General features: G+C 70.2%; 55 protein-coding genes and 2 pseudogenes (2 of these 57 cut by a window edge). 20 read left to right on the top strand and 37 right to left on the bottom strand.

The genetic code is table 11. From position 1 onward, the window contains the following. From ACXJJ3_RS14745 to ACXJJ3_RS14760, 4 genes and pseudogenes are all read right to left on the bottom strand, one after another. Window positions 1–310, bottom strand: a pseudogene (locus ACXJJ3_RS14745) (FAD-dependent oxidoreductase) (its annotated part extends 233 nt beyond the left edge of the window); the annotation flags it as partial. A 25-nt stretch (window positions 311–335) separates the two neighbouring features. Beyond that, window positions 336–701, bottom strand: a pseudogene (locus tag ACXJJ3_RS14750) (FAD-dependent oxidoreductase); the annotation flags it as partial. Continuing rightward, the gene (locus ACXJJ3_RS14755) at window positions 632–1,276 is read right to left on the bottom strand and encodes a TetR/AcrR family transcriptional regulator (RefSeq protein WP_458170601.1); all 645 of its coding nucleotides are present in this window, start codon (window positions 1,274–1,276) and stop codon (window positions 632–634) included. The gene ACXJJ3_RS14755 and the pseudogene ACXJJ3_RS14750, both read right to left, overlap by 70 nt. Then, the gene (locus ACXJJ3_RS14760) at window positions 1,276–2,478 is read right to left on the bottom strand and encodes a cytochrome P450 (protein ID WP_458170602.1); all 1,203 of its coding nucleotides are present in this window, start codon (window positions 2,476–2,478) and stop codon (window positions 1,276–1,278) included. Before ACXJJ3_RS14760 ends, ACXJJ3_RS14755 begins: the two co-directional genes overlap by 1 nt. A gap of 122 nt (window positions 2,479–2,600) precedes the next feature. Between ACXJJ3_RS14760 and ACXJJ3_RS14765 the strand changes: the two genes are divergently transcribed. Next, window positions 2,601–4,052 carry an MFS transporter gene (locus ACXJJ3_RS14765; RefSeq protein WP_458170603.1) on the top strand — a complete coding sequence of 484 codons (1,452 nt, stop codon included), beginning with the start codon at window positions 2,601–2,603 and terminating at the stop codon, window positions 4,050–4,052. On the opposite strand, the gene ACXJJ3_RS14770 is transcribed toward ACXJJ3_RS14765, so the two are convergent. Next, window positions 4,017–4,817 (bottom strand): COG4705 family protein, encoded by an 801-nt coding sequence (locus ACXJJ3_RS14770; RefSeq protein WP_458170604.1) that lies wholly within the window; start codon window positions 4,815–4,817, stop codon window positions 4,017–4,019. The two genes, ACXJJ3_RS14765 and ACXJJ3_RS14770, sit on opposite strands and share 36 nt — an antisense overlap. Window positions 4,818–4,849: 32 nt before the next feature. Then, the gene (locus tag ACXJJ3_RS14775) at window positions 4,850–5,431 is read right to left on the bottom strand and encodes a dienelactone hydrolase family protein (RefSeq protein WP_458171891.1); all 582 of its coding nucleotides are present in this window, start codon (window positions 5,429–5,431) and stop codon (window positions 4,850–4,852) included. 55 nt (window positions 5,432–5,486) lie between these two features. Between ACXJJ3_RS14775 and ACXJJ3_RS14780 the strand changes: the two genes are divergently transcribed. Next, entirely contained in the window at window positions 5,487–6,068 is a 582-nt protein-coding gene (locus ACXJJ3_RS14780; protein WP_458170605.1) for an ArsR/SmtB family transcription factor, read from the top strand. Here ACXJJ3_RS14780 and ACXJJ3_RS14785 read toward each other — a convergent pair. Further along, window positions 6,032–6,889, bottom strand: a complete 858-nt coding sequence (locus tag ACXJJ3_RS14785; RefSeq protein ID WP_458170606.1) for a helix-turn-helix domain-containing protein — start codon at window positions 6,887–6,889, stop codon at window positions 6,032–6,034. The two genes, ACXJJ3_RS14780 and ACXJJ3_RS14785, sit on opposite strands and share 37 nt — an antisense overlap. A gap of 70 nt (window positions 6,890–6,959) precedes the next feature. Between ACXJJ3_RS14785 and ACXJJ3_RS14790 the strand changes: the two genes are divergently transcribed. Next, window positions 6,960–7,754 (top strand): phytanoyl-CoA dioxygenase family protein, encoded by a 795-nt coding sequence (locus ACXJJ3_RS14790; RefSeq protein ID WP_458170607.1) that lies wholly within the window; start codon window positions 6,960–6,962, stop codon window positions 7,752–7,754. On the opposite strand, the gene ACXJJ3_RS14795 is transcribed toward ACXJJ3_RS14790, so the two are convergent. Then, complete coding sequence (locus tag ACXJJ3_RS14795; RefSeq protein WP_458171892.1) at window positions 7,713–8,555, bottom strand: prolyl oligopeptidase family serine peptidase; 843 nt, start codon at window positions 8,553–8,555, stop codon at window positions 7,713–7,715. The two genes, ACXJJ3_RS14790 and ACXJJ3_RS14795, sit on opposite strands and share 42 nt — an antisense overlap. Before the next feature lie 165 nt (window positions 8,556–8,720). Here ACXJJ3_RS14795 and ACXJJ3_RS14800 point away from each other — a divergent pair, with 165 nt between their 5' ends. Continuing rightward, a complete protein-coding gene (locus tag ACXJJ3_RS14800) occupies window positions 8,721–9,491 on the top strand; it encodes a hypothetical protein (protein ID WP_458170608.1) in 771 nt (256 codons plus the stop codon). Here ACXJJ3_RS14800 and ACXJJ3_RS14805 read toward each other — a convergent pair. After that, window positions 9,469–10,083 (bottom strand): TetR/AcrR family transcriptional regulator C-terminal domain-containing protein, encoded by a 615-nt coding sequence (locus ACXJJ3_RS14805; RefSeq protein WP_458170609.1) that lies wholly within the window; start codon window positions 10,081–10,083, stop codon window positions 9,469–9,471. The two genes, ACXJJ3_RS14800 and ACXJJ3_RS14805, sit on opposite strands and share 23 nt — an antisense overlap. A gap of 90 nt (window positions 10,084–10,173) precedes the next feature. On the opposite strand from ACXJJ3_RS14805, the gene ACXJJ3_RS14810 reads away from it, so the two are divergent. Beyond that, window positions 10,174–10,377, top strand: a complete 204-nt coding sequence (locus tag ACXJJ3_RS14810; RefSeq protein ID WP_458170610.1) for a DUF7489 domain-containing protein — start codon at window positions 10,174–10,176, stop codon at window positions 10,375–10,377. Window positions 10,378–10,426: 49 nt separating this feature from the next. Here ACXJJ3_RS14810 and ACXJJ3_RS14815 read toward each other — a convergent pair whose 3' ends face one another. Further along, window positions 10,427–12,979, bottom strand: a complete 2,553-nt coding sequence (locus ACXJJ3_RS14815; RefSeq protein ID WP_458170611.1) for an SdrD B-like domain-containing protein — start codon at window positions 12,977–12,979, stop codon at window positions 10,427–10,429. 127 nt (window positions 12,980–13,106) lie between these two features. On the opposite strand from ACXJJ3_RS14815, the gene ACXJJ3_RS14820 reads away from it, so the two are divergent. Further along, window positions 13,107–13,802, top strand: coding sequence for a hypothetical protein (locus ACXJJ3_RS14820; protein ID WP_458170612.1), 696 nt, complete (start codon window positions 13,107–13,109; stop codon window positions 13,800–13,802). Between the two features lie 148 nt (window positions 13,803–13,950). Here ACXJJ3_RS14820 and ACXJJ3_RS14825 read toward each other — a convergent pair whose 3' ends face one another. Next, the gene (locus tag ACXJJ3_RS14825; RefSeq protein WP_458170613.1) at window positions 13,951–15,249 is read right to left on the bottom strand and encodes a right-handed parallel beta-helix repeat-containing protein; all 1,299 of its coding nucleotides are present in this window, start codon (window positions 15,247–15,249) and stop codon (window positions 13,951–13,953) included. 64 nt (window positions 15,250–15,313) lie between these two features. Here ACXJJ3_RS14825 and ACXJJ3_RS14830 point away from each other — a divergent pair, with 64 nt between their 5' ends. Continuing rightward, window positions 15,314–16,447 (top strand): Dyp-type peroxidase, encoded by a 1,134-nt coding sequence (locus ACXJJ3_RS14830; RefSeq protein ID WP_458170614.1) that lies wholly within the window; start codon window positions 15,314–15,316, stop codon window positions 16,445–16,447. Here the strand turns inward: ACXJJ3_RS14830 and ACXJJ3_RS14835 are convergent. Both ACXJJ3_RS14835 and ACXJJ3_RS14840 read right to left on the bottom strand, forming a co-directional pair. After that, a complete protein-coding gene (locus ACXJJ3_RS14835) occupies window positions 16,444–18,015 on the bottom strand; it encodes a LuxR C-terminal-related transcriptional regulator (protein ID WP_458170615.1) in 1,572 nt (523 codons plus the stop codon). The two genes, ACXJJ3_RS14830 and ACXJJ3_RS14835, sit on opposite strands and share 4 nt — an antisense overlap. 34 nt (window positions 18,016–18,049) lie before the next feature. Then, window positions 18,050–19,213, bottom strand: a complete 1,164-nt coding sequence (locus ACXJJ3_RS14840) for an acyl-CoA dehydrogenase family protein (protein ID WP_458170616.1) — start codon at window positions 19,211–19,213, stop codon at window positions 18,050–18,052. Between the two features lie 113 nt (window positions 19,214–19,326). On the opposite strand from ACXJJ3_RS14840, the gene ACXJJ3_RS14845 reads away from it, so the two are divergent. Beyond that, window positions 19,327–20,664 (top strand): UDP-glucose dehydrogenase family protein, encoded by a 1,338-nt coding sequence (locus ACXJJ3_RS14845; RefSeq protein ID WP_458170617.1) that lies wholly within the window; start codon window positions 19,327–19,329, stop codon window positions 20,662–20,664. 49 nt (window positions 20,665–20,713) lie between these two features. Here the strand turns inward: ACXJJ3_RS14845 and ACXJJ3_RS14850 are convergent, their stop codons facing one another. The 3 genes from ACXJJ3_RS14850 to ACXJJ3_RS14860 all read right to left on the bottom strand — a co-directional run bounded on the left by ACXJJ3_RS14850 (window position 20,714) and on the right by ACXJJ3_RS14860 (window position 23,692). Next, window positions 20,714–21,934 carry an MFS transporter gene (locus ACXJJ3_RS14850; protein ID WP_458170618.1) on the bottom strand — a complete coding sequence of 407 codons (1,221 nt, stop codon included), beginning with the start codon at window positions 21,932–21,934 and terminating at the stop codon, window positions 20,714–20,716. Between the two features lie 75 nt (window positions 21,935–22,009). Continuing rightward, a complete protein-coding gene (gene purE / locus ACXJJ3_RS14855) occupies window positions 22,010–22,510 on the bottom strand; it encodes a 5-(carboxyamino)imidazole ribonucleotide mutase (RefSeq protein WP_458170619.1) in 501 nt (166 codons plus the stop codon). A gap of 9 nt (window positions 22,511–22,519) precedes the next feature. Continuing rightward, window positions 22,520–23,692, bottom strand: coding sequence for a 5-(carboxyamino)imidazole ribonucleotide synthase (locus ACXJJ3_RS14860; protein ID WP_458170620.1), 1,173 nt, complete (start codon window positions 23,690–23,692; stop codon window positions 22,520–22,522). Between the two features lie 103 nt (window positions 23,693–23,795). Here ACXJJ3_RS14860 and ACXJJ3_RS14865 point away from each other — a divergent pair, with 103 nt between their 5' ends. Next, on the top strand, window positions 23,796–24,356 hold the full coding sequence (locus ACXJJ3_RS14865) for a GtrA family protein (RefSeq protein ID WP_458170621.1): 561 nt from the start codon (window positions 23,796–23,798) through the stop codon (window positions 24,354–24,356). Between the two features lie 11 nt (window positions 24,357–24,367). On the opposite strand, the gene ACXJJ3_RS14870 is transcribed toward ACXJJ3_RS14865, so the two are convergent. After that, entirely contained in the window at window positions 24,368–24,745 is a 378-nt protein-coding gene (locus tag ACXJJ3_RS14870; protein WP_458170622.1) for a hypothetical protein, read from the bottom strand. Between the two features lie 24 nt (window positions 24,746–24,769). Next, the gene (locus ACXJJ3_RS14875) at window positions 24,770–25,099 is read right to left on the bottom strand and encodes a hypothetical protein (RefSeq protein ID WP_458170623.1); all 330 of its coding nucleotides are present in this window, start codon (window positions 25,097–25,099) and stop codon (window positions 24,770–24,772) included. Between the two features lie 59 nt (window positions 25,100–25,158). Between ACXJJ3_RS14875 and ACXJJ3_RS14880 the strand changes: the two genes are divergently transcribed. Continuing rightward, window positions 25,159–26,370, top strand: coding sequence for a GNAT family N-acetyltransferase (locus tag ACXJJ3_RS14880; protein ID WP_458170624.1), 1,212 nt, complete (start codon window positions 25,159–25,161; stop codon window positions 26,368–26,370). Here the strand turns inward: ACXJJ3_RS14880 and ACXJJ3_RS14885 are convergent. Next, complete coding sequence (locus ACXJJ3_RS14885; protein WP_458170625.1) at window positions 26,367–26,987, bottom strand: PH domain-containing protein; 621 nt, start codon at window positions 26,985–26,987, stop codon at window positions 26,367–26,369. The genes ACXJJ3_RS14880 and ACXJJ3_RS14885 overlap by 4 nt on opposite strands. A gap of 142 nt (window positions 26,988–27,129) precedes the next feature. Between ACXJJ3_RS14885 and ACXJJ3_RS14890 the strand changes: the two genes are divergently transcribed. The 4 genes from ACXJJ3_RS14890 to ACXJJ3_RS14905 are packed head-to-tail and all read left to right on the top strand — an operon-like array spanning window position 27,130 to window position 29,450. Beyond that, on the top strand, window positions 27,130–28,524 hold the full coding sequence (locus tag ACXJJ3_RS14890) for an OFA family MFS transporter (RefSeq protein WP_458170626.1): 1,395 nt from the start codon (window positions 27,130–27,132) through the stop codon (window positions 28,522–28,524). Next, window positions 28,521–28,625 (top strand): MFS transporter small subunit, encoded by a 105-nt coding sequence (locus tag ACXJJ3_RS14895; protein ID WP_458170627.1) that lies wholly within the window; start codon window positions 28,521–28,523, stop codon window positions 28,623–28,625. The genes ACXJJ3_RS14890 and ACXJJ3_RS14895 overlap by 4 nt, the downstream gene beginning before the upstream one ends. Before the next feature lie 49 nt (window positions 28,626–28,674). Next, a complete protein-coding gene (locus tag ACXJJ3_RS14900) occupies window positions 28,675–28,956 on the top strand; it encodes a hypothetical protein (RefSeq protein WP_458170628.1) in 282 nt (93 codons plus the stop codon). After that, window positions 28,944–29,450, top strand: coding sequence for an MOSC domain-containing protein (locus ACXJJ3_RS14905; RefSeq protein WP_458170629.1), 507 nt, complete (start codon window positions 28,944–28,946; stop codon window positions 29,448–29,450). Before ACXJJ3_RS14900 ends, ACXJJ3_RS14905 begins: the two co-directional genes overlap by 13 nt. Here the strand turns inward: ACXJJ3_RS14905 and ACXJJ3_RS14910 are convergent. From ACXJJ3_RS14910 to ACXJJ3_RS14920, 3 genes are all read right to left on the bottom strand, one after another. Then, window positions 29,428–30,237 (bottom strand): biotin--[acetyl-CoA-carboxylase] ligase, encoded by an 810-nt coding sequence (locus ACXJJ3_RS14910; protein ID WP_458170630.1) that lies wholly within the window; start codon window positions 30,235–30,237, stop codon window positions 29,428–29,430. The genes ACXJJ3_RS14905 and ACXJJ3_RS14910 overlap by 23 nt on opposite strands. Then, complete coding sequence (locus tag ACXJJ3_RS14915; RefSeq protein ID WP_458170631.1) at window positions 30,234–32,861, bottom strand: phosphoenolpyruvate carboxylase; 2,628 nt, start codon at window positions 32,859–32,861, stop codon at window positions 30,234–30,236. The genes ACXJJ3_RS14910 and ACXJJ3_RS14915 overlap by 4 nt, the downstream gene beginning before the upstream one ends. 194 nt (window positions 32,862–33,055) lie before the next feature. Then, the gene (locus ACXJJ3_RS14920) at window positions 33,056–33,682 is read right to left on the bottom strand and encodes a TetR/AcrR family transcriptional regulator (protein WP_458170632.1); all 627 of its coding nucleotides are present in this window, start codon (window positions 33,680–33,682) and stop codon (window positions 33,056–33,058) included. A 65-nt stretch (window positions 33,683–33,747) separates the two neighbouring features. Here ACXJJ3_RS14920 and ACXJJ3_RS14925 point away from each other — a divergent pair, with 65 nt between their 5' ends. Beyond that, window positions 33,748–34,221, top strand: coding sequence for an SCP2 sterol-binding domain-containing protein (locus ACXJJ3_RS14925; protein WP_458170633.1), 474 nt, complete (start codon window positions 33,748–33,750; stop codon window positions 34,219–34,221). Between the two features lie 36 nt (window positions 34,222–34,257). Here the strand turns inward: ACXJJ3_RS14925 and ACXJJ3_RS14930 are convergent, their stop codons facing one another. After that, window positions 34,258–35,610 carry a hypothetical protein gene (locus tag ACXJJ3_RS14930; protein WP_458170634.1) on the bottom strand — a complete coding sequence of 451 codons (1,353 nt, stop codon included), beginning with the start codon at window positions 35,608–35,610 and terminating at the stop codon, window positions 34,258–34,260. A gap of 66 nt (window positions 35,611–35,676) precedes the next feature. Here ACXJJ3_RS14930 and ACXJJ3_RS14935 point away from each other — a divergent pair, with 66 nt between their 5' ends. After that, the gene (locus tag ACXJJ3_RS14935; RefSeq protein ID WP_458170635.1) at window positions 35,677–37,254 is read left to right on the top strand and encodes an acyl-CoA carboxylase subunit beta; all 1,578 of its coding nucleotides are present in this window, start codon (window positions 35,677–35,679) and stop codon (window positions 37,252–37,254) included. Continuing rightward, on the top strand, window positions 37,251–37,442 hold the full coding sequence (locus ACXJJ3_RS14940) for an acyl-CoA carboxylase subunit epsilon (RefSeq protein WP_458170636.1): 192 nt from the start codon (window positions 37,251–37,253) through the stop codon (window positions 37,440–37,442). The genes ACXJJ3_RS14935 and ACXJJ3_RS14940 overlap by 4 nt, the downstream gene beginning before the upstream one ends. A 24-nt stretch (window positions 37,443–37,466) precedes the next feature. On the opposite strand, the gene ACXJJ3_RS14945 is transcribed toward ACXJJ3_RS14940, so the two are convergent. Together ACXJJ3_RS14945 and ACXJJ3_RS14950 are read right to left on the bottom strand one after the other, a co-directional pair. Next, complete coding sequence (locus ACXJJ3_RS14945; RefSeq protein WP_458170637.1) at window positions 37,467–38,657, bottom strand: Maf family nucleotide pyrophosphatase; 1,191 nt, start codon at window positions 38,655–38,657, stop codon at window positions 37,467–37,469. Then, window positions 38,654–40,336, bottom strand: coding sequence for a DUF885 domain-containing protein (locus ACXJJ3_RS14950; protein ID WP_458170638.1), 1,683 nt, complete (start codon window positions 40,334–40,336; stop codon window positions 38,654–38,656). The genes ACXJJ3_RS14945 and ACXJJ3_RS14950 overlap by 4 nt, the downstream gene beginning before the upstream one ends. A gap of 387 nt (window positions 40,337–40,723) precedes the next feature. Here ACXJJ3_RS14950 and ACXJJ3_RS14955 point away from each other — a divergent pair, with 387 nt between their 5' ends. Then, entirely contained in the window at window positions 40,724–41,632 is a 909-nt protein-coding gene (locus ACXJJ3_RS14955; RefSeq protein WP_458170639.1) for a neutral zinc metallopeptidase, read from the top strand. On the opposite strand, the gene ACXJJ3_RS14960 is transcribed toward ACXJJ3_RS14955, so the two are convergent. Together ACXJJ3_RS14960 and ACXJJ3_RS14965 are read right to left on the bottom strand one after the other, a co-directional pair. Then, the gene (locus tag ACXJJ3_RS14960; protein ID WP_458170640.1) at window positions 41,612–41,950 is read right to left on the bottom strand and encodes an MmcQ/YjbR family DNA-binding protein; all 339 of its coding nucleotides are present in this window, start codon (window positions 41,948–41,950) and stop codon (window positions 41,612–41,614) included. The genes ACXJJ3_RS14955 and ACXJJ3_RS14960 overlap by 21 nt on opposite strands. A 493-nt stretch (window positions 41,951–42,443) precedes the next feature. Further along, window positions 42,444–43,871, bottom strand: coding sequence for an MFS transporter (locus ACXJJ3_RS14965; RefSeq protein WP_458170641.1), 1,428 nt, complete (start codon window positions 43,869–43,871; stop codon window positions 42,444–42,446). 91 nt (window positions 43,872–43,962) lie between these two features. Between ACXJJ3_RS14965 and ACXJJ3_RS14970 the strand changes: the two genes are divergently transcribed. Next, the gene (locus ACXJJ3_RS14970) at window positions 43,963–44,502 is read left to right on the top strand and encodes a TetR/AcrR family transcriptional regulator (protein ID WP_458170642.1); all 540 of its coding nucleotides are present in this window, start codon (window positions 43,963–43,965) and stop codon (window positions 44,500–44,502) included. On the opposite strand, the gene ACXJJ3_RS14975 is transcribed toward ACXJJ3_RS14970, so the two are convergent. The 6 genes from ACXJJ3_RS14975 to ACXJJ3_RS15000 are packed head-to-tail and all read right to left on the bottom strand — an operon-like array spanning window position 44,499 to window position 49,825. Continuing rightward, window positions 44,499–45,047 (bottom strand): hypothetical protein, encoded by a 549-nt coding sequence (locus ACXJJ3_RS14975; RefSeq protein WP_458170643.1) that lies wholly within the window; start codon window positions 45,045–45,047, stop codon window positions 44,499–44,501. The two genes, ACXJJ3_RS14970 and ACXJJ3_RS14975, sit on opposite strands and share 4 nt — an antisense overlap. Beyond that, entirely contained in the window at window positions 45,044–46,345 is a 1,302-nt protein-coding gene (locus tag ACXJJ3_RS14980; protein WP_458170644.1) for a DUF58 domain-containing protein, read from the bottom strand. Before ACXJJ3_RS14980 ends, ACXJJ3_RS14975 begins: the two co-directional genes overlap by 4 nt. Further along, window positions 46,342–47,316 (bottom strand): AAA family ATPase, encoded by a 975-nt coding sequence (locus ACXJJ3_RS14985; RefSeq protein WP_458170645.1) that lies wholly within the window; start codon window positions 47,314–47,316, stop codon window positions 46,342–46,344. Before ACXJJ3_RS14985 ends, ACXJJ3_RS14980 begins: the two co-directional genes overlap by 4 nt. Window positions 47,317–47,322: 6 nt before the next feature. Further along, window positions 47,323–47,901, bottom strand: coding sequence for a hypothetical protein (locus tag ACXJJ3_RS14990; RefSeq protein ID WP_458170646.1), 579 nt, complete (start codon window positions 47,899–47,901; stop codon window positions 47,323–47,325). Next, window positions 47,898–48,599, bottom strand: a complete 702-nt coding sequence (locus ACXJJ3_RS14995; protein WP_458170647.1) for a DUF4129 domain-containing protein — start codon at window positions 48,597–48,599, stop codon at window positions 47,898–47,900. Before ACXJJ3_RS14995 ends, ACXJJ3_RS14990 begins: the two co-directional genes overlap by 4 nt. Window positions 48,600–48,616: 17 nt before the next feature. Then, window positions 48,617–49,825 (bottom strand): GNAT family N-acetyltransferase, encoded by a 1,209-nt coding sequence (locus tag ACXJJ3_RS15000; RefSeq protein WP_458170648.1) that lies wholly within the window; start codon window positions 49,823–49,825, stop codon window positions 48,617–48,619. Window positions 49,826–49,921: 96 nt separating this feature from the next. Here ACXJJ3_RS15000 and ACXJJ3_RS15005 point away from each other — a divergent pair, with 96 nt between their 5' ends. Next, window positions 49,922–50,995, top strand: a complete 1,074-nt coding sequence (locus ACXJJ3_RS15005) for a CobW family GTP-binding protein (protein WP_458170649.1) — start codon at window positions 49,922–49,924, stop codon at window positions 50,993–50,995. On the opposite strand, the gene ACXJJ3_RS15010 is transcribed toward ACXJJ3_RS15005, so the two are convergent. The 4 genes from ACXJJ3_RS15010 to ACXJJ3_RS15025 all read right to left on the bottom strand — a co-directional run. Beyond that, complete coding sequence (locus ACXJJ3_RS15010) at window positions 50,992–51,681, bottom strand: maleylpyruvate isomerase N-terminal domain-containing protein (RefSeq protein ID WP_458170650.1); 690 nt, start codon at window positions 51,679–51,681, stop codon at window positions 50,992–50,994. The two genes, ACXJJ3_RS15005 and ACXJJ3_RS15010, sit on opposite strands and share 4 nt — an antisense overlap. Before the next feature lie 248 nt (window positions 51,682–51,929). Beyond that, window positions 51,930–52,706: an HpcH/HpaI aldolase family protein gene (locus ACXJJ3_RS15015; RefSeq protein ID WP_458170651.1), complete on the bottom strand. Its 777-nt coding sequence runs from the start codon at window positions 52,704–52,706 to the stop codon at window positions 51,930–51,932. 14 nt (window positions 52,707–52,720) lie between these two features. Beyond that, on the bottom strand, window positions 52,721–54,250 hold the full coding sequence (locus ACXJJ3_RS15020; protein WP_458170652.1) for an acyl-CoA carboxylase subunit beta: 1,530 nt from the start codon (window positions 54,248–54,250) through the stop codon (window positions 52,721–52,723). A 7-nt stretch (window positions 54,251–54,257) separates the two neighbouring features. Further along, on the bottom strand, window positions 54,258–54,698 hold the 3' portion of the coding sequence (locus tag ACXJJ3_RS15025; RefSeq protein ID WP_458170653.1) for an acyl-CoA dehydrogenase family protein. The gene runs 723 nt beyond the window's last position; only the last 441 of its 1,164 coding nucleotides appear in the window; the start codon falls outside the window, past its right edge — the gene reads right to left on this strand; it ends in the stop codon at window positions 54,258–54,260.

Below are 54,698 nucleotides of genomic sequence, written 5' to 3' on the forward strand. Positions count from 1 at the left end.
GCCCGCCGACGTCCACCAACCCGTCCACCGCCGCCCCCAGCCGAAGCTCAACCCCTTCAGCCGTATGCAGTTCCCCCAACAATCCCCCGACCACCGAACCAAGCTGCGTCTCCATCAACACCGCCTGCGGCCCGGCAAGCGTCACCGCAAGCCCGAGCTTGCGAACAGTCGCAGCAATCTCCGCCCCCAACACCCCATCCCCCACAACCACCACACGTGCTTGTCCAGTGAGGGATTTGCGCAGCGCGGCTGCGTCGTCGAGGGTGCGGAGTACGTGGACGCCTTCGAGGGGTGGGCCAGGGAGTTGGCGTGGGGTGAGTCCGGTGGGCGATCACCACGTGGTCGGCGGTCAACGAGCGACCGCTCGTGGTGTGGACCGTGTGGCCGGACAGGGAAACCGCGGGATCGCCCAGGACGAAGTCGGCGTCGAGGGCGGTCAGGAGGTGGTCGGGGCGGAGGTGCGTCCGGGGTGCGTCCCAGTCGCCGAGCAGGAACTGCTTGGACAGCGGCGGCCGGTCGTACGGCGGGTGGTACTCGGCGCCGAGCACCGTGATCCGGTCCCGAAAACCCTTGCGCCGCAGGGCTTCCGCGGTGGTCAACCCGGCCGCGGAAGCACCCACCACGAGCACGCTCACGAAGTCACCGGCGCGGTGAACAGCCCGACGATCCCGTCGATCAACCCGTCGGCCATCTCCTCCCACGTCGCCCGCACCGTCGGCCGCCCCTCCGCACGCGCCAGCTCGAACTCCGCGGTCATCTGGATGATCAGGTGCCGCGCCATGTCCCCACGCTCGATCCGCACCGCCGGCGGCAGTTCCGCGAGCTGCTCGGCCAGCCCGTCGACGACCCGCGTCAACGACGGCGAGTTCAACGACTCCTGCAACTGGATCTCCCGCAGCCCCGGGTCGTACATCAGCTGCGCGCTGAACCGCGCCAGCCAGCTCTGCGTCCCCAGGCTCGCCATGTGGTCGGTCGCCGACCGCACCAGGATCGTCACCCAGTCCCGTACGTCGGGCTCCGCGCCGAGCTCCGCGAGCAGCTCCCGCCGGCGCGCCTCGACCGGCTCGGCGTGCTTGCGGACGATCGCCCGGACCAGGTCGGTCTTGGTCCCGAAGTGGTACCCGACCGCGGTGTTGTTGCCCTGCCCGGCCGCCTCGCTGATCTGCCGGTTCGACACCTCGTGCACGCCGCGCTCGGCGAACATCCGTTCCGCCGTCGCCAGGATCAGCTCCCGGGTCGCGTTCACCCGCGCCGCCCGGACCTCTTTCGCCATCATCACCAGATCACCCTTACCTCCCGCAGCCCGCCGACGAGCAGCCCCTCGACCAGTGGCAGCTCCGCCGCCGGCACTGCCAGTGCCAACGTCGGCAACCGACGCAACAACACTTCCAGTACGACCTGCAACTCGGTCCGCGCCAGCGACTGCCCGATGCAGGAGTGCGGCCCGGCGCCGAACGCGAGGTGCACGTTCGGGCTCCGGGTCAGGTCCAGGTCCGCGGCGTCGGCGAAGATCCGCTCGTCCCGGTTCGCCGATGCCATGCTGCACACCGCGGTCGTCCCCGCGGGCAGTACGCCGTCGGACAGCTCGAGCTCCTCGGAGACGTACCGGATCATCCCGAAGCCGGCGTTCGCGTCGTACCGCAGCGTCTCCTCGACCGCGGTCCGGACGAGGGCGGGGTCGGCGAGCAGCTGCTCCCAGCGGGTGCGGTCGGCGAGCAGCATCGCCATCATCTTGCCGATCATGTTCGTGGTGGTCTCGTGGCCCGCGATCAGCAGGCCCATCCCGGTCGACACGAGCGCGTCGTCGCTGAGCTTCTCGCCGGCGGAGTCGGTGCCGGTGATGAGATCGCTCAGCAGGTCGGTCCCGGGCTCGGCGCGCTTCGCCTCGATGTGCCCGGTCATGTACGCCGCGAACTCGGTGTGTGCGGCCTCCATGTCGGCGGCGGAGTACCGGCTGAGGTTGAGGAACGTGTCGGACCAGTACGAGAACCGCTCGCGGTCGGACGCCGGTACGCCGAGCAGTTCGCAGATCACCCACACCGGCAGCGGGAACCCGAGCGCGGCCTTCAGGTCGGCCGGCTGGTCACCGGCGACCATGCCGTCGACGAGCTGGTCGGCCATCGCCGAGATCGACGGCCGGAGCGCGGCCATCCGCTTCGCGGTGAACCACTTGGTGATCATCCGCCGCCAGCGCTGATGCCCCTCCCCGGACTGCGGTACGCCGGGCCGCCGCCGGTCGAACACGCCCGTACCCTCCGCGGACACCCGCGCGGATCCCTCCGCGGTCCGGGCGAACCGCGGGTCGGACAGCACCTGGCGGACGTCGTCGTACCGGGTGAGCAGGGCGGCCTGGTCGCCGCTCGGCAGCTGGACGTGCGCCACCGGGCACTGCTGCCGGAGCCGCTCCCACTCGGGCGGCGGTTCGATCGCATCGACGGGCGGGATCGGGTACTGGACGAGCTGTTCACTGTCGGTCACAGGCCATCACCTCCGTGTGGTTGTTTCTCCAGCTTGCCTCGCCTGCTTGTTTAAGTCAACTGCCTGACTTAGCCTATTGGTTGCAGAAACCAACTATCTAGTTCAGCCTCAGGAGGCTGCAGATGTCCGCTGCTTCATCCGTGCGCACCGGGGCCGTCGTCCCGGTGCTCGCCTCGGCCGGTATCACGGTCGCGCTGATGCAGACCCTGGTGATCCCGCTGGTCCCCGAGCTGCCGCGACTGCTGCACGCCTCGGCCTCCGGGACCGCCTGGGCGATCACCGCCACCCTGCTCGCGGCCGCGGTCGCGACCCCGATCATGGGTCGCCTCGGCGACATGTACGGCAAGCGCCGGATGCTGCTGATCAGCATCGGCATGCTGGTCGCCGGCTCGGTGGTCGCGGCGCTCAGCAGCTCGCTGACCCCGATGATCGCCGGCCGCGCGCTGCAGGGCCTGGCCGCCGGCGTGATCCCGCTCGGCATCAGCATCATGCGCGACGAACTGCCGTCCGACAAGGTCGGTACGGCGGTCGCGCAGATGAGCGCGTCGCTCGGCGTCGGCGGTGCGCTCGGCCTGCCCGCGGCCGCACTGCTGGCCGAGAACTTCAACTGGCACACGCTGTTCTGGGTGTCGGCCGCGCTCGGCGTGATCGTCTTCGGGCTGGTCGTGCGCTTCGTCCCGGAGTCGGCGGTCCGCTCCGGCGGGCGCTTCGACCTGCTCGGCGGGCTGGGGCTTTCGATCGGCCTGATCTCGTTGCTGCTGGCAATTTCCCAGGGGTCCACCTGGGGCTGGACCGGTGGCCGGACGCTCGGCCTGTTCGCGCTCGCCGTCGTCGCGCTGCTCGCGTGGGGCTGGTGGGAACGCCGTACCACCGAGCCGCTCGTCGACCTGCGGACCACCGCGCGGCCGCAGGTGCTGCTGACCAACCTGGCGTCGATGGTCTTCGGGTTCGCGATGTTCGCGATGTCGCTGGTCCTGCCGCAGCTGCTGCAGATGCCGAAGGCAACCGGTTTCGGGCTCGGCCAGTCGATGCTGACGTCCGGTCTGGTGATGGGCCCGTCCGGCCTGGTGATGCTGGTCGCGGCGCCGTTCTCGGCGAAGATCTCGAAGACCCGCGGCCCGAAGGTGACGCTGATGCTCGGCGCGCTCGTGGTCGCCGCCGGGTACGGCGTCGGCAGCGTGCTGATGAGCTCGGTCTGGGAGCTGGTCCTGGTCTCGCTGCTGATCGGTTGCGGCATCGGCCTCGCGTACGGCGCGATGCCCGCGCTGATCATGTCCGCCGTACCCGTGTCCGAGACCGCCGCCGCGAACAGCTTCAACACACTGATGCGGTCGATCGGCACGTCGGTGTCCAGCGCGGTGGCCGGCGTGATCTTGGCCAACCTGACGATCAGCCTGGGCGGCTACACCCTGCCTTCGCAGAGTGGCTTCCGGGTCGTCCTGCTGATCGGCGCCGGCGCCGCACTCACCGCACTGGTGGTCGCGTCGTTCATCCCGGCACGGCGCGAAGCCGCCCCGGCGGCGGCCGTCGCGGAGCGGTCACTCGAGGACCGGGTCGGGCTCGCGGACAGCTGAGGCGTGCACGGCGGCGTGGTCGACGTCGCTGTGCGTCATCGCCAGGTAGGCGACGAGTGCGGCGAAGAGCAGCAGTCCGACCAGGGTCACGGGGCCGATGCCCCAGCCGACGCCGCCGTACCGGCTGTCCTTGCCGAGCCAGTCGGCGATCGACGCGCCGAGCGGCCGGGTCAGCACGTACGACGCCCAGAACGCGACGGTGACGTTCAGCCCGAGCTTCCACAGCCCGAGCGGTACGACGATGAGCACCGCGAAGACCAGGATCGACCAGGTGAACCCGAGGCCGAAGTCGATCGCGGTGGCGTCGCCGACCGCGGTGCCGAGGCCGAACGTGAGCAGGACGACGCCCCAGTAGAACCGTTCGCGCCGGGCGGTGGTGATCGAGTGCACCGAGATCGTGCCCTCGCTGCGCCGCCACCAGGTCAGCAGCCCGCACAGCAGGACCAGGTAGACGATGGAGTCGAACCAGTACGGCGTACCGAGCGCAACATGCGGGCCGTCGGCAATCATCGTGCCGAACAGCGCGACCCCGAGCACGGTGACCCAGTACCGCACCGGGTGGTAGGTCGTGGCCTTGAGCTGCAGGTAGAGGGCGATGGAGAAGGTACCGAGCCCGATCACGGCGGCCAGCGGGATGCTGACGGTGCCGAGGTAGTCCGACGCGGTCTCGCCGATCCCGGTGGTCAGCAGCTTGACCACCCAGAACATGACGAAGACGGCAGGGACCTTCGGGGCCGGGAACACTCGGGTTCGCAAAGAAGGCATGGCCCCGAAGGCTAGAGGGAACTCGCTGAGAGCTACCTGATCGCGGAGAGGAAGTCGAGCGTGCGCTGGAGCATCAGCTTCGCCGCGTCCGCGTCGTAGCCCGGCAGCGAGGAGTCCGCGAACAGGTGCTCCTTGCCCGGGTAGAGGAACAGCTCGACGCTGTCCGCGGCGGCGGTCAGCGCCCGCGCGGCGTCGATGTCCCCGCCTTCCTCGGCGAAGAACGGGTCTTCCTCCATCGCGTGGATCTGCGCCGGCACCCCCTCCGGCCAGCTGCCGAACTCCTCGGCGGGCAGGCACGAGTAGTAGAACAGCCCACCCTTCGCGCCCGCGCGGGTCTGGGTGAGTTGCTGCGCGGGCACCACGCCGAGCGAGAACCCGGCGTACACGACATCCGCCGGCAGGTCCTGCGCGGCCGCGACACCGCGCTCCGCGATCACGCCGAAGCCCGTCGCCTTCGCGTAGTCCATGCCCTCGTCGAGGGTGGCGTAGGTGTTGCCCTCGTAGAGGTCCGGCGTGTGCACGGTGTGTCCCGCCTGCCGAAGCTCGTCGGCGAACGCCTTCACCCCGTCGGTCAGCCCCTGCGAGTGGTGGTACAGCACGACCTCGGCCATCATCAGCTCCAATGATCCAAATATCTCGAACAATCGGCGATGTTAGTCTATTCGAACCATGACCATCAACAAGCCGGTCCCCGACTACGAGCTCGCGGACACCCTGGAGCTGACCACGGCCGAGCAGGTGCGGGCCATCAGCGACCCGCTGCGGACCACGATCCTCGGGCTGCTGCACGAGCGGGCGGCGACCGTGACCGAGCTCGCCACCGCGGTCGGCCGGCCGAAGAGCACGGTCGCGCACCACGTGAAGGTGCTGGCCGACGCCGGCATCCTGCAGGTGGTCCGGACCCGGCGGGTGCGGGCGATCGAGGAACGGTTCTACGGCCGGGCGGCGCGGATGTTCTTCGTCGGGCTCGGCCGGCAGGGCGCGGACGGGCGGCTGCCGGACGACTTCAACGACTTCGAGGTCGCGGCCCAGGAGTCCAAGCCGGCGTACGACGCGGGCGAACTGCGCTCGTTCATCCGGCACGCGCGGATCCCCGACGAGCGGGCGGCCGAGTTCTGGCAGCAGGTGGACGCGCTGATCCACACCTTCGACCAGCTCCCGCGCGCGGGCGGCACGACGTACGGCTTCACCGTCGGCCTCTACCCGATCGGCGACTACCCGACACTGCCTCCGGCCGAGGGCGAGGACTGACCCTTCGTCCGCACCGCGGTCGGCGTACTGCCGGTGAACTGGCGGAAGACCCGCGCGAAGTGCTGGCTGGAGCTGAAGCCGAGGCTCAGCGCGAGTGCGGTGATCGGTACGTCGCTCGACGCCAGCAGCTGACGGGCGCGGTCGATACGGCGTTCGTTGAGGTAGCGATGCGGCGGCTGGCCGAGCTCGGCGGCGAACAGTTCGGCCAGGTACGCCGGTGCGAGGCCGGCCCGGTCCGCCAGGTCCGTCAACGTCCAACGCTCGTGGAACTCCTGGTCCAGCAGGCGTTTCACCGTCCGTACGGCGGGATGCATCGGCAGCTGCGGTACGGCGGTCGGCGCCAGCGACCGGGAGAACGCGAGCACGAGGTGGTCGACGGCGAGCGTCAGGCCGACGTCGGCGTACTCGTACCGGGTCGTCAGCTCCCGGACCAGCTGGGCGAACGCGGGCGCGAGCTCGCCGGCCTCCCGATGGACGACCGCCGACGGCATCGCGAGACCGGGATGGCGACGGCCCACCACCTCGAGGTCGATCGCGGCGAAGAAGAAGTGGTGATTCCCCGACCGGCCCGCGAGGTGGTGCCGGACACCGGGCGGTACGGCGAACAGGTGGCCCGGGTGCAGCACGTAGCTGTCACCGCCCGCGACCCAGTGCGTGGTGCCGTGCTGCTGCAGGTAGATCTCCCAGACGGGATGCTCGTGCGGCTCGATCAGGAACTGCTCGGGCACCCACTGCTCGCCGCCGTGCAGCAGGCCGGTGTCCGCCGCGAACCCCTCGGCGTGGAAGCCGGCGCGGAGCCCGTCCGGGCGGTACAGCGACACCTGAAGATTGTGTCCGTCCGGCTGAACATCGGCAACGCCCGGAACGGCCGCAGTCCTTAGGTTGATGGGCATGGACGCTGACGACATTGCCTTCTACCGGGAGCACGGGTACTGGATCTCGCCGGTGATCGTGCCGCCCGACGTACTCGACGCGGCCGAGCGCGGGATGGAGCGGTTCTACGCGAGGGACCACGACCACGTGCTGCCCGACGTACCGGCGACGCGGGGCTGGCAGCCGGAGCACGGCGACGTACTGCGCAAGAACGACTACTCGTCGCTGCGGGTCGACGAGCTCGCCGCGCTGGTCCACCACCCGGCGATCGCGGAGACGGCCGCCGCGCTGTCCGGGGCGGACGGGATCCGGTTGTGGCACGACCAGTTGCTGTACAAGCCGCCGGGCGGCTCCGCGGCGAAGGTCGGCTGGCACACGGATCGGCAGTACTGGCAGTCGTGTACGTCGGACAACATGCTCACCGCATGGGTCGGGTTCCACGACGTCGACGAGGCGAACGGGGCGGTCGGGTTCATGCCGGGCAGCCACCGGTGGTCGGTGACCGGGCTCGACTTCTTCTCGCAGGACGCGGCCGGGCTGGAGGCGTCGATCGTCGAGCAGGGGTTCGACCCGACGCCCGTCGTACCGCGGATGCAACGCGGGCAGGTCAGCTTCCACCACTGCCGGACGGTGCACGGCAGCTCGGCGAACCTCAGTACGGCGCCGCGCCGGTCGATCGCCATCCACCTGCAGCCGGCCGACAACCGGTGGCGTCCCGGCTCCGCGCATCCCAACGACGAGCTGGTCCGCCGGAACCCCGACCCGGACTACTCAGACCCCGCGATCCAGCCGCGGCTCTGGCCGCTGGGTTAGCGCCCAGCCGAAGTGTTCCCAGACGTCGCACGCCTCGTGCGCGAACCGGCCGGCCTCGTCGGCCGGTGAGACCGGGGCGTGCGTGACCACGCGTTCGTCGACCTGCCCGCCGAGTGCGCGCAGCTTGCCGGCGAGCGCGTGCGCGTGCGCCGTCGCCTGGTGCGGGATGATCGTGTCCGCGGGCGACCAGACCAGCCGTACGGCGGTGCGGGCCAGCTCGGCGGCGTACGAGATCGGGCTCCGGCGGGCGTAATCGCCGGGCCGCTCGGACGGGGCGCCGCCGACCTCCTCGCGGATCGTGGCGTCGACGCCCGCGAGCGCGTCACTCGCCCGGCCGTCGCGGATGTCGTCGTACCAGCGGGCGAGATCGACGACCGGGTTGACGGCCCAGACCGCCGTCACGTCGTCGGCGTGCTGACCGGCCAGCACCAGGGCCTCCTGGCCGCCCATGGACAGCCCACCGACAGTCACGTGATCTGTTTGGTGCAGCTCACACGCGTCTCGCGCAACCGCCCAGGTCGCATCGAGATGGTCCTGCCAGGCCAGCGAGTTCCCGAGCAGCACCCGCCCGCGGCTGCGCGGAGCAACCACGACTTGGCCGTGTAGCTGCGCCGCTCCGAGCGCGCCGTCGAGCGGCCTGATCAGCAGGTCCCCCACGGGTTCGCCGTACAGCACCGCCTCGGGTGTGAAGCCGAACGGGTGGAACAGCACCGTCACGCCACGGACAGGACCGTCGGGCGCTCCCACGAGATACTCACGATCGTCGTCGGTCTGCACGCGTCGTACGTCGTGGGCCGTCATCACGGCCGGTAGCGTAGCCGAGGCCCACTTTCTGCCCCTGATCGGACGGATTCCGGAATTTCGCGGTTCTGGCGTCATGGTTCGGCCGGGTGAGCGTCTCAGGGCGTACGGGTCCCCTGCCGGCCAGGTAGGCGACCACGATCGGTAGTCAAACGGGGATCTGCCATGTTGATCGACAAGTTGCGTAAACCGCTGCCCGCAACCGCCGCCGCGGAACCAGAGCCGCAGGTATCAGATGTTGTCCCCGGGCGCGGCCGACATCGGCTGAACGGGCCCAGCAACGACAGCATCTTCCGGCCGTTGCTGCAGGCGCTGGCTGCCGGGTCCGACCCGATCCCGCACGCGGCCGCGGCCGGTCGCCGGCTGGCCGAGCGGGAGGTCCCGCTGACGGTCGCCCTCGACGTACTGCGGCAGACGTACCGGACGGTCGGCGAGGAGGCGTCGTTCGAGGCGATCCGGGTGCTCTGCCAGAGCTGGACCGAGTGCACGCTGACGTACCTGCACGCGTCGTCCTGCGAGGACCACGGCACCGGGCTCGCCACCACTCCGCACCTGCGGACCCGGCTGACCGAGCTCTACCGGACCGCCGAGCGCCACGGGTGGTACCTCCCCGACACCCACACGCTGGTGATCGCCGAACCGGTCGCCGCGCAGCCCTGCGACTCGCAGCTCGCGAACCTCGGCGGCGCGATCCGGACCGCCTTCCGCGACCCCGAGGTGGTCGCCCGGCTCGGCGCCGTCCGGGTCGCCGCGATCGTGCACGCCGACGACCACTTCTCCGAACACCTCGGCACGCTGCGCTCGCTGATTGGGTACTGGCCGGAGAACGGCGAACCCGGCACGGCGGGCACCCCGCGGACCAAGGTCTGGTCCGAACGGCTGCCCACCCTGTCGGACTGGTCGGACAGCTTCGTCAACGACCTCGCAATGGGCTGAGCCCGCTCACCAGCGCCGTCAGCCCGACGGCAAACTCGTGGTCCGGGCCGAGCCGCGCGACCTCGGTCGCCACCTCGATCAGGTGCGCCGCCTCGGGGGTGTCCGTAAACGTGATCGCGCTGCCGTCCCGGGCCGTCTGCTGCTCGAGGGTGGCGCCGATCGTGTACCGCGAGACCGCAACGAAGGCCAGCACCGCATCGGCGCCGGCGAAACCGTGCCGCTCCAGGAACGACACCTGGGCGATCGCGGTGCCGAGCTCAGGCGCGCGAGGACCGGCGACGGCGAGCAGCCGGGCGCCGTCGCGGACACCGAGCATCGCGCGGCGCAGGCTGTTGGCGTAGCGGACCAGGAACGCCTGCCACTCGTCGCCGGGCTCCGGGAGCCGGTCGGTGTGCCCGCGCCGGAGGATCTCCGCGGCGACCGCGGCCAGTACCGCGTCCTTGTCCTTGATGTGGTGGTACAGCGCCGGCTGCCGGACGCCGAGCCGCGCCGCGACCGCACGCAGCGACAGCTTGTCCAGCCCGCGCTCGTCCAGCACCGCGATCGCGGCCGCCACGATCGCACCCCGATCCGTCCGTCGCTGCTGAGGCACCACCGCACCGTACAGGCGTGATCCCCCGGGGCGCGATGCTTATCGATGATAAGCTTCAGCCGCCCACGCACCGTGACTAAGGAGTGACCGATGGCCGACGGGGACACCTGGACCGGAGTCGTCGTGAAGAAGTCCCGCGCGATGTACGACGGCGCGAACCTCTACCGCAAACTCGAAGTACAGCTCGACGGCGGCGAGGTCCGCGACGTCAAGGTGAAGCGCGACCTGTGGAAGTCCCTCGAGGTCGGCGACCGCGTCAGCAAGGCGGCCGGCGCCGACCCCGAACGCGGCTGACCGATCGTGTCCTGCCCGCGGGCGGGTCGGGCAGGACACGATCACGGCCTCAGTGCTGCCGGGTCGCCCGGCGCTTCCGGCTGATCAGCAGGAACGCACCACCCGCGGCCAGCAGGACACCCGCCAGGACGAACACCAGTGGTGACACCTCGGCACCTGTCGACGCCAGCGGACCGCCTGGCGGTGCCGGCGGAGTCGACGGGGCTGCCGTCGGCGACGCGGTCGGCGTAACGCTCGGCGTCGCACTCGGGCTCGGCGACACCGTTGGGGTCACCGTCGGTGTCGGAGTCGGTGTCGTCGTCGTCGGGGGTGTCGGCGGCTTCGGCGCGGGAATGTAGACCCCGGCGTCGATCGTGTGGTCTACCCCACCCGGCGTACTCGGCGCGGTCACCGGCGTGGATCCCTTGCAGAGCTGCCCGCTGGTCGGCGGCGTGACGTTCGAGTCGTGCGCCCGATCGGACCCCGCGACCGGCAGCGTGAACCGCAGGTCCGTGGCCGCCGGTTTCCGCGGCACGTTGCTGGTGTCCGCCGTACACACGTTGAACTCCACGGTGTACTTCGCGCCCGGCGTCAGCTCGTACTCCGCCCCGACACCGCCGAAGTAATACTCGCCGGCCGCATCGGTCGTGGTGGTCGCGACCTGCTTGCCGGAGGCATCCAGCAGGCTGACGGTCGCGCCCGCGAGCGGCACCTCGTCCTCGTGGTACGGGTCCTGGATCCCGTTGTGGTCACCGTCGAACCAGACGATGTTGCCGATCTGGATCGGCGCGTTGGCTGCGGCGTACGCGACGTCACCCAGTCCGCCGGCCTTGCCGAAGCTGTTGGTCGCGCCCACGAACTGGTAGCCGTGCTTCGGGTTCTCCTGCCCCGGACCGATGCCCGTCTCCACGTTGTAGAAGCCGGCACCGTTCGAGCTGACGTCCCGCGCCGGGTCCAGTTCGGTGCTGACCACCCACTGCTGCTGGGGGATGTAGGCCAGCGAACCTTGCGAGGTCTCCTGGTGCAGGCCGTTGCCCGAGCGGTTCGGGTCGAAGAAGTCGCCGTGGAAGTACTCCTTGACGTCACCCGTCTCGCGGCCGTTGGTCTCGAAGGTGCCGTGGTTCGGGCAGATCCCGGTACCCTCCCAGTCGTACCCTCCGCCCGGCTTCGCGCACGCCATGTTGATGTCGCCGCCGGACATGCCGGCCTCGACCGTGTCGATCCCCGGCCGCGGGTCCTGGCCGTTGCCGATCACGTCCATGAACCGGTCCCGGAAACCGAGCATCATCGACCCGTTCCGGGTGAACGCCAGCGTGGCCAGTTCCGGCTGCGGGTTGACGTACAGGGTCGGGCTGATCGAGCGACTGTCCCAGTTGAGCAGGCTGGTGTCCCACGGGTTCCAGTGGTTCGTGGTCGGCGTGGTCCATCCCTGCAGGACCTGCCCGCGCTCGAATCCGAGATCCTGCGTGAGGACGGGCGTGAACGTCGTACCGTCGTAGCTGTAGACGACCGCCTTCAGGTCGTCGCGCTGCTTGGTGCTCTCCGCCGAACACACGCCGCCGACGTACAGCTTGGCGTCGTGCACGGTCAGCGCGAACGGCCGCCAGTCACCGGCGGACGCGCAGCCCGGGTCGGGGATCCGGACGGTCTTCGTCGGCAGCCCCGCATTGTCGCCGGTGGCGTCGTAGCTGAGGAGTTGCCGGCTGCGCAGGTTGACCGCGTACAGGGTCTCGCCGTCCTCGGACAGCGCGAGGCCGCCGATGCTCTCCTTGCCGGGCGCATCCGTGAACAGCGCGTCCTTGCGCATGTCGCCCGGGCCGTGCGGCGTCAGCGCCGCGCCGATCACCTTCGTGAACAGCGTCGGCTTGCCGGAGCCGTCGAGCGGCGTCGTGTAGATCGCGCCGCCACCCTCCGGTCCGTACTCCGTGAAGCGCTTCGCGAACGCGGCCTGGAAGATCCGCTTGCGGTACTTGTCGTACGCCAGGCCCCACGTCGTACCCACCTGCGACTGCGTGTTGACCACCTTCGGGCAGGCGAGCTGGTCCGGGCAGGTACCCCGGGCGTCCTGGCCGAACGACACCAGCGCGCGGGCGTTCGGATCCGGCGCGCTGCCGTCCGCGTTCACGGCCGGGCTCTGCACCGGCACGTAGTACTGGGAGTCCGGGAGCGTGTAGTCCGCCGGGTTCCAGACCGCGGTGATCACCGAGTCCGCTTTGCCGTTCCGGACGTCCACGAACGACGTGAAGCTGTCGAAGTGGTTGTCCTTCGTCGACGCCGGCGCGGCCCGCAGGTAGTCGTACGTCGCCGGAATCGACACGTCCACGCGGTACTGCCCGCCGACCAGCGCCGACGACGGCGGTACGACGACCTTGCCGGTCGCGTCCGTCGTACCGCGGACGTGATGGCCGGCCGTGTCCGTGACCTCGACCGCCATACCCTGCTGCGGGGTGTCCATCGCGGCGTTGATCACGCCGGTCCCGAAGAAGTCGCGCAGCACTTGGACGGTCAGTATGCCGTCCTCGGCGGCGGCCGAAGCCGGCCCGCTCGCCGAAACCATCGCGCCTGCAGCCCCGCCGGCCAGTAAGAGGCCGGACAGCCCTGCACGCAACAGCCGTCTACTCATAGTTGGTGCTGTCCCCTTTTGGTTGGTGCATCAAATCGACTCAGCCAACCAGAACGACACCTGATCATGACCCTTCGTATCGGGTGAATTACTGGGTGAAACTGATTCCCTGTTAGCGTCCACGGCCATGCCTCACCTGCGAAACCTCTCGCGCCGCGCCCGCTGGACGGTCGCGGCCGGGCTCACGGCCTGCGCCGCCGTGGCCGCCACGCTCGTCGCCGTCAGTACGAACTCCGACGCCTCGACACCGCGGGCCCTCACCGCGGACGAGGCGAACCGGCTCGCCATCACGCGGTTCCGCAACTACGAGACCGGCGGCCGCGCGGTCCGGATCACCGTGCCGGACACCGCGGGCGGCCTCACCGTGACCGCGTCGGTCGACTTCCGGGCCAAGCGAGCGGACGGCGTACTGCGCGGCGCCGGGCGCAACTCGTCCAGCGACGGGCCGATCCGGTGGACGCTGACCCAGCTGTCGGTCGCGGCACCCGGGACCGTGGGGTGGACCAACCGTCCGTTGCAGACCAGCGGAAGTGCGCTGGACACGGCGCTGCGGATCACGCTGGGCCTGGGCAGCGACCGCCCCGACAACGCGCAGTTGCTGCCGCAGAACGGCGCGCGGCGGGTCGGCCAGGAGACCGTGAACGGCCACGAGACCGAGGTGATGACCGGCCCGGCAGCGCGAGACCGCCCGGACACCGACGGCACGGTGCGCTATTGGATCGGCACCGACGGCACCATGTACCGCGTCCAGATCGCGGTCGCCTCCGACCCCCACCCAGTAGTAGTCGACTTCGACACCCAGCCATACGTCACCCCGAAGTAACCCGGCCCGCAAGGAAAGACAAGCTGAGGACCTTCGGCCGTAGGTCACGCCAAGGCAGGGCTCGGCAAGAACGCCGGTTGCGGCTGCCGGCCGCGCGTCACGCCGAGGTGGGGGTCGGGAAGGACTGGTTGGGGCTGCGAGGCCTACCTCACCGCGCGGTAGCGCGGTCGGCGAGGAAGGACTGGCTGGGGGTGGTCAGTTGGTTGAGGTTTGGTAGTGCCGGGGTGGGCGGGACGGTGGTGGCTCCGGTGGTTGTGGGGTTGGGGAACTGAGGCTGGACGGGTGGCGCGACGACCTCGCTGAACGGGATGCCGCTCGGTGGGGTCGGGCCGGTCCACCTGCCGGACGGTGAGACGACGGCGCCGGTCTGTGGGCACGTGCTCAGTCCGCTGGGGACCGTGCGGGCAGTAGGACCGCTGACGCAGTTCGCGTGGCCTTTGGTGGTGGTCGGGAAGGTCCAGCCGACGTCGATCGTGTTGCCGGCGAACGTGTTGCCGACGATCTGGTTCCCGTTCGCCGGGAGGTCCTGGGTCGCGGTCAGGACGACGCCGGCGTTCACATTCCCGGTGATCCGGTTACGCAGGATCTGATTGCCGGTCCCCCCGTCGATCCCGACGCCGATCCCCCAGCCCCCGTCCGCCTGCTCCGGCGTCGCGGGCTGCTGGTTGCCCGCGATCAAGTTGCCCGCGACAATCGCCCCTTGCTGCGGCAAGAGCTTCTCCTGATGATCGGAGCCCGTCGTGAGCCCAACCCGGTTCCCGGTGATGCGATTGCGGACGAAGTACATCTCGCCACTCGCGTTCGTCCCCTCCACACCGACCGCGTTGTACTCGGCAACGTTGCCCTGCACAACGACATGACACGGCTTGCACTGCCCGACGTAGATCCCGGAATCCGCCCCGCCGGATGTGTACGAGTCCCGGATCACCCCGTTCCGCGCCGAGAATGCGTAGATGCCGTACAGCCCGTTCCGCGTCGACGTCACATGCGACACCAGGAACGAGTCGAGGAACCGCACCGGCTCATCCCCCGTGTCGTACCCGCCCTGCCCCGGCTGCGTGTCCGCGGCCTTCACCGACCCGGTCACGAGTACGCCGTTCTGCGTGTTGCCGCGGACGGTCAGGTTCTCGACCGCGACACCGGGCGCGGTGACCACGACGCCGTTCGGCTGCCGCAGTTCGCCGTCGATGACGACCTTGTCCCGCGACTCCCCGCGCAGCGTGACGTGTGCGGTCGTGATCCGCACCGACTCGTGGTACGTGCCCGGCGCGACCAGGACCAGGTCCCCCTCCTGCGCGACCGACACCGCGGCCGAGATCGTCGGAGCGTCGGCGGGCACCCGGATCGTCACGTGCGCACCCGCGGGCCGCCGTACCTGATCAGCTTCCGCTCCGCTGCACCCCGCCAGTGCCAAGACCCCCGCAACCACGATCAACGCACGCAACATGGCCGAAAGTGTGACACGAACGACCGATTGGTGAGTACTGCGGGTGATGTGGCACTCTCGCTCCGTGATCCGAGCAGACGACCGCCCGTCACGCCGCACGCTCCTCGGCGCCGCCTCCGCCGCCGTCCTCACGGCGGGCTGTTCCGCGAGTTCCGCAGAGCAACCACCCAAGCCTGCGAGGAGCATTGCGGTATCCCCGACCGGCCGCTATCAGGCCGGCGTCATCACCCCAGGCGCACCCCAGCCGAACCTGCTCGCGATCGTCGCGGACGTCGCACCGTCCGTCGCCGTCGGCCGGCTGCTCGCCGAACTGGGCGACACAATCGTCACGTTGACCGCCGGGACCGCGCCGCGGCTGCTCGGACTCGACCCGGGCGACCTCACGGTGACGGTCGGCGTCGGCCCGCGGCTCGTCCGCCTGGCCGGTCGTAGCTTGCCTGGAACAACGGACCTGCCGGCCTTTGCCCACGAGCAGATCGAGCCGACAGCGCGCGGCGGCGACGTACTGCTGCAGCTCTGCGCAACGGACCCGCTGGTCCTCTCGGTCGCCGCCGACGCGCTGCTGGAACAAGCCGGAACACGCTTTCGGAAACGCTGGCGGCAGTCGGCGCGACGCGGGCCGGGGGTGCAGGTCTCCGAAGGGCTCACCGCACCACGCAACCAGTTGGGGTTCGTCGACGGCATCGTCGGGCCGCACACCCCGGAGGAGCAGGGCCGGACCCTCTGGCTGGACGGTCCGGCACCGGTAGCCGGCGGCACCATCGCCGTACTGCGCCGGATGGAACTAGACCTACGCCGGTTCGCCGGGCTGTCGACCGCGGATCAGGAAGCGGTGATCGGCCGGCACCGCGACACCGGGATCCCGTTGTCCGGCGGGGTTGTTGCCGACGGCCCCGATCTCGGCGCGAAGACGCCGGAGGGAAGGTACCTCGTACCGGCGAACGCACATGCGCGTCGGGCGCATGCCGCGGTGGTCGGCGTGAAGCTGATGCTGCGGCGTTCCTACAGCATCGACGAGCCGGCTGCCGGCCTGCTGTTCGTCAGCTTCCAGAACGAGCTGCGCACGTTCACCGCAACCCTTCAAAACATGGAGAACGGCGACGCATTGTTGCCCTTCACAACGACAACCGCGAGTGCGACGTTCCTGATCCTTCCGGGGTTCGATGCGCAGCGACCGTTGGGAAGCACGGTCTTCTAGAGCAGGCCGAGTTCGTACGCGCGCAGTACCGCGTCCTCGCGGCTCGAGGCGCCGAGTTTGCGGTACACGCTCTTCACCTGAGTACGCACGGTGTTGACGGAAACCACCAGTTTCCCGGCGATTTCCGGCGTACTGCCGCCCGCGTCGAGCTCCGTCAGTACAGCGTGTTCCCGACTTGTCAGCTCGACCAGGCCGAGGCGATCCGGGAACACCCCCGGCGCTTGGGCGAGCCGCGCGCGGGCCTCGTCGGTCAACGGAAACTCCTTGATTTCCTGGATTTCCGCGCGATCCGTCGGGGAGAGCGAGGCCAGCGACAGCACCTCGTCCGGCGTCCGGAGCCGATCGGTCAGGTCCGCGGCCGCCCGCGCCTCCGGTACGTCGCCCATCCGCAGCGCCGCGATCGCCTTCAGCAGCAGGAGTTGCCGCAGATCCCGGTACGACGTGACCGTGCCCCACGGCAGCCGGGACGCCAGCGCCCGAACCGCGGCGTACTCGCCGTTGAGGAACCGGATCCGCGCGGCCGGAAGGGTGAGCCACGGTTCGTGGACACCGGTTTCCTTGATCATCCGCAACGCGCGGGTCCCCTGGCCGGTCGCGATCAGCAGGTCGATCCACGCGCGCCGCAGTACCTGCGAGGCCGCGGTGAGTTCGGTGAGCTCCGGCGCGTGGCTCAGCCGGAGCGTGCCGAGGTGCGCGAGCGCCGATGCCTGGTCGCCGCGGTACAGCCCGTGCGCGAACACCAGCGCCGCCGCGAACGGCCACACCTCGATCCGGCGCGTACCGTCACCGATGACCTCCAGCCGGCTCGCAAGTACGGCGTCGTCGTACCGGTCCAGGGCGTCCCAACCCTCGGCGATCGAGCCGCCGACCGTGAGCAGGTACCGGACCCGCTGGGACGGCGCCTCGAACTCCTGCATCCGCTCCAGCCACTGCCGCGCCGGACCGGCGTGCCCGAGATTCGCGAAGATCATCGCGAGATTCGCGGCGGCATTCAAGGCGGTGGCGGCCGTCGCCGGCTCCAGCGTCGCCAGTTCGTACGCATGCCGGTACAACTCGACCGCCGCCGGCAGATCGTCCATCAACGTCCGCGTCAACCCACGCTGCAACGGCAACCACCCCGGCCGCCACGCCCCATCCGCCCCCGGCAACGGGCTCAACTGCGCGGCCCGCGCACTGAGCCGCTGCCCCAACTCCTCGGCCTCGACGCACCGCCCCTGCTCCCGCAACGCGATCATCGCCGCCACCCCGACAGTAGTCAGCGTCGCCACCGACGCCTCACTGTCGATATCCATCGACGCCGCCAACCGCGTCCCGAGCTCGGTGTAATGCCGCAAGAACGGCCGCAACTCCTGCGCATCCGGCTGCGTAGCCGCGTAATACACACTCAACCACGACATCATCAACCGCGGCCGCGCCCGCAACTCGTCATCCGGCACCAAGGTCAGCACGTCCAACATCCGCGCCGCCAACTCGCCTTCCACCGACATCAGGTGCGTGTCACAGGCAAGCTGCAACGCGTCCCAATCCCGTTCCTCCCCGATCCTTGCCAACTCCCCCAGAGCGATCACGCAGGGATCATATTCGCTCTCAGGGAGTAAGCGTCTAGCTGAGGCCCTTCAGGAGTTGGCGGGCCATGACGATGCGTTGGACCTGGTTGGTGCCTTCGTAGATTTGGGTGATCTTGGCGTCGCGCATCATGCGTTCGACGGGGTAGTCGTGGGTGTAGCCATAGCCGCCGAGGAGTTGGACGGCGTCGGTGGTGACGGCCATCGCGGTGTCGGAGGCGAAGCACTTGGCGGCGGCGCCGAAGTAGGTGAGGTCCTTGTCGTTGCGTTCGGACTTGGCCGCGGCGGCGTAGGTGAGCTGTCGGGCCGCTTCGATCTTCATGCCCATGTCGGCGAGCATGAACTGCAGGCCCTGGAACTCGCTGATCGCCTTGCCGAACTGCTTGCGTTCCTGGACGTAGCCGAGGGCGTAGTCGAGCGCGCCCTGGGCGATACCGAGGGCCTGGGCGGCGATCGTCACGCGGGTGTGGTCGAGGGTCTGCATCGCGGTCGCGAAGCCGGTGCCCTCGGCGCCGATCAGCCGGGACGCGGGGATCCGGACGTTGTCGAAGTACACCTCGCGGGTCGGCGAACCCTTGATGCCGAGCTTCTTCTCCGGGGCGCCGAACGACACGCCCTCATCGGCCTTCTCCACCACGAAAGCCGAGATCCCGCGCGAGCGGGCGGCCGGATCCGTCACCGCGAAGACGGTGTAGAAGTCGGAGACGCCGGCGTTGGTGATCCAGCGCTTCACGCCGTTGAGTACGTATTCATCGCCGTCGCGCACCGCGCGGGTCTTCATCGACGCCGCGTCCGAACCGGCCTCCGGCTCCGACAGGCAGTACGAGAACATCGAGTCACCGGACGCCACCGGCGGCAGGTAGCGCTGCTTCACCTCGTCCGACGCGGACAGCAGCAGCGGCAGCGAGCCGAGCTTGTTCACGGCCGGGATCAGCGACGTCGACGCGCAGGCGCGGGCGACCTCCTCGATCACGATCACGGTCGCGAGCGCGTCCGCGCCGGCGCCGCCGTACTGCTCCGGGATGTGCGGCGCGTGGAAGTCCGACGCCTTCAGCGCGTCGTACGACGCCTTCGGGAACTCGGCCAGCTCGTCCACGTCCCCGGCGTGCGGGGCGACCTTGGCGTCGCAGACGTCGCGAACGGCCTCGCGGATCGCCTGGTGCTCCTCGGACAGCGCGTACAGCTCGAATGAGTTACTCACGAGTCACACAGTACGACGAACCTTCCGCCGGCGGGGGACGTCGTACGCCGAAAGTGATCAACCGGACATGAGCCGGTCACCGTCTGATAACCACGATGGGTAGAGTCCCCGCCATGAGTGATGCGACGTCTCGACCGCTCCGGATCGCCGTCATCGGCACCGGCTACCTCGGCTGCAACACCTCCGCCGGGATGGCCGAGTTCGGTTTCGACGTGATCGGGGTCGAGATCGACGAGCACCGGCTGAAGCTGCTGAACGACGGCAAGGCCCCGCTGTTCGAGCCCGGGCTGGACCCGCTGCTGAAGAAGCACGTGGACTCCGGCCGGCTGCGGTTCACCAGCGACTACGCCGAGATCGCCGACTGGGCCGACGTGCACTTCATCTGCGCCGGCACCCCGCAGCTCGAGGGCAGCGAGGCCGCCGACCTGTCCCAGGTGAACTCGGTCGTCGACATGCTGGCCCCGCTGCTCACCAGGCCGACCCTGGTAGTCGGCCGATCCACGGTCCCGGTCGGTACGTCGAAGGCCGTCGAGGAGCGGCTGCACCGCCAGGCCCCGGCCGGTACGGCGGTCGAGATCGCCTGGCAGCCGGAGTTCCTCCGCGAGGCGCACGGCGTCGAGGACACGCTGCACCCGGACCGGCTGGTCTTCGGTGTGCAGTCGGCCGCGGCCGAGGCCAAGCTGCGCGAGGTGTTCGCGACCCCGATCGCCGAAGGCTCGCCGGTGGTCGTCTGCAACCTGCCGACCGCCGAACTGGTGAAGGCCGGCGCGAACGCGTTCCTGGCCACCAAGATCTCGTTCATCAACGCGCTCGCCGAGATGGCCGACGCGACCGGCGCCGACGTCACCCAGCTCGCCGACGCGCTCGGGTACGACAAGCGGATCGGCCGCGGCATGCTGAACGCCGGCCCCGGGTACGGCGGCGGCTGCCTGCCGAAGGACCTGCGCGCGTTCATGCACCGGGCCGGCGAGCTCGGCGTCGAGGAGGTCATCACGCTGCTCCGCGAGGTCGACGACGTCAACCAGCACCGGCGCTCCCGGATCGTTGACATCACCCACGAGATGCTCGGCGGCGAGTGGTCCGGCAAGAACGTCACGGTGCTCGGCGCCGCGTTCAAGGCCGGCACCGACGACGTCCGCGACTCGCCCGCGCTGGACGTGGCCGGCCGGATCCAGCTGCACGGCGCGAACGTCACGGTCTACGACCCCGAGGCGATGGAGAACGCCCGCCGCGTCCGCCCCACCCTGCGCTACGCCCAGTCCGCCGTCGACGCCTGCCACGACGCCCACGCCGTACTGCACCTGACCGAGTGGCCCGAGTTCCGCGAACTCGACCCAGCCACCCTGAAGGACGTCGTCAGCACCCCGGTCATCGTCGACGCCCGCCTCACCCTGAACGCCGAAGCCTGGCGCGCAGCCGGCTGGACCTACCGAGCCCCGGGCAAGCCCTAGGTGGTGTCTGGCAATGCCCCGCAGTAGGCGGGGAATTGCCAGACACCACCTAAGCGACGGTCGCCTCGCGGACGACGGGGCGGGTCAGTACGACGAGACCGGTGAGGGCCGCCAGCACCGAGATCCCCAGGCAGACGCCGGTGATCCCCACGCTGTGGACGTCGGACAGCCCGCCCAGGATCGGGTTCATCACCATCAGCGCGATGTTCTGGCTGAGGACGACGATCGACTGCAGGCGGGACTGGAACTCCCGTTCCACCGAGTTCATCAGCAACGGCAGCACGTGGCCGGTGAACGTGCCGACGCCGATGCCGCTGACGACACCCGCCGCGAACGTCAACGGCAACGGCTCGAACAGCGACAGGCCGAGCAGGCCGACGGCCGCGAGCAGCAGGCCGAGCGCGGCGAAGATGCCCGGCCGGGGGAACGCGCCGCGCATCAGGATCCGCAGTGCGATCACCCCGACGCCGAGGCTGCGGCTGGCGATCAGCAGCCCGGCGGTCGCGGCGTTCCAGCCGTGGTCCCGCGCGAGCAGTGGGAAGAGCAGTGCGTCGAGCGGCATCAGCAGACCCGCCGCGACGAACATCGTGATCAGCAACGCCCGGGTCAGCGGACGGCCGAACGCCACCCGGATCCCGGCGCCGATCGACCGCAGCATCCCGGTCGGGATCCGGCCGGTCGGAGCCATCGTCTTCCGCAGTACGACGAGGACGACGATCATCACGCCGAACGTCAACGCGTCGAACCCGCCCGCCGCCTTCAGCCCGGACCAGCTGACCAGGACGCCGCCGACCGCCGTACCCGTGACCGCGAACACCACACCGACCACCTGGAAGCTCGCGAGCGCCCGCGGCACCTGCTGCGCCGGGACGAGCAAGCGCGGCATCGCCCGCGACGACGGCAGGAAGAACGCGTCGATCGACCCGACCACCAACGCCAGGATCACCAGCAACCAGACCGGCTCGCCGACCGCCGCCGACGCCGGCACCAGCGTCGCCGTCACCACGAACATCGCCGTGCAGCTGGCGAGGAGGACTCGGGGGGCGCCGTAGCGGTCGCCGACGGCGCCGCCGATGAGGAGGAGGGCGGCTCGGGGGGCGGCGGCGAGGAGGAGGATCAGGCCGGCGACGCCGCCTCCGTGCCGGGTGGCGGACCAGCCGATGCCGAAGCTCATCGTCAGGTCGCCGAGGAGGGACACGGCAGCGCCGAACAGCCAGATCCAATAGCGGACCGGAATGCGCTGCGTGTCCGATTCAGTGGGCGGAGTCACGATCGACGACCTTAAACGACAACCAATGGGATCTCACGACTACCCGCCCCCATCCTCCGGAAACCAGCCCTGGCCTCAGCCTTTACGCAACTCTGCCGCCCCGTCACGCACCGTGCTGCCCTTTCCCCGTGCCAGCTCCGCGAGCGACTCCTGGAACGCGATCATCCGATCCCGCAGCACCTCGTCGGAGGCGGCCAGGATCCGGACCGCCAGCAGCCCCGCATTCCGAGCGTTCCCGATCGAGACGGTCGCAACCGGAACTCCGGCCGGCATCTGCACGATCGACAGCAGCGAGTCCATCCCGTCGAGGTACTTCAGCGGCACCGGGACCCCGATCACCGGCAGCGGGGTGACCGCGGCGAGCATCCCGGGCAGGTGCGCGGCACCGCCGGCGCCGGCGATCAGCGCCTTGAGGCCGCGCTCGTGCGCTGACTTTCCGTAGTCGATCATCTCGGTCGGCATCCGGTGCGCGGAGATCACGTCTGCCTCAAAGGGCACGTCGAACTCGGCGCACACCTCGGCGGCCGCCTTCATCGTCGGCCAGTCGCTGTCCGACCCCATCACGATGCCAATCATGAGCAATTCCTATTCGTCGATGGTGCCGGTCAGGTAGTCGGCCGCGTGCCGCGCCCGCGCACGGGTCTCCTCGAGGTCGTCGCCGTACGCCGTGACGTGGCCGACTTTGCGGCCCGGCTTCACCGACTTCCCGTAGAAGTGCACCTTCAGCCCCGGGTCCCGGGCCAGGCAGTGCAGCAGCCCGCGGTGCATGTCCTCGACGTCGCCGCCGAGCACGTTGACCATCACGGTGTACGGCGCCCGCGCGGCCGGCGAGCCGAGCGGCAGGTCGAGTACCGCGCGCAGGTGGTTCTCGAACTGGGACGTGACCGCACCGTCGATCGACCAGTGGCCGGTGTTGTGCGGGCGCATCGCGAGCTCGTTGACCAGCAGCCGGCCGTCGCGGGTCTCGAACATCTCCACCGCGAGGACGCCGACGACGCCGAGTTCGCCGGCGATCCGGAGCGCGGTCTGCTGGGCCTGCGCGGCCTTGTCCGGGTCCAGCCCGGGGGCCGGCGCGGTGACCTCGACGCAGATCCCGTCACGCTGCACGGACTCGACGATCGGGTACGCGACCGCCTGGCCGTGCGGCGAGCGCGCCACGATCGCGGACAGTTCGCGGACGAAGTCCACCTTCTCCTCGGCGAGGATCGGTACGCCGCTGCCGAACGCGGTCGCGACCTGCGGGTCGTCCGGCCCGTCGACGAACCAGACGCCCTTGCCGTCGTACCCGCCGCGGGTGGTCTTCAGGATGATCGGGAACCCGCCGACCCGCTTCGCGAAGTCCGCGACGTCGGCCACCGTCTCGACGACCTGGTGCGCGGGCGCCGGTGCGTCGAAGGTGTCCAGCCGGGCCCGCATCACGGCCTTGTCCTGGGCGTGCACGAGCGCGTCCGGGCCGGGGTACACCTTCACCCCGTCGGCCTCGAGCGCATGCAGCAGGTCGGTCGGCACGTGCTCGTGGTCGAACGTCACCACGTCGCACTCGGCGGCGAAGCGCCGTACCGTCTCGGGGTCCTTGTAGTCGCCGACCGGGGCGTCCGCGACCGCCTGGGCGGCTGAGACCGCGGGGCCTTCGGCGAGAACGCGGAGCTGGATGCCGAGGGCGACGGCGGTTTCCTGGGTCATCCGGGCCAGCTGCCCGCCGCCGACCATGCCGACCACGGGCGTACCGACGGGGAGATCCTTGCGATCGAACTTCACGCCTGTGAGCCTAACCGGGCCGATTTCGGGCTCGCCCCCTGGCCGGGTACCGTGGGAAGCTGCCCCGACGTCGCGATCCGATCACAGAAGGTTCCGAACCCCGTTGAAGCTCGTCACCAAGCTGTACCACCAGTTCCAGCACCTGGTGCACGAAGTGGCCAAGTTCGGTCTGGTCGGTGTGCTCGGTCTGGTCGTGGACCTGCCGATCTACAACTGGCTCGTGTTCGACAACCCGACGGTCCTCGGGGCCTCCGGGATCGGCATGCTGCACCACAAGCCGCTGACCGCGAAGCTGATCTCGACGACGGTCGCCACGGTCGCGACGTACTTCGGGAACCGGTACTGGACGTGGCGGCACCGGGAGCGTTCCGGCCTGCACCGCGAGTACGTGCTGTTCTTCGTGCTGAACGGGATCGGCCTGCTGATCGCGGCCGGCTGTCTGGCCTTCTCGCGGTACGTGCTGGATCTGCACACCTGGCTGTCGGACAACATCGCCGCGAACTTCGTTGGCCTCGGCCTCGGCACACTGTTCCGGTTCTGGTCGTACCGGAAGTTCGTCTTCAAGGAAGAGCTCGCGCTCGACGAGGTCGAGCACACCCCGGCGCCGGACTCCCCGGCGGCACTCGACGGGGAGTCCACGGGCGACCTGCCCGTCGTCCGCTGATCACTCCCCGGTCAACGGCGCGCCAGGGTCCTTGATCCGGGCGTAGACGCGGCCTGCCAGGTCCGGATGCGGACCTGTTTGACGACCGGCTTCAGCGGCGCGCTCGTCGGGATGTGGATCGTGGAGAGCACGCCGCCCCGGGTGTTCGCGACCAACGTGTCGTACGTCGCGGCCTTGCTGACCAGCGCCATCGACTTCACCGCGGCGTACCCGGGCGCGGAGTCGGTGCTCCGCCAGACGCCCTTCGGGCTGACCGACCAGCGGAACAGTACGCCGTCGTCGCGCAGCGCGTAGACGGTCCACCGGGAGATCCCGGCCTGCGTCGGTCCTTGGTACTCGGCCTCCTCGACCATCGTGAACCGGCCCCAGCCGCCACCGATCCGCCGCAACCCGGCCGACTGGTCGGCGGTTCCCTAGTGCGCGCTGTACGTCGCTTGGTACAGGCCGTCGCCGACGATGACGTAGCCGTACACGGAGTACCCGCCGAACCCGTCGTCGAGCACCGCCATACTCGCCATCTGCTTGACCTGTCCGGGCGTGAACGCGCCCCGGCCGAGCGGCGACGGGGTGGCGGTCGGTGGCGTCGTCGACACCAGCGACACGTTGACGTGGTCCCCCGTTGCGGTGATCGACGAGGCGCTCACCGAGCAGTTCGCGGCCGTCCGCGCGGTCGCCGTCGCGGGTACCAGCGTCGCGGTGACGAGGACCGCCGCTGCCGCAATCGTTCCGAGTGGTCTGATCATCGGTACCACCCCCATTATCTGCCTTGATGATCGCGCGAACGCGATGGTTGTATGCGGGCATGAGCGAGATCGAGGTACGGACCGCGACAGCGGACGAGTTCGGGGCGGTGCAGGCGGTGTTCGCCGCGGCGATGATGTTCGAGCCGTTGCCGAACGAGCTGGCCGAGCAGGCGTTCGAGCCGGACCGGGCGCTGGTGGCGACCGACGGCGCGGAAATCGTCGGTACGGCGCGGGCGCTGACCAGGGACCTGTCGGTGCCGGGTGCGGTGGTCCCGGTCGCGCATGTGACCGGCGTCGGCGTCCGGCCGGAGCACCGGCGGCGCGGCGTGATGTCGCGAGTGATCGGCCGCCAGCTGCAGGACGTCCCGGAGGCCGTCGCCGCGCTGTGGGCGACCGAGCCCGCGATCTACGGCCGGTTCGGGTACGCGACCGCGTCCTGGGACGTGACGTACGAGGCCGATCTGCACCGGGTCGGCCCGCCCGGCGACCGGCTGCGGCCGGGCGAGATCACCGAGCTGACCGTGGACGACGCGCTGAAGGAGCTGCCGCCGATCCTGACCCGGCTGCAGGAGCAGCGGCCGGGGGTGTCGAGCCGGTCGGAGCTGCTCTGGCGCAAGCACCTGCAGGATCCCGAGGAACGCCGCAACGGTCAGACCGCGCGCCGTATCGTTGTCCACCGCGACGAGGACGGCACGATCGACGGGTACGCGCTGTGGCGCGGCAAGATGAACTGGGGCGCGACCGGCCCCGCGAACGAGGTCGTGGTCGAAGAGCTCGCCGCCCCGGATCCCACGGCGTACAAGGCGATCTGGCAGTACCTGCTGACGATGGACCTGTCCGCCAAGCTCGTCTACCGGCGAGCCGCCGTCGACGAACCGCTGCTGCAGCTGGTCGCGTCCCCGCCGGCGCTGGACCGGCAGTTGAGCGAGGCGCTGTGGTTGCGGGTGACCGACGTACCGCGGGCGCTCGCGCAGCGCCGGTACGCCGTACCGATCGACGTCGTGCTGGAGGTGACCGACGACCTGATCGCGGCGAACAACGGCCGCTTCCGGCTCACCGCCGACGGCGCCGCGGTGACCTGCGAGCGGACCGAGGACGCGGCCGGCCTCAGCCTGTCGGTGCGTGAACTGGCCGCTGTCTACCTCGGCGCCCGCGCGCTCGCCGAGTTCGCGAGCACCGGCCGGGTCGTCGAGCACACGCCCGGCATCCTCACCCTGGCGAGCGCGGCGTTCGGTTGGCCGCTCGCCCCGGTCAGCCTGGAGATTTTCTAGTCGTCCGAGCTGAAGATCGTGTCGCCGTCGTCGCCGCGGGGCTGCTGCTTCGGCGGCTGCGGCTGGGGGCGGCGGCGCATGTGTTCCGGCGGCTCCTCGTCGTCGAGGATGCCGTCGCCCATCTTGCCGTCCGGCCCGCCGAACAGCAGGTCGGACATCTGCAGGTGGACGTGCTCGACGTGCGGTACGTCGGGCAGCACCACCTGACCGCGTTCGCCGGCGGACTCGATGTGCAGCGTGCCGCAGCCGAGCATCCGGTCGATCAGGCCGTGCTCGTAGGACACGTCGTTGATCCGCATCAGCGGGATGTCCCGCCCGGTCCGGGTGAGCACGCCGTGCCGGGTGATCAGCCGCCGGTTGGTGATCGTGTACGTCGAGAAGAACCAGTCCAGGAACGGCCGGACCGCGAACGCCACGACGAGCACCACGCCGACCGCGAGGATCGCGATCCGGGCCGGCTGCTGCAGTGAACCGTTCGGCACGATCGCGGCCAGGAAGCCGCCGAGACCGGCCACCACCAGGAGCAGCAGGACCGGGCCGATCATCGCCTTCCAGTGCGTCCGGGTGCTGACGACGACGTACTCGTCCTCACCCAACAACTTCGCCGAGATCGCCATGCCCCCAGTCTCACAGGTCGCGGGTTCGGTTGTCCCGTCCCGACACGACCGGGCCCGAAAAGTGGTTTAACACTTCACAGAGTGCATACAGTGAGCCAGGATGCGCGAAGGGTTGTCAGCTGGGGGACGAGAGGGAGCCGTGATGGCAGTCTTGTCGATACTCGACCGGGAGCACACCGTCGCACCGCCGGGATACAGCCGCTGGCTGATCCCGCCGGCCGCGCTGGCCGTTCATCTCTGTATCGGGCAGGCATACGCGACCAGCGTCTACAAGACCTCGATGGTCAAACACTTCGGCAGCAGTCAGACAGCAGTTGGCGTGGTGTTCAGTATCGCGATCGTGATGCTCGGGCTGTCCGCCGCGGTCGGCGGCACCTGGGTGGAACGCAACGGACCACGCAAGGCGATGTTCGTCGCGGCCTGCTTCTGGTCGGCCGGGTTTCTCGTCGGTGCCCTCGGGATCGGCACGGGCCAGCTCTGGCTGGTCTACCTCGGGTACGGCGTGATCGGCGGCATCGGGCTCGGGATCGGGTACATCTCCCCCGTTTCCACGCTGATCAAGTGGTTCCCGGACCGCCCCGGGCTCGCGACCGGCCTGGCGATCATGGGCTTCGGCGGCGGCGCGCTGGTCGCCAGCCCGCTGTCCCGGCAACTGCTCGGCCTGTACGACTCCGGCTACGACCCGAACGTCAGTACGTCGGTCGCGGGCGGCGGCGCGCTCGTCGGGCTGTTCCTGACGTTGGGCGTCGGGTACTTCGTGATCATGATGTTCGGCGTCTTCAACATCCGGGTGCCGGCCGACGGGTGGACGCCGGACGGGTTCGACGCGACCGCCGTACAGCAGAAGGCTTTGGTGACGAGCGGGAACGTTTCTGCGGCGAACGCGATCAAGACGCCGCAGTTCTGGTTCCTGTGGATCGTGCTGTTCTGCAACGTGACCGCGGGGATCGGGATCCTCGAGCAGGCCAGCCCGATGATCCAGGACTTCTTCCGCGGCTCCACCGGTACGTCGACGGTCGCCGTCGCGGCCGCGGCCGGGTTCGTCGGGCTGCTGTCGATCTTCAACATGGGCGGGCGGTTCGGCTGGTCGACGACGTCGGACGTCATCGGGCGGAAGCCGATCTACGCGATGTACCTCGGCGTCGGGATCATCGCGTACCTGCTGCTCGGGACCGTCGGGCACACCAGCACGGTGGTCTTCGTACTGCTCGCCGCGATCATCATCTCGTTCTACGGCGGAGGTTTCGCGACCGCACCGGCGTACCTGCGGGACCTGTTCGGGACGTACCAGGTCGGCGCGATCCACGGCCGGCTGCTCACCGCGTGGTCCGCCGCCGGGATCGCCGGACCGCTGATCATCAACGGTTTCCTCGACCACGAAGGCAAACCCGGCACCCTGACCGCGTCGGCGTACCGCCCCGCCCTGTTCACGATGGTCGGCGTCCTCGCGGTCGGCTTCGTCGCGAACCTGCTGATCCGCCCGGTCGCCGAACGGTTCCACGAGAAGTCCACGTCGAAGGCGGAGGCAGCATCATGAACCAGAGCGCACGCTTGGTGATCTCCTGGCTCCTCGTCGCCGTACTCCTCGGCTACGGCATCATCGAAACCCTGATCACCGCGGTAAAGATCTTCAAATAAAGCGAAAACGATCAAGTAGTCCGACGCAAGCGGCGGCACGATTGGTGGCATGACCACCGACGTGTTCGCCGCTTTCGTCTCGGTGCTGGCCGAGGCGCTGGACGAGGCAGGCCCGGCGTTCGCGGGTGAGGTCGGAGAGTTGTGTACGGCGAACCGGCTGGACGAGCTGATCGTCTGCCCGGGCGACAACGTCGAGGTGTACACGTCCGGCGGGATGATCGCGCACGTGCTGACGTTCGCGGCGTACCGCCGGACGCTGGTCGCCGGGGCGCTGCACGACGCGGGCTGCGACGACCTGGACAGCGGCGATCCGATTCGGTGGATCAGCTGATGGGCGCGGTGCTGGTGGCGGTCAACGTGGTGCACGAGCTGATCCGCGGGCCGACGCGGTGGACGGCGATCGACAAGCGTCCGGTGGAGGGGCCGGTTGGCGTCGGGGTGCTGGGGTTGGAGGGCGACCGCCAGTGCGACACGCGGTACCACGGCGGCGTGGACAAGGCGCTGTACGCGTACGCCGCGGAGGACGCGGAGTGGTGGGCGGCCGAGCTCGGGCGGGAGATCCCGCCGGGGTTGTTCGGCGAGAACCTGACGACGCGGGGGCTGGACGTCACCGGCGCGGCGATCGGCGAGCGGTGGCGGATCGGCTCCGTGCTGGTCGAAGTACGGTCGCCACGGACGCCGTGCGGGAATCTGTCGGGGCGGATGGGGATCAAGCGCTTCCACCAACGTTTCGCGCGCAGCGGGCGGGTGGGCGTCTACCTGAAGGTGTTGGAAACCGGCTCGGTCCAAGCCGGTGACCCCATCACGCTCGACGGAGGTGGGTGACGTCGCCCGCGGCCAGCGGGCGTGGGCCGTCGGGGGTGTCGACGATGAGCCGGCCGTCGTCGGCGAGGTCGCGGGCGGTTCCTTCGAGGAACGTGCCGTCGGGGAGTTCCACTCGTACTGCCTGGCCAAGGGTGGCGGAGAGTTCGCGGTACTCCGGGAGTACTACGGACGGGTCCCCGTCGGCGTCTACCCAGGACTGGTAGCGGGAGGCGAGTTCTCGCAGTACTGCCGCCATGATCGTCGGGCGGTCGGTGGTGGTGGCCTGCTCCAGGGCGAGGGATGTCGCGGCCTCGTGGGGCTTTTCGTCTTCGCGCAGGGTGACGTTGAGGCCGATGCCGATCACGGCTGCGGGCCCCTCGATGCGTTCGAGCAGGATCCCGGCCAGCTTGCGGTTCTCGACCAGTACGTCGTTCGGCCACTTCACCTGCGCCGGGACCTCGGCAACCTTCCGTACGGCGGCCGCCACCGCGAGAGGCACCAGCAGACCCAGCCACGGCCACCGTGCCGCGTCAACACTCGTTGGGCGCAGCAGGGCCGACATCAGCAACGCTGAGCGGGGCGGTGTGGTCCACGTACGCCCCAGCCGCCCGCGACCGGACGACTGGAACTCGGCAGCGACAACCAGCCCCTCAGGCTGCCCCTTTGCGGCCGCAGCCGCCACAACGGCGTTCGTCGACGGTGTCTCGCCAACAACGTCGATCTGCGTCCAGAACGAACCAGGACGCACCAACCGCCCCCGCAGGAACTTCTCGTCCAGCGGGGGCCGCTCCAGGTCGCTGAATCTCATCCGGTGTTCTGCAGACCTGCGGCAACGCCGGAAACGGTCAGCAACAGCAGCCGTCGGGTACGGACGATCTGCTGCTCGTCCAGCGAGTCATCGGTCCGCAGCGTCCGCAACGCTCGCAGCTGCAGGTAGCTGAGCGCGTCGACGTACGGGTTCCGCAGCTCGACCGCACGACCGAGCACACGCCGTCCTTGCAGCAGCCGCTCCTGGTCGAGGACCTTGAGCACCCACTCGGTCGTCAACGCGTGCTCGTCCAGCATCTGCTTGGTCAGCTCGGGCCGGTCACCCAGCTCGAGGTAGCGGCCGAGGATGCGCCGGTCCGTCTTGGCCAGCGACATCTCCGCGTTCTCCAGCATCACCTGGAACAGCGGCCAGTTCTGGTTGGCGTCCCGCAGCAGGTCGACGTCGCCGACCGCTGCCAGCGCCGTACCGAGGCCGTACCAGCCGGGAGCGTTCACCCGGGCCTGCGACCACGCGAACACCCACGGGATCGCCCGCAGGTCCTCCAGCGAGGACACCGCGACACCGCGCCGCGCCGGCCGCGAGCCGAGCGGCAGCTGCCCCAGCTCCTCCAGCGGCGTCACGGTGCTGAACCACTCCGCGAACCCGTCCGCCTTCACCAGCCGGTGGTACGCCGTCCGCGCCGCCTCGTCGAGCGTCTTCTCGACCACCGCGAACCGCTCGGCCGCGACGACGGCCCGCTCCTCGACGGCCGGCGTCGACGCCAGCAGGGTCGCCGCGGTCACCTGCTCGATGTGCCGTTGCGCGATCGGCGCGTTGCCGTACCGGGCCGGGATCGCCTCGCCCTGCTCGGTGAGCTTGAACCGGCCGGCCACCGACCCGGGAGCCTGCGCCAGGACGGCGCGGTTCGCCGGGCCGCCGCCCCGCCCGAGGGCGCCGCCGCGGCCGTGGAACAGGGTCAGCCGGATCGCGTTCCGCTGCGCCCACGCGGTGATCCGGGCCTGCGCGTCGTACAGCGCCAGCGTCGCGGAGACCGGGCCGACGTCCTTCGCGGAGTCGGAGTACCCGAGCATCACCTCGAAGCGCCGGTCGTTCGCGGTCAGCCGGTGCCGGACCCGGGTGAGCTGGATCGCGTTGTCGAGTACCTCGACCGAGTTCTGCAGGTCCTCGCCGGTCTCGAACAGCGGGACCACGTCCAGCTCGATCGGACGGCCGTCGAGCGCGGCGTCGGCCAGCTCGTACACGGCGGCCAGGTCGGCGGCGCTCCGGGTGAACGAGACGACGTACCGACGGCACGCCTGCGGGCCGAAGCGCTGCTGGATCTGCGCGATCACCCGGATGGTGGCGAGGACTTCCTCGGTCTGGTCGGACAGTTCACCGCCGCCGAGCACCTCCTCGAGCGCCTTGGCGTGGACCGCGGAGTGCTGGCGGATCTCCAGCTCGGCCAGGTGGAAGCCGAACGAGTTCACCTGCCAGATGAGCTGCTGCAGCTCGCCGTACGCCTGTCGCGGCGCACCGGCGGTGACCAGCGAATCCTGCAGGACCTTGAGCTCGTGCAGGAAGTCGGTGGACCGCGGGTACCCGAAGTCGGCGTCGCGGGACCGGGTCGCGGCCAGCCGGCGCGCGGCCAGCAGCAGCAGCTGCCGGTGCGGCTCGGCCGGCGAGCGGGTCTCGATGTCGGTGATCAGCTCCGGGTTGACCGCGCGCGCGTCCTCCAGGATCCGGCGGACCGGCGCGGACGGCGGGGTGGTCGCGGCGTCCAGCGTCAGCGACCGGCCGAGCGCCTCGGTGGCCCGCTCCAGCGCCTGCAGGACGTGGTCGGCCTGGATCTGCATCGCCTCGCGGGTGATCGCCGCGGTGACGTTCGGGTTGCCGTCCCGGTCGCCGCCGATCCACGAACCGAGGTGCACGAACGGCGCGACCACCGGCGTCCGGGTCCCGGCCGCGTCACCGGCGAGCGCGTCGTCGAGCCGGCGGTACACGTTGCCGACGACGTCGAACAGGGTCTCCTCGAAGACCGCCATCGCCGACCGGACCTCGTCCAGCGGCGTCGGCCGGCTGGTCCGGAGCTGCGACGTACGCCAGAGCACGTCGACCTGCTCGATCAGCCGGCGGCGGTTCTCCGCGAGGTCGCTGTCGCCGGCCCGCGGGTCGTGGCGCTCGTCGAGCAGCGAGGTGATCCGGCGGATGGTCGCCAGTACGGCGCGGCGCCGGGCCTCGGTCGGGTGCGCGGTCAGCACCGGGCGGAACTCCAGCCCGTTCAGCAACGCGCGGGCCTGCTGCTCGCCGCTGTCGCGGGTGATCTGCTCGACGGCCTGGGCCAGCTCGGACACCACCGCCTCGCTGCCGGCGCGGTCGCGCTCGCGCAGCACCCGGGCGCGGTGCAGCTCCTCGCTGAGGTTCGTCAGGTGGAAGTAGCAGGTGAACGCGCGGGCGACGTCCTCGGCGCGTTCGTGCGGCCACGACGCGACCAGCTCCTCGGCCGCCGCGCCGTCACCGGCGATGGTCAGCTCGCGCAGTTTCTCGACGTCGTCGAGCAGCGGCTGCCCGGCGTACTCGACGAGCACCTTGCCGAGGATCTCGCCGAGCAGGCGGACGTCGGCCCTGAGTTCTTCAGGCACCTCGAACCGCGCGCGGGTACGGGTCTCACTACCGGTCTCGGTCACGTTCGCCCACCCTATCGGCGGACGCCACTCCATGCTCGGGAGTCCGCCCACTGGAAGCCGATCGTGACCGTGCGTTCAGCGGGGTAGGTCTCCCGATCACGCGCCGTAGCGAGGAGGTGTCCGGTGCGGTAGCTCGGCGCGCCCCGCAGTAGGCGCGTGGTCGGGAGACCTACCCCACCTTCACAGTATGTGAATCAAACGTTTCGGAAACCGCCCGCGACGACCCGGGAAACGGTGCGGGCGAGCTCGGCCGGGGTGCGGTCGGTCGCGTCGTTGACCAGCATCCGGGCACACGTCTCGGTCATCGACGCGAGCAGTTCGGCGAGCACCGGGAGGTTCGCGTCCGGGTCGGTGACGTCCGGGAGCGCCTTCAGCAACGTCAGCCGGAGACTCTCCACCAGGAACGCGCGGGCCGCCCGGACCCGCGCCGCGATCGCCGGCGCGGCGCCGTACTGCGCCCCGAACACGATCCGCCAGGACTGCGGCTGCTTCGCGACCGCGGTCAGGAAAGCGGTCAGGCCGTCGCGGACGTGTTCCTCCGGCGTACCGACGCTCGGATCCGGGGGCAGCGCGCCGACGATCGTGATCACCAGGTGCTGCTCCTCGCGGGCGAGCAGGGCCAGCAGGAGCTCGTCCCGGTTCGCGAAGCAGTCGTAGACGACCGGCTTCGTCACCCCCGCGGCGTCCGCGACGGCCTGCATCGTCGTCGCGGCATATCCCCCGCCCGCGAACACCTCCAGCGCCGCGTCCAGGATCAGCGGACGACGCCGTTCCGGCCCGAGATGCGGTGCCCGCCGCCGTTTCTCAGCGTCCCCGACCACTTGACAAAGCTACAACACCGTAGGAAATTCCTACAGTCTGGTAGGAACTGCCGCGGGGGTGGTCGATGACCGAGCGAGGCAGTGCCGGCTGGCTCGAGTCCGAGGGTGTGACGGCCCTGGACGCGGGCGAGCTCGCTCGACTGGTCGACCGGACGTCGGAGCGGGAGCTTCGGCATCGACTCATCGGGGGAGTACGAGAGATCGCGTTGCGCGAGATCTTTCGCCGGATGCCGGAGTACCTCCGACCCGCCCGGGCTGCCGGGTTCGACGCTGTGATCAGCTGGCAGATCACCGGCGCGGGCGGGGCCGGTCGCACGGTCGACGAGTACTGGATCCACATCCACGACGGCCACTGCACCACCGTCGCCCCACAACCCACTCCCCCCGACATCTCGATCCGCACCGACCCCACCACCCTGCTCCGCATCGTCACCGGCAACGAGGACCCGATCCTCGCCCTCCTCAAACAACGCCTAACCGTCCGCGGCGACCTGGCCCAAGCCGCCCGCCTCCCAAAGCTCTTCAGCACCCACCCCTGAAGCCCCGGGTTGGTGCGGTGTAGTCCACGGGAGCTGTCAACGGTCGCGGGCTGGGGTTGGGTTCGACTGGGTGGTTCTAGGGGCTGCGGATGAGGCCGGAGTTGTGGTGGGGAGGGCTTGGGCTCGGGGTAGGGCTGGGTCGGTGGCGAAGCGGGTGGTGATTGCGTCTGGGAGGGGCTCGGGTGGCTGGTGTTCGAAGGTGCGGACGGCGGCCATGGTGCGGTCGCCCAGGGTGGCGCCGTAGCGGGCGGCCTCCTGGGTGAGGTCGCGGTGGGCGGTACGCCATTCGGCGAGGTGGGTGGGGAGTTCGGCGAAGCCTTCGGTGAGCATCGTGGTGGTTGCTTCGACGGCGGCGGGGCGGCTGGCGCGGGGGATCGCCGAGGTCGCGACCATCGCGTCGGCGGCGGCGGCCGCCGCGAGGTGCGGGTCCTTCAGTTGTTCGTCGGTGAGTGTGGTGTCGATCCGGGCGTGGTGTTCGACCCTGATCACCATGCCCTCGGCGACGAGCGCCTGGAGCTGGTCGAGGTCCGGTTCGGGAGGCGGCGGCCGGAACTCGATCTGGTCCAGCAGCACGTCCAGCCGGGCGAGTTCGTCGTTGGCCAGGGCGTTGGCGGTGTCGATGGTTCCGGCGCCGCCGGTGATGTCGGCGCGCCGGTTCTCCAGTTCCTCGGTCAGCTCGCGCTGCTTGGCCTCGTTGACGTCCCGGGCGGCGAACCCGGACTCGATGCTCCGGGCCAGGTGCCGGCGTACGCCGTGCCGCTGGTCCGCGCGCAGCGCCCGGTAGTCGGGGCGGTTCTCGACCAGCAGGTCCGCGGCCGCGTACGCCGCTCCGCCGTGGCCTTCGGCAACGAGCTTGCGCAGGACGTCCTCCTCGCGCGTGCCGGTGCGGGCGCCGATCGCGATCGCCATCGCCCGGGCCGCCGCGGTGTCGCCTTCGAGCTGCGGCGGCGTGAACCGGCCGAGGTCGTCGGACCGGCCGTTCTCCAGCAGGCCCTCCACCAACCGCGGTGTCGCGTTGGCGGCGTACGCGCGGGTCACCGCGGTCGCCATCCGGTCCCGCGCCGCGGCGTCCACCGGCGGCGGCAGCGCCGGGTCCGGTTCGAGGGCGTCGGCGGACCGGGCGACCAGCTCGGTCAGCGCACGGCGGGCGTCGGCCGACGGGTCGTGCCACCACGAGTCCCGGTGCCGGTGCTGCAGCGGCTTGCTGATCGTCGGCGACAGCCGCACCGGGAGGTCGAGGTTCTCGGCCAGCGGCGTGAGCCGCCGGACCAGGTCGTCGTCCAGGGCGAGCCGCTGGCCCGGCCGGAGCGACGAGATCCCCTCGACGGTGTCCTTCTCGACCAGCCGGATCACCCGCTGCGCGAGCCTGTCGACATCCTCGTTCGGCACTCCGCGAACCTATCTGCGGCGGAGGTCACAGGCGGTCCGGCGTACTGGCGCGTAGGCTGCCCGTTCATGGGAGAGACCGTGAACATCCACACCACCGCCGGGAAGATCGCGGACCTCGAGCATCGGCTCGACGAGGCCGTGCACGCCGGGTCGGAGCGTGCGGTGGAGAAGCAGCACGCCCGCGGGAAGAAGACTGCCCGCGAGCGGATCGAGCTGCTGCTGGACGAGGACTCCTTCTCCGAGCTGGACGAGTTCGCCCGGCACCGGTCGACGAGCTTCGGCCTGGAGTCGAACCGCCCGTACGGCGACGGCGTGGTGACCGGGTTCGGCACCATCGACGGCCGCCAGGTGTGCGTGTTCGCGCAGGACTTCACCGTGTTCGGCGGCAGCCTGGGCGAGGTGTTCGGCGAGAAGATCGTCAAGGTGATGGACCTGGCGATGAAGATCGGCTGCCCGCTGATCGGCATCAACGACTCCGGCGGCGCCCGGATCCAGGAGGGCGTGGTCTCGCTCGGGCTGTACGGCGAGATCTTCCGCCGCAACGTCCGCGCGTCCGGGGTGATCCCGCAGATCAGCCTGATCATGGGCCCGTGTGCGGGCGGTGCGGTGTACTCTCCCGCGGTCACCGACTTCACCGTGATGGTCGACGAGTCGTCGTACATGTTCATCACCGGCCCGGACGTGATCAAGACCGTCACCGGCGAGGACGTCAGCCAGGAGGAGCTCGGCGGCGCCCGGACGCACAACACCAAGTCCGGCAACGCGCACTACCTCGGCTCCGACGAGGAGGACGCGATCGAGTGGGTGAAGGCGCTCGTCGGGCACCTCCCGCAGAACAACCTCGAGGATCCCCCGGTGTACGACGTACCGGCCGACCTCGAGCCGAACGAGACCGACCTCGCGCTCGACACGCTGGTCCCGGACTCGCCGAACCAGCCGTACGACATGCACACCGCGATCGAGGCGGTCGTCGACGACGGCGACTTCCTCGAAGTACAGACGCTGTTCGCGCCGAACATGATCGTCGGGTTCGGCCGGGTCGAGGGCCGCCCGGTCGGCGTGGTCGCGAACCAGCCGATGCAGTTCGCGGGGACGCTCGACATCGACGCGTCCGAGAAGGCCGCGCGGTTCGTCCGGACCTGCGACGCGTTCAACCTGCCGATCCTCACGTTCGTCGACGTACCCGGGTTCCTGCCCGGCACCGACCAGGAGTGGAACGGCATCATCCGCCGCGGCGCCAAGCTGATCTACGCGTACGCCGAGGCGACCGTGCCAATGATCACCGTGATCACCCGCAAGGCCTACGGCGGCGCGTACGACGTGATGGGCTCGAAGCACCTCGGCGCCGACATGAACATCGCCTGGCCGACCGCGCAGATCGCGGTGATGGGCGCCCAGGGCGCGGTGAACATCCTGCACCGGCGCGAGATCGCCGCGGCCGAGGACGTCGAGACCCGCCGGCAGGAACTCATCACCGAATACGAGGACCACCTCGCGAACCCGTACATCGCGGCCGAACGCGGGTACGTCGACGCGGTCATCAAGCCGAGCGAGACCCGGGCCGAGATCGTCCGCGCCCTCCGCCTGCTGCGCACCAAGCGCGACACCCTGCCCCCGAAGAAGCATGGGAACATCCCACTGTGAAGGTCATCAAAGGCAATCCGACGCCCGAGGAACTGGCCGCGCTCGTCACCGTGATCGCGGCACGTGCCGCCACCCCCGCACCGGCGCCCGACACGGACCGCGCCAGCAACTGGGCGACGTACTGGCGCAACACCCGCACCCCGTTCCACCCCGGCCCCGGCCAGTGGCGGGCATCCGCGCATCCGTAGGTCCGGCAGCGGCCGGGCGGCTGCTCAGCGGCGGCGGAAGCGGACCAGCGGGTACGTCGCGGTGTTGCCGGTGGTGCGGATCGGGCCGGGGAAGGTGGTGGCGCCGTCGAGGACGAGGCCGTGGCGGGCGGCTACTGCGGTCAGGTGTGCGAGGGAGTCCTGGGAGCGGGAGTCGTCGGGGCCGCGGGTGTCGGCGTACCGGCTGGCGTCGGACTTCTCGGTGGTGGTGACGAAGACGCCGTCGGTGCGGAGTACGCGGGCGACCTCGGCGATCACCGGCTCGCTGTCGTCGAGCAGATGCAGGAGCCAGACCGCGACCACCGCGTCACACCGCCGATCTCCCACCGGAAGTCGTGCTGCGTCGGCCGCCGCCACATGCCCGGGAAGCCGTACACGAGCCCGGCGCAGCATCGCGGTCGAGAGGTCGAACCCGTGTACGAGGTTGCCTAGAGCAACAAGCTCCGCGCCGACAATCCCAGTCCCCACAGCCAGTTCCAGCACCCGACCTTCCTTCGGCAGCAGCTCGTTGACGGCGTGGGCGGCGGCTTGGGCTCGGGTGGGGCCGCCTCGGGTTTCGTCGTAGGTGGAGGCTACGGATTCGTCGTAGGTGTAGGGGTGCTGGGAGTTCCAGAGTTCGGGCCAGCTGCGGCCTACCTGGATCAGCATCCGGCGGAGCAGTGGGAGGGAGAGGCCGACGACGTTGTGGTAGTCGCCCTCGATCGCGGTCACGAACGGACCGCCCAGGCCGTCGACGGTGAAACCGCCGGCCACCGCGAGCGGTTCACCGGTGGCGACGTACGCGTCGATCTCCTCGTCGGTCAGGTCCGCGAACTGCACCTTCGTCGACGACAGTTCGCGCAACTCCTGCTTGGCGTTGGTGTCGATCAGGCAGTGCCCGGTGTGCAGTACGCCGCTCCGCCCGCGCATCGCCCGCCAACGCTCGCGTGCCACGGCCGGCGTACCGGGCTTGCCGTACGGTTCCCCGTCGAACTCCAGCACCGAGTCGCACCCGAGCACGGTCGCGTGATCGGTCAGCCCGGCGACAACAGCCCGCGCCTTCAGCGTCGCGAGCAGCCGGGCGAGTTCGCCGGGGCTCTCCGCGGTGATGTGGTCCTCGTCGACGCCGGAGACGATCACCTCCGGCTCGATCCCCGCGCTGCGCAGCGTCTTCAGCCGGGCCGGCGACGCCGACGCCAGCACGAACCGGATGCTCACAGCTTCGCCAGCGCGCGACGCAGCGGGTCGAGCCCGATCGACCCGAGGTTGAGCGCGTCCCGGTGGAACTCGCGCAGGTCGAACGCGGATCCCTTGCGCTGCTTGGCTTCCTCGCGCGCCTGCAGCCAGATGCGTTCGCCGACCTTGTACGACGGCGCCTGTCCAGGCCAGCCGAGGTACCGGTTCAGCTCGGCCTGCAGGAACTCCGTCTCCATCCGGCAGTGCGCGCGCAGGAACTCGAACCCGAGCGCGGCGTTCCACCGCTCCCCCGGCCGCCAGCCGAACGGGTTGTCCCGCGGCACCTCCAGCTCCAGGTGCATGCCGATGTCGACAATCACCCGCGCCGCCCGGAACCCCTGCGCATCCAGCATCCCGAACCGCGCGCCCGGGTCCTCGAGGTACCCGAGCTCCTCCATCAGCCGCTCGGCGTACAGCGCCCAGCCTTCGCCGTGGCCGGAGACCCAGCAGGCGATCCGCTGCCAGCGGTTCAGCAGGTCGGTGCGGAGCATGGTCTGCGCGACCTGGAGGTGATGCCCCGGCACGCCCTCGTGGTACACGGTGGTGACCTCGCGCCAGGTCGCGAACTTCTCGACGCCGTGCGGCACCGCCCACCACATCCGGCCGGGCCGGGTGGTCAGGTCCTCGCTCGGCTGCGTGTAGTAGATCGAGCCGTCCGAGGTCGGCGCGATCATGCACTGCAGCGTGCGGATCTCGTCGGCGATGTCGAAGTGTGTCCCGCCGAGCTCCACAACGGCAGCGTCGGACAGCTGCTGCATCCAGTCCCGGAACGCCTCCTTGCCGCGGATCGTGCGGGCCGGGTCGTCGTCGAGCAGCGCGGCGGTGGCCTCGATGTTCCGCTCGCCGCCGTTCAGCCCGGCGGCGATGTCCTGCATGTCGTTCTCGATCCGGGCCAGCTCCTGCCAGCCCCAGGCGTACGTCTCCTCCAGGTCGACCTTGGCGCCGAGGAAGTTCCGCGAGGCCAGCTCGTACACCTCACGCCCGCACGCGTCCCGCTCCGGCGCCCGCGGCGCGAGCTCCGTGGTCAGCCAGTCACCGAACTGCTGGAACGCCTTCCGCGCCGACGCGGCCGCCGCCTCCACGGTCGGCTTCACAGCGCCGGACGGCGCCTGCGCGGCCAGTCCGGCGAAGAAGTCGTCGCCCTCGGCACCGGTCCAGCTGGCGATCCGGTCGGCCAGCCCGGTCACCTGCCGGACCGCGGACACCCGGCCCTGCGCGGCCTGCTCGAGCAGCGTGTCGCGGTACCCGTCGAGCGTCGTACCGATCTGGTTGAGCCGGATCGCGACCACCTCCCAGTCCTGCTGGGTTGCCGTCGGCATCAGGTCGAACACCTGCCGGAGCGCGGCCGGTACCGACGAGATCGCGTTCAGCTGGTGCTGCGGTACGCCGGCCTCGTACGTCTCCAGCTGCAGCCCGAGGCGCTCGGCGAACGCGTCCTTGGCGACCTCCTCGCGCGGGCTCGCCGGCTCGATCGCGCGGGCCTCGGCGAGCGACCGCCGGGTCAGGTCGATCCGGGCCGCGAACCCGGCGGGGGTGAAGTCCGGCAGCTCGTGGTCGTGGCCGGCGATGCCCATCTCGGTGGCGCCGATCGGGTCGAGGACGACGTCCTGCTCGAGGTGCCGTTCGGCGAGCTGGTCGATCGGGCTGTTCGGTGTGGTCACAGGCCGACCCTACCCGTCAGGGGTCGCGCGGGCTGACCCGTTCGGCGGCCGATACTGTGGCGGTCGCTGAACGCCAGCACGAGGGACGAGAGGAACGGCGCGTTGAGCCAGCCACCCTATGGGCCGCCGGGCCAGAACCCGCCGTACCAGCAGCCGGGGCCTCCGCCGCCGCAGGGACAATACCCACCGCCGCAGGGTCAGTACCCACCGCCACCGCAGCCACCGCAGTACGGCGCTCCGCAGTACGGGCAGCCGCAGTACACGCCGCAGTACGGCCCGCCGCAGCAGGGTCCGGGCTTCGGGTGGGGGCCGAGCTTCGGTCCGGGTCCGGGTGGTCCCGGCTGGCAGCCGCCGCGGCCGCGGAAGAAGTCGAAGGCCCCGCTGATCGTGCTGTTCGCGCTCGTCGCGGTCGGGATCGTCGGCGGCGGGCTGATCAGCCTGCTGAAGAAGGCCTCCGAGGACGTCACGACGCCGCCGGTGACGCCGAGCCGGTACACCCCGAAGCCGACCGCGTCCCCGACCGGGCGGCCGACCTCGACGTCGACCGGCTCGCCGACGCAGGCGTCGAACGAGACGATCGTCGGGAAGAACGCGATCTACACCGTCGGCAAGATGGCCTCGGTGGGCTGCAAGGAGCCGAAGGTCCGGCCGAACACCGCGAAGAACGCGGCGGCGTACTGGGCCGCGCTCAAGCCCTGCCTGGACAAGTCGTGGAAGCCGCTGGTCGAGAAGGCCGGGTACACGTTCGACTCGCCGCAGATGACGTACTGGTCCGGGACGACCGTCACCAACCCGTGCGGCGGCGGTGCGATCAACGTGCCGTTCTTCTGCTCGGCGAACAACATGCTGTACATGAAGGTCGACGTGTTCGTGGAGGCGTACACCGAGTACCCCGGCGACCCGATCGCGCAGGCGTACGCGCGGATGTGGTACTCGCGGTCGCTCGCGCACGAGTTCGGCCACGGCGTACAGAACATGACCGGCATCCTGCAGGCGGCGAGCAAGCTGCGCTACGCGCAGTCCGACTACGCCGGCCAGACCCGGATGACCCGGCGGATGGAGCTGCAGGCGAACTGCTTCGCCGGGGTGTTCCTGGCCGCGAACAAGGCCAGCTACCCGATCAACGGCAACATGCTGTACGTCTGGAACAAGTACGTCGTCACCGCCGGCGACAAGCCGGAGGAAGGCGACCACGGCAGCGTGGCGAGCCAGGGCCGGTTCATGGGTCAGTCGTTCAAGACCGGCAACCCGGCCAGTTGCAACACCTTCTCGGCGTCACCTTCGAACGTCAGCTGACAGCTCCGGCGGCGCGACCTGCTGCCAGGAATCGAACAGGATGTCGTGCAGTTCGTCGGCATCCTCCAGCGCACCGAGGCGGGCTCGAACCCAGTTCGAGCCCGCTTCGTGTTTCGGTACCCAGAACTTCTCCGGCTCCGCGGCGATCAGCTCCTCACGCTCCAGCCGCGGGCAACGCACCGCGAACGACGTCCGGTCATCGGGCACCGTGACGAACATCCGCCCCGCGACGTCGAACGTCGGGTGCCCCCACCGCTGCTTCTCCACGGTCTCCGGGAAAGACAGCGCGATCCGCCGTACGTCGTCTGCATCGAGCACCCTCACACTGTAGAACGCCGACGCCCCGGCAGCAGAAACAGGCTAGAAGGATTAAAGAAGAGACAGGGCTATTCAGAAGTCCCGGCTGAGCTTTCGAGAAAGAGATCAAAGAAAGAGCAGAAAGAAGACTGGCGGCTGCCTTCCCTGCTCAGCCAGGCCGTCCGAGTCGTGGCAAACGGCCCGCACCCCTTGCGCCGAGTCGTGAGAAGAGGCGCCAGAAACCAGCCATAATCCACGACTCGACGACCAGGTGCGAGCCGTTCGCCACGACTCGGTGGGAGCGGCCGTGAGACCCGGCCACCACTCTATGAGGATTATTCAGAAGTCTCGGCTGAGCTTCGAAACTTCATACAGGTGGGTCGATGCGGTATCACACTACGCTCGGGCTCGGGGGTTTCGAGTTCAAGAGAATGCAGCTGCCGCTCAGGAGGCGGTATCGCACCGGCCGAAGATCACCCGAGTTCCCGCGGCGTGGAGTTCTTCCACGTTGCGCTTAAGAAGTTCCATTGTTGTCAGCGACACCTGCCGCCCGGCGGCCCGGGAGGAGAAGCCCGACGACCGCACCGGCCGCGACCACCGCGGCGCCGGTCCACACGGCCGGCACCAGGCCGTCGACGTACTGGACCGGCGACCCGTAGGAACCAGCCGACGCGAAGACGGATGCCAGTACGGCGACGCCCATCGCGACGCCCACCTCGCGGATCGTGTTGTTCGTCCCGGAGGCCACGCCCCGGTCGGCCTCGGACGCGCTGGCCATCACCACGCTCGCGGACGGCGCGAACGTCAGCCCCATGCCGACCCCGGCCAGGACGAACGGCGCGACCATCTCGCCGTACTGCGTGGTCGCGGTGGTGATCAGCGCGATCCAGGCGAGCGCGGCCGCGAGGAACGCCTGCCCGGTCACGATCAGCGTCCGCGCCCCGACCCGGTCGACGATCAGGCCCGCGATCGGCGCGACCACGAGCGGCGCCGCGGTCCACGGCAACGTCCGGACGCCGGACTGGAACGGCGTGAACCCCTGCACGACCTGGAAGTACTGCGCGAGCAGGAACACCGACCCGAACACCCCGACCGCAAACGTGAACGCCAGTACGTTCACCACGCTGAACGCGCGCACCGTAAACAGCCGCAGCGGCAACATCGGCGACGCCGTACGACGCTCCCAGCCGAGGAACGCGGCCAGCAGCACACCGCCCGCGATCAGCGTGCCGACGACACCGCCTGACGTCCACCCGTCGTCGGCGCCGTGCACGACACCCCAGACGACGGACAGTACGCCGCTTGTCGCGAGGACCAGGCCGAGCGGGTCGAGGCGCCGCGACGTACCGGTGGACTCGGTCAGGACGCGCGCGGCCAGGATCACCGCGACGACGCCGACCGGGACGTTCAGCCAGAAGATCCACTGCCAGTTCAGCCCGTCGACGACCGCGCCGCCGACGACCGGGCCGACGGCCACGCCGAGCCCGGAGATGCCACCCCAGATGCCGATCGCGGCACTCCGCTGCTTCTCCGGTACGGCGTCCGCGAGCAACGTCAGCGACAGCGGCATCACGGCCGCGGCGCCGATGCCCTGGATCGCCCGCGCGGCGGTCAACATCCACGGCTCGGTCGCCAGCGCGCACGCCGCGGACGCGAGCGTGAACAGCGTGATCCCGGCCAGGAACATCCGTCGCCGGCCGAGCCGGTCGCCCACCGCGGCCGCGGTCAGCAGCAGCGCGGCGAAGGCCAGCGTGTAGGCGTTCACGAACCACTGCAGGTCGGACAGCGACGCGTTGAGTTCGTGCTTGATCACCGGGAGTGCGTTGGTCACCACCAGGTTGTCCAGCGTGACCATGAAGGTCGGGATCCCCACCGCCGCGAGCACCACACCGAGCCCGCGCGTGACCGTTGTCTGCCTCTCGTCGAGAGCGGTCGATGTCATCTCGTACCCCTTGTTGTAATTGACTGATAACAAGCTCGATCACGAGAGTATGCATTGACTGATAACATGTCAACCGACGAGGGGAGAACACGTGAGTCCCAAGGTGCGGCTGACCGCGAAGGAACGCGGCGACGAGGTCCTGCAGGCGGCGGTACGGGCGTTCGCCGCGTCCGGGTACGAGGGCACCAAGACCGACGAGATCGCGCGCCTGGCCGGCGTCTCACAGCCCTACGTGATCCGCCTGTTCGGCACCAAGCAGCAGCTGTTCCTGGCCGCCGTCCGCAGCGTGTGCGAGCGGATCGAGCAGATCTTCCGCGAGGCCGCCGCCGAGTCCCCCGAGCTGATCGCACTCGGCAAGAACTACGAGCGCCTGCTGGCCGAACGCGAGCTGCTGCTGGTCCTCCTGCACGGCTTCTCCGCCAGCGGCGACCCGGTGATCGGCGACTGCGTCCGCGAACGGTTCGGCAGCATCTACCTGCTGATCCGCGAGCTCACCGGCGCCACCCCGCAACAGGCCCGCGAGTTCCTGTCCGCCGGCATGCTGATGACCGTCATGTCCGCGATGCAGGTCCTCGGCCCGAACGCGATCCCGCTGCCCTGGGCCGCCGAGATCGGGAAGACGTTCGGCTAGTCGCGGTTCAGCTTCTGGCCGGCCGTCAGCCAGATGGTGACGGCGGTGAGAGCGATCGCGGCAGATGTGACGGCGAGCGAGCCGGGGACGTTCGCGTGATGGACCAGCGCGGCGGCTCCGGCGATCAGCCCGGTCAGCAGCGTGGCTGTTGCTGCGGGCAACCACCAGCGCTGGAGCGCGGCCCGGTGCACGCGGGCGTACGACGGGAGCTGGGCCGCGAAGGACGTCGCCAGGTGCAGGATCACCAGGGCCGCTGCGGTGAGGATCAGGCCCCCCGTGATCGTGGACGGCGCACGCATGATCCAGCCGAGCGCGATCACCAGCATGAACACCAGCGCAGCCACCGAGTCCGGGAGCACGACGGCCGCCAGCAGCAGCGGTACGCCGACGTACGGGACGAGGTCGAGCTGATCCCACGGCTGCACCGCCGACACGACAAGCGCGATCGCGCCGGTCACCGCGATCACCAGGCGGGCGAGCAGCACCGTACGACCGGAGGAGCGGAGCTGCGCCAGCCAGAGCGTGATCTTCTCGTCGGCGCTCATGAGCGGATCCTCGGTGCCGCGGACAGGCGGGCGGCGTCGCGCAGTACCTCGTCGAGTGTCCCGGAGCCCTGCCAGGGCACGGTCGGTACGCCGAGGTCGCTGAGCCGGTCGAGGTCGCGCCGGCGTTCGAGCAGGCGCAGCCGCCACGCGAGCGGCCAGGACCGTGCGTCGTGGACGTCGACGTCGATGATCGACGCGACGTCCGGCGGCAGCGTGTCGATCGCGATCACGGTGCAGCCGGAGTGCACGAGCGTGACGATGTAGCCGAGCATCGTCTGGCGCAGCAGCGGGCTGAGCACCAGGACCAGGCTGTCGGAGCGGACCCGGTTCCGCCGGGCGAGTTGCTCCTCATCCTGCTGGCGGCCGCGCCGGTCCGCGTGCACGAGGGTGTCGAGGATCCGGCGCAGGTGCCCGCGACCGCTGCCGGACCGGACGCCGCGGAACAGGCTGCCGGTGTCGATCAGCCGGACGCGGTCGCCGTTGCGCAGGTAGTGCTCGGCGATCGCCGCGGCCGCCCGGACCGCGGTGTCGAGGCTCGACGAGCGGCCGTCGATGCCTTCGCTGATACCGATCTCGCCGCCGGTGTCGACCATGATCACGACCTCGGTGTCGCGGTCGGACCAGGTCGACGTGACGTGCAGTTCCTGCGTCCGCGCCGACACCGCCCAGTTGATCCGGCGCAACCGGTCACCGGTCCGGAACGGCCGGACGCCGGCCAGCTCCGTCCCCTCACCCGGCCGCCGCGACCGGTGCAGCCCGACCAGCCCAGCCGGCCGCGGTACGGCGTCCACCGCCTCGAAGCCCTCGCGCAACGGCAGCGTCGTCACCGCCTGCTGCTCGGCCGACGTCACCTGGACCCGGTACGCCCCGATCGCCGACGTCACCGTCACCGTTGGCCGCTCCAACGACCGCAACCCCCAGCGCTTCGACCGGACGCCGACCTCCAGCGTCACCTCACCGTCCGCGACAGGTTCCGCGATCGCGGCCTGCGGCGGGTCGTACTGGAACCACAACGTCCGCGGCAACGCCGCCACGATCAGGTCGATGTCCGGGTCCACGTCGCCGGGCACCCGCAGCCGGTACGTCGTACCCTGCCCCTCGAACAGCACGTCCGCGTCCAGCTCGGTGTGTACGTCGGGGTGCGTGTGCGGTCGGAAGTACCGCCCCCAGACCGCGAGGAACGCGATCGGCAACCCGAACACCGCCGCATCCGGCCGGCGCAACAACACCGCGACCCCGAGCAGCACCGCGGCGACACAAACGGCCCGGATCTGCGCGTGGGTAGGGCGCCACCTCATCGCGCGACCGCGACAGTGGGCGGCGCGGGCACCGACCCCAGCACGGTGCGTACGACGGTCGCGCCGGTCACCTCGTGCAGCCAGAGCTCCGGACGGACGGTGATCCGGTGCGCCAGCGCGGCCACGGCGACCGCCTTCACGTCCTCGGGTACGACGTAGTCCCGGCCCTGGATCACCGCGTACGCCCGCGCCGTCAGCAGCAACGCCAGCGAACCACGCGGCGACGCCCCGACCAGCACCTGCGAGTCGCGACGCGTCGCGGTCGCGAGGTCAACGCAGTACTGGCCGACAGTGTCGTCGACCGTCACGGTCTCGACGGCACGTTGCGCGGCGAGCAGCCCGGCCGCGTCGGTCACCGCGTCGACGGACTGGTCCTCGCGGCGACGGCTCATCCGCCGGCGCAGTACCTCCCACTCCTCGGCCGGGCTCGGATACCCGAAGCCGATCCGGAGCATGAACCGGTCGAGCTGCGCCTCGGGCAGCGGGTACGTGCCCTCGTACTCCACCGGGTTCGCGGTCGCGAGCACGTGGAACGGCGTCGGCAGCGGGAACGTCTGGCCCTCGACCGTGACCTGGTGCTCCTGCATCGACTCCAGCAGCGCGGCCTGCGTCTTCGGCGGCGTCCGGTTGATCTCGTCGGCGAGCAGCAGCCCGGTGAAGATCGGGCCCGGCCGGAAGACGAACTCGGACTCCTTCTGGTCGTACACGAACGCGCCCGTCACGTCCGACGGCAGCAGGTCCGGCGTGAACTGCACCCGCCGGAACTCCAGCCCGAGCGCCTGCGCGAACGACCGCGCGGCCAGCGTTTTCGCGAGGCCCGGGTAGTCCTCCAGCAGCACGTGCCCGCCGGCCAGGATGCCGGCCAGCACCAGCTCGAGCGCCTCGCCCTTCCCGACGACGGCCTGACCGACCCGCTCCAGCACCTGCCGGCTCAGCCCGGAAACCTCTGCGAGCGTCAGCTCCTCAGTCACTATCCCTCACAGGTTCTCGATGGTGTGGATCGCGCTCTCGATCTCGTCGAGGGACGCGGTGCGCTTGTCGTCGCCGGTGATCAGCGACCAGAGCTTGTCGCCGGTGAGCTCGCGGGCCTTGTCCGGCTCGCGGTCGGGATCGATGCCGTGCCGGTGCACCAGGCGGTCGGTGGCCAGCTCCAGCAACAGCGGGCGGATCCGGCGGGCGAACGTCTGCGAGCCTTCACCGGCGCGGCGTTCACGGCTCGACTCCTGCAGCCAGGTCGCGAGGAACTGGGTCCGGTTGTCGCTGTTGCGGATCCTGAGCGCGGCCAGCCGGTCGTCGTGCCGGCCGGGCCAGTTGGTCTCCAATACCTCCGGCATCAGCAGCCGGATCGCGAGCGATACCAGCCCGGCGCCGAGCGCGGCCACCACGAACCAGAGCGGTCGCGGCGCCATCCCGGCGGCGCCGAAGATCCCCACCAGCACGAGGCTGGCGAGGACGGCAATGCCGAGGTGCTGGATCAGCATCTTGTTCGGCAGCCGCCGCTTCTTCACCTCGGGCGGCGGACCCTTCTCCTCCAGCGCAGACCAGCGGTACGTCATGGGGCGACCTCGACGTGGGCGAGTTCTTCGCGGAGCCGGAGCAGGGCTGCCCGGGCGGTCGCGCGGGCCTCCTCGGTCGAGCCGTGGGTGGAGTACCGCGCCTCCCGGTACAACTGCCCGAGCCGGACCAGCTCAGGCTCGGAGATCCCGCCGACGCCGAGCACCCGGACGGTGAACTCGGCCGGCGTCTCGGACGGCTCGCGCGCAACACCCGCGGACGCGGCCGCCTCCTCGAGCGCGACCCAGCACGCGATCACCGCGTCGCTCGCCGTACCGGTGTCGATCTGCGCGAGCCCGGTGTCGACGGCCTCGGCCAGCCGCTCGGCCTTGACCCGCTCCCAGTTGTCGTCCGCGGGCTCCACCTTCGGCAGCCGGATCCGGCGGACGACCCGGATGATCACGAGCAGGACGGCGACCAGCACCGCCGCGATGATCAGGTACACGATCGCCTGCCACAGTCCGAGCAACCAGCCGGGCGTCTCGTGCTGCGGCAGCATGCGCGGCGACGGCGTGCCCTGGGACGGCGGCGTCTGGGTGACGATCCGGGTCGGCAGCGGCCGCGGACTCGCCTTCAGCGTGCTGTCGCTGACCGGCCGCACCGGCCCACTCGCCGACGCGAGCACGACGAACCCCGCCACCACGATCCCCACGAACACCACGACAGCCGCCGCGAGCGCACCCCTACGCTGCGTCTGCATCTGGGCAGGTTACCCCCTCAGAAGCCCGTGTCGAGGAACGGAAGACGAGATGTGGAAAACGCTTCCGAGGTTACGGCGAGGGTGCCTGGGGTGTGTTCGGTGACCAGGCCCGCATGGCCGAGTCGTGCGAGTGACGGGCGGCCGAGGTAGACCGCGCCCAGGTCGCGGACGTCGAGAGTGAGGTCGGCGTCCCGCTGGACCTGCTCGCAGGCGGCGCCGTCGGTACCGCCGGTCAAGTGCCAGTGGCCGGCGTTCCACGGCAGGAACTCGTCGACGACGTCGATCACCACGTCGATGTCCCGCGCGTACGTCCGACCGGCCAGCGCGCGGCCGACGTCCACCGGGCGGACCCACAGTCCGTCCCGGGTGACCGCGCCCGGCGCCCGCGGATCGAGCAGCAGGTCCAGCAGCGGGTCGTCGGACGCGAGCATCTCGCAGTGCGTCTGGCTGAGCAGGTCCGGCTCGAGCAGGTATCGCCAGAGCGCGGCGTGCGACGCGAGATCCACCGCATGCACCCGCTGTACGTCGACGTACCCCTTGTCGGCGCGCTTCGTCCGGTAGTGCGCGAAGCCGGTGAGCTCGCCGTCCCGTTCCGCGACGACGCACCGGATCTTGGACGCGTTCGCGATGTCGCTGACCACGGTCGCGCTGATCGTGTACTGCTGCCAGTTCTCGTTGTGCTGGAACATCCCGGGCCGCTCGAGCGCGAGCCGGTTCCGCAGCTCCGCGCAGCGCGCGAGGCTCTCGGCGGCCTCGACGTACCGGATCCGTACGTCGTCGATGCCGGCCACCGGGCGCAGTCCCCGGGACGCCTTCGGTACGACGATCTCCTGGTGGTCCGAGGCCAGCCCGTACCCGAACCGTGGGTAGATCACCGGCTCGCTCGCGGTCAGCGCCGCCAGCGGCTCACCCGCCTCGTACACATCCTTCAATTGGGCACGCATCAGGTCCCGCAGGATCCCGCGCCGCCGGTGCGTCGGCCGGACGCCGACCATCGTCACGCCCGCGGCCGGCAACTGCCCGCCCGGCACCGCCAGCGGGAGCGAGAACGTGCCGGTGTGCCCGACCAGCTGACCGTCCGCACGCGCGACGATGCTCCGCTCGCGCTCCCAGATCCGCCGCTCGGATTCGTACTGCTCGTCGGTCCACGGCGCCGAGAACGCCATGTCCAGCAGCTCCAGCAACTCGCCCCACTCGCCCGCGAAGGGCCCGATCTCGATCGCCATGGTCCTTGCCTACCAGAAGATCGCGGCCCGCCGCCTCTGGTTTCAGGACACGCCGTACCGATGGACTGATGAAAACCGTTTTCATATAATGTGCGCATGACCGCCCGAGCGAAAACTCCGTTGTCCTTGTTGGTGGGGCTTTCCGCGACCCTGCGGGAGCCTGTCCTGGAGGCGATGACCGACGCGACCACAGTGGTCGTCGAGGTGGACCAGGACGAACTCCCCGGTCGCGGCGTGCTGTCCTGGCGGGTGCGCGACTCGTCCGGGCCGATCGACGCGGGCGAGTTCACAGTCGGCGACGACTGCGGCGCGTGCCAGCTGATCGAGTCGCTGGTGCCGCTGCTGGAGACACTCGTCGACCGCGCGCACTGGGACCACATCGTGCTCTCGGCGCCGCCCGCGATGGAGGCCCGGCCGCTGGTCAGCACGCTCGTCGCGGTGCTGCCCGAGATCGTCGTCGACACGGTGACCTGCGTCGTCGACGCCGTACTGCTGGTCGCGCAGCTGTCCGGTGACGAACTGCTCGCCGAGCGCGGCCTCGCCCTCGGGTTGCCGGACCGGCGCAACGTCGCGGAGCTGACCGCCCGCCAGATCGAGTACGCCGACGTGTGCGTATTGGCGAACGCGCATCGCAGTACGGCGCCCGAGCGGCTGGAGCACCTGCTCGAGCACCTGAACCCGCGGACCGCCGTGGTGCCGGCGGGCGTGTCCGGCGTACCGGACGGTCAGGTCGCGCGGACCGGGCGGTTCGACTTCGAGGCGGCCGAGGCGTGGGCCGGCGAGCTGGCGACGTCGGACCGGGTGCAGCCGAGCGACGACGGCGTGACGACGGTGCTGTGGCGGTCGACCCGGCCGCTGCATCCGGCCCGGCTGAACGACGCGCTCGAGGACATCGTCAACGGCGTCGTCCGCAGCCGCGGCGTGGTCTGGCTGGCGAACCGCCCGACGCAGCGGGTGCGCTGGGAGTCCGCGGGCTACAGCGCGTCGCTCGGGATGCTGGGCGAATGGTCGGACACCGAGCACCTGGCCGAATGCACGGTGGTCGCGACCGGCATGGGCCTGGATCCGGCACGGCTGCAGGCGATCCTGGACGCCTGCCTGCTGACCGAGTCGGAGCTCACGAGCCTCGACTGGGACAACCTGGAGGATCCGTTCGCCGGGGTCTTCTAGCCGAGTAGCGGGAGACGCTTGGCGTGCGGGCCGAGCATGTCGTGGTCGGCCTCGTCCAGCGGCACCCGCCCGGTCGCCTTCAGCACGTACGTCGTGGTGTCCCACGCGATCACGTCCCACGCGTCCGGGCCGAACAGCCCGTCCAGCGTTCGCGCGGTGACCTGCAGCGCCTCGGGATCCGGCTCCGGGGCGGCCGGCAGGCCCACGGTCAGGTCGAGGTGGTGAACCGTTGCCTCGAGCACCAAGGTGGCGACGAAGTCGGAGGCGCGCAGCACATGCCCCTGGGTCTCGATCCGGTGGCCCTTCGTCGCCAGCCCCATCGCGGCCGCCCGGACCGCCGCCTCGGACACCTCGCGCCAGTGCTGCACCAGCATCGCGGGTCTCCGGTACGCCGACGCGACGGTCCGCACGAAGCTCGTGTCGCCCTGCGCCGGGACGTCGGCCCAGTAGCTGACGAAGTCCCGGTCCGGCTCCACCACGGCCGGGCTGGCGAACGCGGTCAGCGCCCGCTCCGCGTCGTACAGCAGATGGACCAGCAACGGCGCGACGGGCATCCCCGGGCAGCGGGTCTCGCGCGCGAAGTCCGCGTCGCTCAACCCCTGCACCGTCTCGGTCAGCCGCCCGTACGCCCGCCCCAACGTCGCCGCCAGTCCCAGCGGCAACGCGCCACGCTCGGGTGCCCTCATCCCGGCCCTCCTCGATGTGCTCTCTCCGAACTTAACCCGAGAGCACGCCGAGGTGTTCCGGCCCTGTCCCACTCACCAACCTGCGCAGGCAGCCGATCGCCGCGACCGGCGGAGCGTGAACCGCGCGGGCGACAGCTGGTTGGTGAATGTTGGCGGACCGCCAGGCCATCACAATTGCGGCTTCGCCGCGGCCGTGAGCGAGAAGGGGCCCGAGTTCGGTGGATTGTGATGGTGTGGAGATCCGCCTGCTACGACCGGGCCGTGTCCAGGTGTGCGGCGGCGATCGCCTCAAGGTGGCTCAGGTCGGAGGCGACCGTCGCGAACGTGTACCCCTGGGCCAGGCGCTGCTTGGCCGACTCGCCGTCGAAGGTGTGGATGCCCGCCGCCACGCCTGCCTCGCGTGCGGTCCGCGCGATCACCGCGAGCGCCTCCTCGAACGGCTCGTCCACCTCGGGATCGCCCGGGAACCGCGCGCCCAGCGCGAGGCTGAGGTCCGACGGCCCGACGTACACGCCGTCCAGACCGGGCGTCGCGCAGATCTCCGCGACGTTCCGCAGCCCCGCCGGCGTCTCGATCATCGCCAGTACGACGGTCGCCGCGTTGCTCTCGGCCGGCACCGGCCCGATCCGCAGCGCCGCCCGCATCGGCCCGAACGACCGCGCCCCGACCGGCGGGTACTTCGCCGCCCGCACCGCCCGCGCCACGTCCTCGGTACCGTCGACCAGCGGCACGATCACGCCCGCCGCCCCGGCGTCCAGCGCCCGCCCGATCGGCGTCGGGGCGTTCGCCTCCACCCGGACCAGCCCGACCGACGGCCGCGGCCCGATCGACGACCCCGCGTCGATCGCGAGCAGCCCGTTCACCAGCCCCTGGTACCCGATCAGCCCGTGCTGCCCGTCCAGCACCACGTAGTCGTACCCGAGCCGCCCGATCCGCTCGGCAGCGGCCGGCGAGTCCAGCGTGACCCAGTACCCCACGAGCTGCTCACGAGCCCGGACCCTCGACGCGAAATCGTTTGCATTCATGGATCGGACACTATCTACACCGGCGGTACGCCGTGCCTGCGGTGCGAGAACGTCCGGTCCTTGGACTGCGCCGCGGCCAGCCGGGCGATCAGGTCGGCGCGCAGGTTCTCCGGCTCGACGATCGCGTCGATCACCAGGTCCGCGGCCAGCCGCAGGATGTCGATGTCGGTCTCGTACTCCTCACGGAGCTTCGCGACGTACTCGACCCGCTCGCCCTCGTCGGCGATGTCCTGGATCTTGTTGTAGTACACGGCGTTGATCGCCGCCTCCGGACCCATCACCGCGATCTTCGCGGTCGGCAGCGCGACGCAGGCGTCGGGCGAGAAGCCGGGACCGCACATCGCGTACAGCCCGGCGCCGTACGCCTTCCGGACGATCACCGACACCGTCGGCACGGTCGCCTCGGACACCGCGGTGATCATCTTCGCGCCGTGCCGGATGATCCCGGCCCGCTCCACCTCGCTGCCGATCATGAAGCCCGGCACGTCGCACAGGTACACCAGCGGCACGTTGAACGCGTCGCACAACCAGATGAACCGCGCGGCCTTGTCGGCGGAGTCGACGAACAGTACGCCGCCCTTCACCGCCGGCTGGTTCGCGACGATCCCGACCACCTGCCCCGCGAGCAGTCCGAACCCGACCACCAGCTCCGGCGCGTACGCCGGCTTGATCTCGAAGAACGTGTCCGCGTCCAGCACCGCGTCGATCACGTCGTGGATGTCGAACCCGACGCTCTCCTCGGCCGGCACCAGGTCGCGGGTGAAGTCCCGGCCGGCCTCCGAGGCGTCGTACGACGGCGGCCGCGACCGCCACGAGCCCGGCAGGTACGCGAAGTACTGCTTGGCGAGCTCGATCGCCTCGGTGTCGTCGGACGCGAGCAGGTCGCCGCAGCCGGACACGCTGGTGTGCATCCGGGCGCCGCCCATCTCCTCCAGCGTGACCTTCTCGCCGACCACCATCTCGGCCATCCGCGGCGACCCGAGATACATCGAGGCGTTGCCGTCAACCATGATCACGATGTCGCAGAACGCCGGGATGTACGCGCCGCCGGCCGCCGACGGGCCGAACAGGCAGCAGATCTGCGGGACCTTGCCGGACAGGGCGACCTGGTTGTGAAAGATCCGCCCGGCGCCGCGGCGGCCCGGGAACAGCTCGACCTGGTCGGTGATCCGGGCCCCGGCCGAGTCGATCAGCCAGAAGATCGGCAGCTCGTCGCGCAGCGCCACCTCGGTGACCCGGACGATCTTCTCGACCGTCCGGGCGCCCCACGATCCGGCCTTCACGGTCGGGTCGTTCGCGACCAGCAGCGCGGGGCGGCCGTCGACGAGCGCGCGGCCGGTGACCACGCCGTCCGCGGGCAGGCCCGGGTTCAGCGCGTTCGCCAGCTGCGCGTCCTCGACGAAACTGCCCTCGTCGACGAGCAGCGCGATCCGGTCGCGGACGTACAACTTGTTCTGCGACTTCAGTTTCGCCGCGGCCTTCTCCGGCGGTTCCAGAGTCGCCTCGCGGGCGACCTTGACCTCGGTCCAGTGATCGTGGGTCATGCAGTCATCATTCCACCGGTAGCCCGAGGGACCGGGCGATCAACATCCGCTGTACTTCCGACGTACCCTCGCCGATCTCCAGGATCTTCGCGTCGCGGTAGAAGCGGGTGACCGGGTACTCCTCCATGAAGCCGTAGCCGCCGAACACCTGGGTCGCGATCCGGGTCGCTGTCACCGCCGACTCGGTCGCGTACAGCTTCGCGACCGCGGCGGCCTGCTTGAACTCCTGCATCGGGGCCCCGGCGTCCTTCAGCGCGGCCGCCCGGTATACGAGCAGCTCCGCGGCGTCGGCCATCACCTTGAGGTCGGCGATCTGGAACGCGACCCCCTGCTTGCGGCCGATCGGTACGCCGAACGTCTGCCGCTCACCGGCGTACTGCGTGGACATCTCCAGGCAGGCCCGGATGCAGCCGAGCGCGACCGCGCCGATCGCCACCCGCCCGTCGTC

The sequence above is a fragment of the Kribbella sp. WER1 genome (genome assembly GCF_054189145.1).

Coding starts and splice junctions, on each gene's coding strand:
- ACXJJ3_RS14755 (WP_458170601.1), bottom strand. CDS start 1,276: ATGATGGCGAAAGAGGTCCGGGCGGCGCGGGTGAACGCGACCCGGGAG.
- ACXJJ3_RS14765 (WP_458170603.1), top strand. CDS start 2,601: ATGTCCGCTGCTTCATCCGTGCGCACCGGGGCCGTCGTCCCGGTGCTC.
- ACXJJ3_RS14770 (WP_458170604.1), bottom strand. CDS start 4,817: ATGCCTTCTTTGCGAACCCGAGTGTTCCCGGCCCCGAAGGTCCCTGCC.
- ACXJJ3_RS14775 (WP_458171891.1), bottom strand. CDS start 5,431: ATGATGGCCGAGGTCGTGCTGTACCACCACTCGCAGGGGCTGACCGAC.
- ACXJJ3_RS14780 (WP_458170605.1), top strand. CDS start 5,487: ATGACCATCAACAAGCCGGTCCCCGACTACGAGCTCGCGGACACCCTG.
- ACXJJ3_RS14790 (WP_458170607.1), top strand. CDS start 6,960: ATGGACGCTGACGACATTGCCTTCTACCGGGAGCACGGGTACTGGATC.
- ACXJJ3_RS14795 (WP_458171892.1), bottom strand. CDS start 8,555: ATGACGGCCCACGACGTACGACGCGTGCAGACCGACGACGATCGTGAG.
- ACXJJ3_RS14800 (WP_458170608.1), top strand. CDS start 8,721: ATGTTGATCGACAAGTTGCGTAAACCGCTGCCCGCAACCGCCGCCGCG.
- ACXJJ3_RS14810 (WP_458170610.1), top strand. CDS start 10,174: ATGGCCGACGGGGACACCTGGACCGGAGTCGTCGTGAAGAAGTCCCGC.
- ACXJJ3_RS14815 (WP_458170611.1), bottom strand. CDS start 12,979: ATGAGTAGACGGCTGTTGCGTGCAGGGCTGTCCGGCCTCTTACTGGCC.
- ACXJJ3_RS14820 (WP_458170612.1), top strand. CDS start 13,107: ATGCCTCACCTGCGAAACCTCTCGCGCCGCGCCCGCTGGACGGTCGCG.
- ACXJJ3_RS14825 (WP_458170613.1), bottom strand. CDS start 15,249: ATGTTGCGTGCGTTGATCGTGGTTGCGGGGGTCTTGGCACTGGCGGGG.
- ACXJJ3_RS14845 (WP_458170617.1), top strand. CDS start 19,327: ATGAGTGATGCGACGTCTCGACCGCTCCGGATCGCCGTCATCGGCACC.
- purE (WP_458170619.1), bottom strand. CDS start 22,510: ATGATTGGCATCGTGATGGGGTCGGACAGCGACTGGCCGACGATGAAG.
- ACXJJ3_RS14875 (WP_458170623.1), bottom strand. CDS start 25,099: ATGATCAGACCACTCGGAACGATTGCGGCAGCGGCGGTCCTCGTCACC.
- ACXJJ3_RS14880 (WP_458170624.1), top strand. CDS start 25,159: ATGAGCGAGATCGAGGTACGGACCGCGACAGCGGACGAGTTCGGGGCG.
- ACXJJ3_RS14885 (WP_458170625.1), bottom strand. CDS start 26,987: ATGGCGATCTCGGCGAAGTTGTTGGGTGAGGACGAGTACGTCGTCGTC.
- ACXJJ3_RS14890 (WP_458170626.1), top strand. CDS start 27,130: ATGGCAGTCTTGTCGATACTCGACCGGGAGCACACCGTCGCACCGCCG.
- ACXJJ3_RS14895 (WP_458170627.1), top strand. CDS start 28,521: ATGAACCAGAGCGCACGCTTGGTGATCTCCTGGCTCCTCGTCGCCGTA.
- ACXJJ3_RS14900 (WP_458170628.1), top strand. CDS start 28,675: ATGACCACCGACGTGTTCGCCGCTTTCGTCTCGGTGCTGGCCGAGGCG.
- ACXJJ3_RS14910 (WP_458170630.1), bottom strand. CDS start 30,237: ATGAGATTCAGCGACCTGGAGCGGCCCCCGCTGGACGAGAAGTTCCTG.
- ACXJJ3_RS14925 (WP_458170633.1), top strand. CDS start 33,748: ATGACCGAGCGAGGCAGTGCCGGCTGGCTCGAGTCCGAGGGTGTGACG.
- ACXJJ3_RS14935 (WP_458170635.1), top strand. CDS start 35,677: ATGGGAGAGACCGTGAACATCCACACCACCGCCGGGAAGATCGCGGAC.
- ACXJJ3_RS14965 (WP_458170641.1), bottom strand. CDS start 43,871: ATGACATCGACCGCTCTCGACGAGAGGCAGACAACGGTCACGCGCGGG.
- ACXJJ3_RS14975 (WP_458170643.1), bottom strand. CDS start 45,047: ATGAGCGCCGACGAGAAGATCACGCTCTGGCTGGCGCAGCTCCGCTCC.
- ACXJJ3_RS14980 (WP_458170644.1), bottom strand. CDS start 46,345: ATGAGGTGGCGCCCTACCCACGCGCAGATCCGGGCCGTTTGTGTCGCC.
- ACXJJ3_RS14990 (WP_458170646.1), bottom strand. CDS start 47,901: ATGACGTACCGCTGGTCTGCGCTGGAGGAGAAGGGTCCGCCGCCCGAG.
- ACXJJ3_RS14995 (WP_458170647.1), bottom strand. CDS start 48,599: ATGCAGACGCAGCGTAGGGGTGCGCTCGCGGCGGCTGTCGTGGTGTTC.
- ACXJJ3_RS15000 (WP_458170648.1), bottom strand. CDS start 49,825: ATGGCGATCGAGATCGGGCCCTTCGCGGGCGAGTGGGGCGAGTTGCTG.
- ACXJJ3_RS15005 (WP_458170649.1), top strand. CDS start 49,922: ATGACCGCCCGAGCGAAAACTCCGTTGTCCTTGTTGGTGGGGCTTTCC.
- ACXJJ3_RS15010 (WP_458170650.1), bottom strand. CDS start 51,681: ATGAGGGCACCCGAGCGTGGCGCGTTGCCGCTGGGACTGGCGGCGACG.
- ACXJJ3_RS15015 (WP_458170651.1), bottom strand. CDS start 52,706: ATGAATGCAAACGATTTCGCGTCGAGGGTCCGGGCTCGTGAGCAGCTC.
- ACXJJ3_RS15020 (WP_458170652.1), bottom strand. CDS start 54,250: ATGACCCACGATCACTGGACCGAGGTCAAGGTCGCCCGCGAGGCGACT.